Origin of the sequence: Simplicispira metamorpha (assembly GCF_004341365.1) — a bacterium.
Taxonomy (GTDB): Bacteria; Pseudomonadota; Gammaproteobacteria; order Burkholderiales; family Burkholderiaceae_C; genus Simplicispira; species Simplicispira metamorpha.
The window spans coordinates 1-55,063 of the sequence record NZ_SLXH01000021.1 but is presented as its reverse complement, the minus strand read 5'-3'; the positions used below and the strand labels follow the sequence as shown (position 1 = coordinate 55,063).

The 55,063-nt window shown below is 64.7% G+C and carries 55 protein-coding genes (1 of these 55 cut by a window edge); 18 read left to right on the top strand and 37 right to left on the bottom strand.

Features of this window, described 5'->3' with window-relative positions; translation table 11 throughout:
* The 18 genes from EV674_RS11945 to gyrA form a co-directional block, all read right to left on the bottom strand.
* Window positions 1–859, bottom strand: partial view of an LOG family protein gene (locus tag EV674_RS11945; RefSeq protein WP_119013524.1) — the 5' portion only. 11 nt of this gene lie to the left of the window's left edge; the window shows 859 of its 870 coding nt (coding positions 1–859); the start codon lies at window positions 857–859; its stop codon lies beyond the left edge, outside the window.
* A gap of 55 nt (window positions 860–914) precedes the next feature.
* Window positions 915–1,307, bottom strand: coding sequence for a fluoride efflux transporter CrcB (gene crcB, locus EV674_RS11940; protein WP_374761682.1), 393 nt, complete (start codon window positions 1,305–1,307; stop codon window positions 915–917).
* A 141-nt stretch (window positions 1,308–1,448) separates the two neighbouring features.
* Entirely contained in the window at window positions 1,449–1,823 is a 375-nt protein-coding gene (gene mnhG / locus EV674_RS11935) for a monovalent cation/H(+) antiporter subunit G (protein ID WP_119013523.1), read from the bottom strand.
* A complete protein-coding gene (locus tag EV674_RS11930; protein WP_119013522.1) occupies window positions 1,820–2,101 on the bottom strand; it encodes a K+/H+ antiporter subunit F in 282 nt (93 codons plus the stop codon). The genes mnhG and EV674_RS11930 overlap by 4 nt, the downstream gene beginning before the upstream one ends.
* The gene (locus EV674_RS11925; RefSeq protein WP_119013521.1) at window positions 2,098–2,589 is read right to left on the bottom strand and encodes a Na+/H+ antiporter subunit E; all 492 of its coding nucleotides are present in this window, start codon (window positions 2,587–2,589) and stop codon (window positions 2,098–2,100) included. Before EV674_RS11925 ends, EV674_RS11930 begins: the two co-directional genes overlap by 4 nt.
* A complete protein-coding gene (locus EV674_RS11920) occupies window positions 2,586–4,343 on the bottom strand; it encodes a monovalent cation/H+ antiporter subunit D (RefSeq protein WP_241524949.1) in 1,758 nt (585 codons plus the stop codon). Before EV674_RS11920 ends, EV674_RS11925 begins: the two co-directional genes overlap by 4 nt.
* A complete protein-coding gene (locus tag EV674_RS11915) occupies window positions 4,340–4,705 on the bottom strand; it encodes a Na+/H+ antiporter subunit C (RefSeq protein ID WP_119013520.1) in 366 nt (121 codons plus the stop codon). Before EV674_RS11915 ends, EV674_RS11920 begins: the two co-directional genes overlap by 4 nt.
* Window positions 4,705–7,629, bottom strand: a complete 2,925-nt coding sequence (locus EV674_RS11910; RefSeq protein ID WP_119013519.1) for a monovalent cation/H+ antiporter subunit A — start codon at window positions 7,627–7,629, stop codon at window positions 4,705–4,707. The genes EV674_RS11915 and EV674_RS11910 overlap by 1 nt, the downstream gene beginning before the upstream one ends.
* A 140-nt stretch (window positions 7,630–7,769) precedes the next feature.
* Window positions 7,770–8,168, bottom strand: coding sequence for a ComEA family DNA-binding protein (locus EV674_RS11905; protein ID WP_119013545.1), 399 nt, complete (start codon window positions 8,166–8,168; stop codon window positions 7,770–7,772).
* 115 nt (window positions 8,169–8,283) lie between these two features.
* The gene (lapB, locus tag EV674_RS11900) at window positions 8,284–9,441 is read right to left on the bottom strand and encodes a lipopolysaccharide assembly protein LapB (RefSeq protein ID WP_119013518.1); all 1,158 of its coding nucleotides are present in this window, start codon (window positions 9,439–9,441) and stop codon (window positions 8,284–8,286) included.
* The gene (locus EV674_RS11895; protein WP_119013517.1) at window positions 9,431–9,730 is read right to left on the bottom strand and encodes a LapA family protein; all 300 of its coding nucleotides are present in this window, start codon (window positions 9,728–9,730) and stop codon (window positions 9,431–9,433) included. Before EV674_RS11895 ends, lapB begins: the two co-directional genes overlap by 11 nt.
* A 69-nt stretch (window positions 9,731–9,799) precedes the next feature.
* Entirely contained in the window at window positions 9,800–10,123 is a 324-nt protein-coding gene (locus tag EV674_RS11890; protein WP_119013544.1) for an integration host factor subunit beta, read from the bottom strand.
* Between the two features lie 99 nt (window positions 10,124–10,222).
* A complete protein-coding gene (rpsA, locus tag EV674_RS11885) occupies window positions 10,223–11,908 on the bottom strand; it encodes a 30S ribosomal protein S1 (RefSeq protein ID WP_119013516.1) in 1,686 nt (561 codons plus the stop codon).
* Window positions 11,909–12,080: 172 nt separating this feature from the next.
* Entirely contained in the window at window positions 12,081–14,105 is a 2,025-nt protein-coding gene (locus EV674_RS11880) for a bifunctional 3-phosphoshikimate 1-carboxyvinyltransferase/cytidylate kinase (RefSeq protein WP_119013515.1), read from the bottom strand.
* Window positions 14,106–14,990, bottom strand: a complete 885-nt coding sequence (locus EV674_RS11875) for a prephenate dehydrogenase (RefSeq protein ID WP_119013514.1) — start codon at window positions 14,988–14,990, stop codon at window positions 14,106–14,108.
* 9 nt (window positions 14,991–14,999) lie between these two features.
* A complete protein-coding gene (pheA, locus tag EV674_RS11870) occupies window positions 15,000–16,097 on the bottom strand; it encodes a prephenate dehydratase (RefSeq protein ID WP_119013543.1) in 1,098 nt (365 codons plus the stop codon).
* A gap of 14 nt (window positions 16,098–16,111) precedes the next feature.
* A complete protein-coding gene (gene serC, locus EV674_RS11865; protein WP_119013513.1) occupies window positions 16,112–17,221 on the bottom strand; it encodes a 3-phosphoserine/phosphohydroxythreonine transaminase in 1,110 nt (369 codons plus the stop codon).
* 104 nt (window positions 17,222–17,325) lie between these two features.
* Window positions 17,326–20,001 (bottom strand): DNA gyrase subunit A, encoded by a 2,676-nt coding sequence (gene gyrA / locus EV674_RS11860; protein ID WP_119013512.1) that lies wholly within the window; start codon window positions 19,999–20,001, stop codon window positions 17,326–17,328.
* A gap of 224 nt (window positions 20,002–20,225) precedes the next feature.
* Between gyrA and ompA the strand changes: the two genes are divergently transcribed.
* The 3 genes from ompA (at window position 20,226) to gph (ending at window position 22,351) form a co-directional block, all read left to right on the top strand.
* The gene (gene ompA / locus EV674_RS11855; RefSeq protein WP_119013511.1) at window positions 20,226–20,873 is read left to right on the top strand and encodes an outer membrane protein OmpA; all 648 of its coding nucleotides are present in this window, start codon (window positions 20,226–20,228) and stop codon (window positions 20,871–20,873) included.
* Window positions 20,874–20,958: 85 nt separating this feature from the next.
* The gene (gene ubiG / locus EV674_RS11850) at window positions 20,959–21,669 is read left to right on the top strand and encodes a bifunctional 2-polyprenyl-6-hydroxyphenol methylase/3-demethylubiquinol 3-O-methyltransferase UbiG (protein ID WP_119013510.1); all 711 of its coding nucleotides are present in this window, start codon (window positions 20,959–20,961) and stop codon (window positions 21,667–21,669) included.
* Between the two features lie 13 nt (window positions 21,670–21,682).
* Window positions 21,683–22,351, top strand: coding sequence for a phosphoglycolate phosphatase (gene gph, locus EV674_RS11845; RefSeq protein ID WP_119013542.1), 669 nt, complete (start codon window positions 21,683–21,685; stop codon window positions 22,349–22,351).
* 47 nt (window positions 22,352–22,398) lie between these two features.
* Here gph and EV674_RS11840 read toward each other — a convergent pair whose 3' ends face one another.
* Genes EV674_RS11840 through EV674_RS11825 form a run of 4 tightly spaced genes read right to left on the bottom strand, consistent with a single transcriptional unit; the run spans window position 22,399 to window position 25,449 of the window.
* On the bottom strand, window positions 22,399–23,298 hold the full coding sequence (locus EV674_RS11840) for a thiamine phosphate synthase (protein ID WP_119013541.1): 900 nt from the start codon (window positions 23,296–23,298) through the stop codon (window positions 22,399–22,401).
* An 8-nt stretch (window positions 23,299–23,306) separates the two neighbouring features.
* Window positions 23,307–24,122 (bottom strand): thiazole synthase, encoded by an 816-nt coding sequence (locus EV674_RS11835; RefSeq protein ID WP_119013509.1) that lies wholly within the window; start codon window positions 24,120–24,122, stop codon window positions 23,307–23,309.
* Between the two features lie 16 nt (window positions 24,123–24,138).
* The gene (thiS, locus tag EV674_RS11830; protein ID WP_119013508.1) at window positions 24,139–24,336 is read right to left on the bottom strand and encodes a sulfur carrier protein ThiS; all 198 of its coding nucleotides are present in this window, start codon (window positions 24,334–24,336) and stop codon (window positions 24,139–24,141) included.
* 24 nt (window positions 24,337–24,360) lie between these two features.
* The gene (locus EV674_RS11825) at window positions 24,361–25,449 is read right to left on the bottom strand and encodes an FAD-dependent oxidoreductase (protein WP_119013507.1); all 1,089 of its coding nucleotides are present in this window, start codon (window positions 25,447–25,449) and stop codon (window positions 24,361–24,363) included.
* A gap of 288 nt (window positions 25,450–25,737) precedes the next feature.
* Between EV674_RS11825 and thiD the strand changes: the two genes are divergently transcribed.
* Window positions 25,738–26,592: a bifunctional hydroxymethylpyrimidine kinase/phosphomethylpyrimidine kinase gene (gene thiD, locus EV674_RS11820; protein ID WP_119013506.1), complete on the top strand. Its 855-nt coding sequence runs from the start codon at window positions 25,738–25,740 to the stop codon at window positions 26,590–26,592.
* 87 nt (window positions 26,593–26,679) lie between these two features.
* On the opposite strand, the gene EV674_RS11815 is transcribed toward thiD, so the two are convergent.
* A complete protein-coding gene (locus tag EV674_RS11815; RefSeq protein ID WP_119013540.1) occupies window positions 26,680–27,147 on the bottom strand; it encodes an SH3 domain-containing protein in 468 nt (155 codons plus the stop codon).
* A 29-nt stretch (window positions 27,148–27,176) separates the two neighbouring features.
* Between EV674_RS11815 and EV674_RS17415 the strand changes: the two genes are divergently transcribed.
* A complete protein-coding gene (locus EV674_RS17415) occupies window positions 27,177–27,335 on the top strand; it encodes a hypothetical protein (RefSeq protein WP_157983687.1) in 159 nt (52 codons plus the stop codon).
* Between the two features lie 34 nt (window positions 27,336–27,369).
* Here EV674_RS17415 and EV674_RS11810 read toward each other — a convergent pair whose 3' ends face one another.
* From EV674_RS11810 to EV674_RS11765, 10 genes are all read right to left on the bottom strand, one after another.
* Window positions 27,370–28,641, bottom strand: coding sequence for a purine-cytosine permease family protein (locus EV674_RS11810; protein ID WP_119013505.1), 1,272 nt, complete (start codon window positions 28,639–28,641; stop codon window positions 27,370–27,372).
* Window positions 28,638–31,523 (bottom strand): bifunctional diguanylate cyclase/phosphodiesterase, encoded by a 2,886-nt coding sequence (locus EV674_RS11805; RefSeq protein WP_119013504.1) that lies wholly within the window; start codon window positions 31,521–31,523, stop codon window positions 28,638–28,640. The genes EV674_RS11810 and EV674_RS11805 overlap by 4 nt, the downstream gene beginning before the upstream one ends.
* A 168-nt stretch (window positions 31,524–31,691) precedes the next feature.
* Window positions 31,692–32,768 carry an NAD(P)/FAD-dependent oxidoreductase gene (locus EV674_RS11800; protein WP_119013503.1) on the bottom strand — a complete coding sequence of 359 codons (1,077 nt, stop codon included), beginning with the start codon at window positions 32,766–32,768 and terminating at the stop codon, window positions 31,692–31,694.
* Window positions 32,769–32,897: 129 nt separating this feature from the next.
* Window positions 32,898–33,227 carry a ferredoxin FdxA gene (gene fdxA, locus EV674_RS11795; RefSeq protein WP_119013502.1) on the bottom strand — a complete coding sequence of 110 codons (330 nt, stop codon included), beginning with the start codon at window positions 33,225–33,227 and terminating at the stop codon, window positions 32,898–32,900.
* A 141-nt stretch (window positions 33,228–33,368) separates the two neighbouring features.
* Window positions 33,369–34,733: a sulfate adenylyltransferase subunit 1 gene (locus tag EV674_RS11790; protein ID WP_119013501.1), complete on the bottom strand. Its 1,365-nt coding sequence runs from the start codon at window positions 34,731–34,733 to the stop codon at window positions 33,369–33,371.
* Window positions 34,734–34,747: 14 nt separating this feature from the next.
* Window positions 34,748–35,680 carry a sulfate adenylyltransferase subunit CysD gene (gene cysD, locus EV674_RS11785; protein WP_119013500.1) on the bottom strand — a complete coding sequence of 311 codons (933 nt, stop codon included), beginning with the start codon at window positions 35,678–35,680 and terminating at the stop codon, window positions 34,748–34,750.
* A 54-nt stretch (window positions 35,681–35,734) separates the two neighbouring features.
* On the bottom strand, window positions 35,735–36,499 hold the full coding sequence (locus EV674_RS11780) for a phosphoadenylyl-sulfate reductase (protein WP_119013499.1): 765 nt from the start codon (window positions 36,497–36,499) through the stop codon (window positions 35,735–35,737).
* Complete coding sequence (locus tag EV674_RS11775) at window positions 36,496–36,885, bottom strand: DUF934 domain-containing protein (protein WP_119013498.1); 390 nt, start codon at window positions 36,883–36,885, stop codon at window positions 36,496–36,498. The genes EV674_RS11780 and EV674_RS11775 overlap by 4 nt, the downstream gene beginning before the upstream one ends.
* A gap of 20 nt (window positions 36,886–36,905) precedes the next feature.
* Window positions 36,906–38,690 carry a nitrite/sulfite reductase gene (locus EV674_RS11770; RefSeq protein WP_119013497.1) on the bottom strand — a complete coding sequence of 595 codons (1,785 nt, stop codon included), beginning with the start codon at window positions 38,688–38,690 and terminating at the stop codon, window positions 36,906–36,908.
* Window positions 38,691–38,700: 10 nt separating this feature from the next.
* Window positions 38,701–39,504: a sulfite exporter TauE/SafE family protein gene (locus tag EV674_RS11765; RefSeq protein ID WP_119013496.1), complete on the bottom strand. Its 804-nt coding sequence runs from the start codon at window positions 39,502–39,504 to the stop codon at window positions 38,701–38,703.
* Here EV674_RS11765 and EV674_RS11760 point away from each other — a divergent pair.
* A complete protein-coding gene (locus EV674_RS11760; protein WP_132750439.1) occupies window positions 39,485–39,670 on the top strand; it encodes a hypothetical protein in 186 nt (61 codons plus the stop codon). The two genes, EV674_RS11765 and EV674_RS11760, sit on opposite strands and share 20 nt — an antisense overlap.
* Window positions 39,671–39,748: 78 nt before the next feature.
* On the opposite strand, the gene mnmC2 is transcribed toward EV674_RS11760, so the two are convergent.
* Window positions 39,749–41,887 (bottom strand): tRNA (5-methylaminomethyl-2-thiouridine)(34)-methyltransferase MnmC2, encoded by a 2,139-nt coding sequence (mnmC2, locus tag EV674_RS11755; RefSeq protein ID WP_119013495.1) that lies wholly within the window; start codon window positions 41,885–41,887, stop codon window positions 39,749–39,751.
* A 116-nt stretch (window positions 41,888–42,003) separates the two neighbouring features.
* Window positions 42,004–42,276 (bottom strand): oxidative damage protection protein, encoded by a 273-nt coding sequence (locus EV674_RS11750; RefSeq protein WP_119013494.1) that lies wholly within the window; start codon window positions 42,274–42,276, stop codon window positions 42,004–42,006.
* A gap of 118 nt (window positions 42,277–42,394) precedes the next feature.
* Between EV674_RS11750 and EV674_RS11745 the strand changes: the two genes are divergently transcribed.
* The 5 genes from EV674_RS11745 to EV674_RS11730 all read left to right on the top strand — a co-directional run bounded on the left by EV674_RS11745 (window position 42,395) and on the right by EV674_RS11730 (window position 45,262).
* Window positions 42,395–43,420 (top strand): sulfate ABC transporter substrate-binding protein, encoded by a 1,026-nt coding sequence (locus tag EV674_RS11745; RefSeq protein ID WP_119013493.1) that lies wholly within the window; start codon window positions 42,395–42,397, stop codon window positions 43,418–43,420.
* A 38-nt stretch (window positions 43,421–43,458) separates the two neighbouring features.
* Window positions 43,459–44,049, top strand: coding sequence for an NADPH-dependent FMN reductase (gene ssuE / locus EV674_RS11740; protein ID WP_119013492.1), 591 nt, complete (start codon window positions 43,459–43,461; stop codon window positions 44,047–44,049).
* 55 nt (window positions 44,050–44,104) lie between these two features.
* Window positions 44,105–44,245, top strand: a complete 141-nt coding sequence (locus tag EV674_RS17410; RefSeq protein WP_165887095.1) for a hypothetical protein — start codon at window positions 44,105–44,107, stop codon at window positions 44,243–44,245.
* Window positions 44,246–44,306: 61 nt separating this feature from the next.
* Window positions 44,307–44,522, top strand: a complete 216-nt coding sequence (locus tag EV674_RS11735; RefSeq protein ID WP_119013539.1) for a TOBE domain-containing protein — start codon at window positions 44,307–44,309, stop codon at window positions 44,520–44,522.
* 425 nt (window positions 44,523–44,947) lie between these two features.
* On the top strand, window positions 44,948–45,262 hold the full coding sequence (locus EV674_RS11730; protein ID WP_243647382.1) for a DUF1016 N-terminal domain-containing protein: 315 nt from the start codon (window positions 44,948–44,950) through the stop codon (window positions 45,260–45,262).
* On the opposite strand, the gene EV674_RS11725 is transcribed toward EV674_RS11730, so the two are convergent.
* The gene (locus EV674_RS11725; protein ID WP_165887094.1) at window positions 45,232–46,590 is read right to left on the bottom strand and encodes an LLM class flavin-dependent oxidoreductase; all 1,359 of its coding nucleotides are present in this window, start codon (window positions 46,588–46,590) and stop codon (window positions 45,232–45,234) included. The genes EV674_RS11730 and EV674_RS11725 overlap by 31 nt on opposite strands.
* Window positions 46,591–46,633: 43 nt before the next feature.
* Entirely contained in the window at window positions 46,634–47,503 is an 870-nt protein-coding gene (locus EV674_RS11720; RefSeq protein ID WP_119013491.1) for a TauD/TfdA dioxygenase family protein, read from the bottom strand.
* A gap of 236 nt (window positions 47,504–47,739) precedes the next feature.
* Between EV674_RS11720 and EV674_RS11715 the strand changes: the two genes are divergently transcribed.
* The 7 genes from EV674_RS11715 (at window position 47,740) to EV674_RS11685 (ending at window position 54,948) form a co-directional block, all read left to right on the top strand.
* On the top strand, window positions 47,740–48,819 hold the full coding sequence (locus tag EV674_RS11715) for an ABC transporter substrate-binding protein (RefSeq protein WP_119013490.1): 1,080 nt from the start codon (window positions 47,740–47,742) through the stop codon (window positions 48,817–48,819).
* 26 nt (window positions 48,820–48,845) lie between these two features.
* A complete protein-coding gene (locus EV674_RS11710) occupies window positions 48,846–49,721 on the top strand; it encodes an ABC transporter permease (RefSeq protein WP_193552692.1) in 876 nt (291 codons plus the stop codon).
* 14 nt (window positions 49,722–49,735) lie between these two features.
* A complete protein-coding gene (locus EV674_RS11705) occupies window positions 49,736–50,530 on the top strand; it encodes an ABC transporter permease (protein ID WP_119013489.1) in 795 nt (264 codons plus the stop codon).
* Window positions 50,531–50,550: 20 nt separating this feature from the next.
* The gene (locus tag EV674_RS11700) at window positions 50,551–51,384 is read left to right on the top strand and encodes an ABC transporter ATP-binding protein (RefSeq protein ID WP_119013488.1); all 834 of its coding nucleotides are present in this window, start codon (window positions 50,551–50,553) and stop codon (window positions 51,382–51,384) included.
* 90 nt (window positions 51,385–51,474) lie between these two features.
* Window positions 51,475–52,572 carry an ABC transporter substrate-binding protein gene (locus EV674_RS11695; RefSeq protein WP_119013487.1) on the top strand — a complete coding sequence of 366 codons (1,098 nt, stop codon included), beginning with the start codon at window positions 51,475–51,477 and terminating at the stop codon, window positions 52,570–52,572.
* Entirely contained in the window at window positions 52,569–53,903 is a 1,335-nt protein-coding gene (locus tag EV674_RS11690) for a sulfatase family protein (protein ID WP_119013486.1), read from the top strand. The genes EV674_RS11695 and EV674_RS11690 overlap by 4 nt, the downstream gene beginning before the upstream one ends.
* 103 nt (window positions 53,904–54,006) lie before the next feature.
* Complete coding sequence (locus tag EV674_RS11685; protein WP_119013485.1) at window positions 54,007–54,948, top strand: CysB family HTH-type transcriptional regulator; 942 nt, start codon at window positions 54,007–54,009, stop codon at window positions 54,946–54,948.
* Window positions 54,949–55,063: the final 115 nt, after the last annotated feature.

The following is a 55,063-nucleotide window of genomic DNA, read 5'->3' as shown; positions in this document are numbered from 1 at the left end:
GTTGGTAAAAGCGCTGGATGTGCTGCCATGCCTGCACCGGGTCATCGGTGTAGTGGAACAAGTCCAGGTCTTGGGCGCTGATGGTGCCTTCTTGCACCAGCACGTCAAAGTTGATGAGGTGCTTCCAGTATTCGCTGCCAAACAGGATGATGGGCACGGGCTTGGCCTTGCCGGTTTGCACCAGGGTGAGCACCTCGAACAGCTCATCGAGCGTGCCAAAGCCGCCGGGGAAGGCCACCAGCGCCTTGGCCCGGATCATGAAGTGCATTTTGCGCAGCGCAAAGTAGTGGAACTTGAAGTTCAGCGTGGGCGTGATGAAGCGGTTGCCGCTTTGTTCGTGCGGCAGCAGGATGTTCAGCCCGATGCTGGGCGCACCCACATCGTGGGCGCCCCGGTTGGCCGCTTCCATGATGCCGGGGCCGCCGCCGGTGCAGATGTAGATGCGCTGGTCGGGCGTCTGCTGGTTGCTGTATTCGGCCACCAGGCGGGCAAACTGGCGTGCCTGGGCGTAGTAGCCAGCGTTGCGCACGGCGCGCTCGGCCAGGGCGATGTGCTCGGGGTGGCCGCCCGCCTGGGCGCTGGCCAGTTGCGCTGCGGCCTCGTCGGGCGCCACAAAGCGGGCGCTGCCATAGACCACCACGGTGTTTTCTATGCCTTGCTCGGCCTGGCCCAGATCGGGCTTGAGCATTTCGAGCTGGAAGCGGATGCCACGGGTTTCGCGCCGGAAGAGAAATTCGGGGTCGGCAAAGGCCAGCCGGTGGGCGTCTGCGTGCAGCGGGTTGCCGTTGGTGGCGTGCAGGTGCAGCTCGGCCCAGGCATCGGCCAGGCGGCGTTCGTTGAGTTGGGTAGTGGCATCCATGGGGTGCAGGAGAGTCTCAAGAAAGGTTTGACTGAAAATGGCTTTCAGGCCGCGTCTATCGGGCGCAGTAAGCTATGAAAAGTGTAGTGCTTTTGATGCCCAGCACCGTCATCAGCAATGAGCCCGGCAGGTGCAGCGTGCTCCAGCCCAGCGCCAGCAGGTAGCGCTCTTGCTGTAGCAGGGCGACTACTTCGGCGGAGAAGCTGGAAAAGGTGGTGAGCGCGCCCAGAAAGCCAGTGACCAGGGCCAGCCGCCACGCCGGGTCGAGTTGCGGCAGCGCCTGGAAGGCGGCCACGCACACGCCCACCAGGTAGCCGCCCACCAGATTGGCCGCCAGCGTGCCCCAGGGCAGGGCGGCCCCGGCACTGAGCCACAGGCCCAGGCGCCAGCGCGCCAGCGCGCCCAGGCTGGCGCCGATGCAAATGCTGGCGATGGCGGTCAGGGACATGGCGGCAATGCGCTGCGGCGTGCGCCGCTGGCGGGTGGTGTAGGGGTGCTTGGTACCAACGGCACACCCTGGTGGCCCGCAGAGAAAATCAGGTCAAAAGCGCCTGCAAGGCTTGTGTGGCGGGCGCGAGCAGCTATGGTTTCAGGAGTCACGAACATCCGACGGCGTGATCCGGCTCAGGCTGGGAGGGATGCCGGGGCGCCGTGCCTGGCGGGCCCGGAACAGCCCGGCGCGCATGAGAAAGATGGTGGTGATGGGTACGGTGATGGCGATGAAGGCGGCAATCAGCAGCAGGTGTGCGGCCAGGCTGCCGCCGCGCAGTGAAAAGTACAGCAGCGCCGCATACATGGTGCACCAGCAGCCCAGCGTGGCAATCATGGCGGGGGCATGCACGCGTTCAAAGAAGCTGGGCAGGCGCAGCAAACCCACCGAACCCAGCAGGGCGATGGCTGCGCCGCACAGCACCAGCGCGGCGATGGTGATTTCAGCCCACAGCGGCAGCACGGAGGCGCTCATTCGATCACCTCGCCGCGCAGCAAAAACTTGGCCATGGCCACCGAGCCGACAAAGCCCAGGATGGCCATGAGCAGGGCGGCTTCAAAGTAGTGTGTGCTGTCGTAGAGCAGGCCCAGCACCAGCATCACCAGCATGGCGTTGAGGTACATGCAGTCCAGGGCCAGCACGCGGTCTTGCGCGGTGGGGCCGCGCAGCAGGCGCACCAGGGTGCAGCCCATGGCCAGCACCAGCATGAGCAGGGCCAGCGGCAAGGCCCACGACAGGATGGGAGAGGTCATGACTCAAAAATCTCCATGAGCGGGCGCTCGTAGCGCTGTTTGATGTCGGCGGCAATGGCGGCGGCGTCTTCGACTTCGAGCACATGCAGCAGCAGCATGCTGCGGTCCAGCGACAGCTCGGCCCAGGCGGTGCCGGGGGTGATGCAGACGATGGTGGCCAGCACGGCCAGCGCGTTGGGGTCGCGCACATCCAGGGGCACATGGACAAAGTCGGGGGGGTAGCGACGCCGGTGCGGCAGCAGCAACAAGCGCATCACCCCGAAGTTGGAGCGCATGCTGTCCACGCACACCGTGAGCATCAGGCGCACGATGGTGCCGGGCTTGCGCACCCGCACGGGCAGGGGGCGCAGGCCTGCGGTCAGCAAGGGGATGGCAATGGCCAGGCAGGTGGCCAGCAGCACATGGCCCAGGCTGGCGCTGCGGTTGAGCAGCAGCCACAAACCAAACAGCGCCAGCGACAGCAGGGGCGAGGGCAGGATGCGCTTCATGGGGCCTTCTCCTCGGGGGCGGCTGGCGCTGCCGGGGTGGCCGGGTCGCCGGGCTGCACGGGAGCCTCTGGTGGTTTGGGCACGGGCAGGGCCGACATCACGGCGCGCACGTAGGTGCCGGGCGAGTGCAGGGCGTCTGCAGTGGCCTGGGTGTAGCGCATCACTGGCCCGGCGGCCACGGCCAGCGCGGCGCAGGACAGCAGCAATGCGGCAATGGGCAGGCCCTCGATCAGGCGCAGTTGCGGGGCAGGGCGGTCGTGGGCGGCCCAGAAGTGGCGTATGCCAGCGCGCGTCAGGGCCACCAGCGCCAGCAGCCCCGAGGCAATCAGCAGGGCCACAAAAGTCCAGCCGCTCACGCCCGGCTGGTGTCCGGCAGAGGCGCCTATGCCCAGCGGGTTGAGCACGGCGGTGAGCATGGCGAACTTGCCGACAAAGCTGGCCAGCGGTGGCAACCCGGCCACCATCAGCGTGCAGGCCAGAAAGGCCAGGCCCATGAAGGCGGCGGCGGCCGGAATCACGCGGCCTACCAGCACCTCTTCGTCCTCGTCCAGGTTCAGGCCCTTGGAGGGCATCAGCTCGGCGTTGAGGAAAGGGGCCTCGTCGGCGTGGGGCTCGTAGGGCATGGTGCCGCTGCCTTCGCTGCGCCAGCGGTCGATCAGGTCGCACAGCAGAAACAGCGCGCTGACGGCCAGCGTCGAGCCGGGCAGGTAGTACAGCAGGCCCCCGGTGACCAGGTTGTGGCCAAATCCCATGGCCGCCAGCAAGGTGCCCGACGACAGCACGGCGGCGTAACCGGCCAGGTGCCCCAGGCGCTGCGAGCCCAGCATGCCGATGGCGCCAAAGGCCATGGTCAGCAGGCCACCGCTGACCAGCCACAGGCTGCCAAACAGTGCCGAGGCACCTGATTCGGTGCCAAACAGCAGCGTCCACAGCCGCAAGATGGCGTAGATGCCCACCTTGGTCATGATGGCAAACAGCGCGCCCACCGGGGCGGTGGCGGCGCTGTAGGCAGGCACCAGCCAGAAGTTCAGCGGCCAGGCGGCGGCCTTGATCAGAAAGGCCGTGGCCAGCACACCGGCAGCAGCGTGCAGCAGGCCGCGATCGCTGTCGGCAATCTGGGCCATGCTGCGTGCCAGATCGGCCATGTTCAGGGTGCCAGTGATGCCGTAGAGCATGGACACACCAATCAGGAACAGCGATGAGGCCGCCAGGTTGATGGCGATGTAGTGCAGCCCGGATTTGACCCGCGCCCGTCCCGAGCCGTGCAGCAGCAACCCATACGAGGCGGCCAGCATGATCTCAAAGAACACGAACAGGTTGAACAGGTCGGCCGTGAGAAAAGCCCCGGCCAGGCCCATGAGCTGGAACTGGAACAGCGGGTGGTAATGCACGCCCGCACGGTGCCAGCGCGCCGAGGCAAACAGCGCTGATGCCAGGCCCACCATGCTGGTCAGCACCAGCATCAGCGCAGACAGCCTGTCCAGCGCCAGCACGATGCCGAAGGGGGCGGGCCAGTTGCCGGGCAGGTAGGCGCCCAGGGTGGTGGGCAGGCCCTGCTGATCGGTCCAGGCCAGCAAGGCAATGGCCACCACCAGGCCGAGCAAGGTGGAGCCGACATTGAGTGTGAGCTTGAGGCGCTGCTGCTCTTCGCGCAGCAGCAGCATCAGCGCGGCCGTCAGCAGTGGCAGCACGATGGGCGCCAGCATGAGGTGCGGCATGCTGGCCTGGGCCAGGGACAACAGGGGCGCCGTCATGCGTTCTCCTGGCCTTGGCTGGGCTCACTGCCGTCCACATGGTCGGTGCCCGACAGGCCCTGAGATGCCAGCAAAACGACCAGGAACAAGGCTGTCATGGCAAAGCCGATGACGATGGCAGTGAGTACCAGCGCCTGCGGCAGTGGGTCGGCGTAATGCGCCAGGTCTTGCACTACGCCGGGGCGTAGCACGGGCTCCATGCCGGTGGACAGGCCCAGTCGCCCCATACTGAAGATAAACAGGTTGACGGCGTAGGACAGCAAAGACAGGCCCATGATGATCTGGAAGGTGCGTGGGCGCAGCAGCAGCCACACCCCCGATCCGGTCAGCACACCGATGGCCAGCGCCAGGGTAGTCTCCATCACTGCTCTCCTGGTCGGTTGGCCGCGTCTTCGGCCACGCGGGCATGGAAACGGTGGCTGCGCACCGACTGGTGCGCAATGGAGGTCAATATCACCAGCGTGGCTCCTACAACGAGCGTGAAAACGCCCAGGTCAAAAAACAGCGCACTGGCAATGTGCATCTCGCCCAGCAGCGGCACGTTCAGGTGTGCGGTGTGCGTGGTCATGAACGGGTAGCCCCAGTACAGGGAGGCCAGCCCCGTGGCCAGTGCGCACAGCAGGCCAGTGGCAATCCAGCGCCGGGGGGTCAGGGGCATGTGGGCTTCGACCCACTGCGTGCCCGAGACGATGTATTGCAGCAGCAGCGCCACGGAAAACACCAGTCCTGCAACAAAGCCGCCACCGGGCTCGTTGTGCCCGCGCATGAACAGGTGGATAGCCACCAGAATGGCAAAGGGCAGCAGCAGCCGCACCAGCACGGCGGGCACCATCAGGTAGCCCACAGCGGTGTCGGCGGCTTGGCGTGGGTTGATCAGGTCGGTGACCAGGTCAGCGGGCAGAGCGCGCTGCTGGGCAGGCAGATCCATGGTTTCGCGGGCAGGGCGAAAGCGCCGCAGCAGGGCATAGACCGTGAGCGCGACGATACCCAGCACCACAATTTCGCCAAAGGTGTCAAAACCCCGGAAGTCCACCAGCATGACGTTGACCACGTTGGTGCCGCCACCTTCTGTGAGGGCGTTTTCCAGAAAAAAGGTGGAAGTGCTCTCCGGAAAAGGTCGGCTGAGCATGGCCAGTGCCAGGGCCGCCATGCCACCGCCAGCAGCCACCGACAGCAGCAGATCGCGCAGGCGCCGTGCGCGTGCGCGCAGTTCTTCGGCAGCCGGTGGGCGCAGATCGGGCTCGCGCTTGGGCAGCCAGCGCAGGCCCAGCAAGATCAGTACAGTGGTGACAATTTCGACCATCAGCTGTGTGAGGGCCAGATCGGGTGCTGAGAACAGCAAGAAGGTGATGCTGGTACACAGCCCTGCGCCGCCCATCAGCGTGAGGGCTGCCAGCCGGTGGTATTTGGCTTGCCAGGCTGCTGCCACGGCGCAAGTCATGCCCGTAGCCCACAAGCCGATGAAGGTGGCAGAAACAGGTAAGGCGGTGCGGTTGCCGATGTGCAGCCCTCGGGTCCACAGCGGAATGGTGGCCGCTGCCAGTGCGGCGCACACCAGCCAGAGCATTTGCCACTGCAAGCGCTGTGTGCCCAGCCAGCGTCGGCCTACACGGGCGGCCAGGCTGATGTTGGCCAGCAGGCTTTCAAAGATGCGCTGGCCGTCGAGGTGCTGCAAGCCCGGTGCATCACTGAGGTGTCCACGGGCGCGTTGCCAGCGCAGTGCCAGGTACACCGCTGCGCCGCCCAGCAGAGCAGCCAGGCTCATGAGAAAAGGGGTGTTGAGACCGTGCCAGACCGCCAGGCTGAAAGCGGGCAGTTCGCCACCCACCACGGGTAAGGCAGCTGCGTTGAGGTATTTGCCGACAGACCACGCCGGCAGCATGCCCACCACCAGACAAGCCAGCACCAGCAGCTCTACCGGAACGCGCATCCAGTGCGGGGGCTCGTGCGGTGTCAGCGGCAGGTCGGTGGCGGCAGGGCCCCAGAACACATCAATGGTGAAGCGCAGCGAGTAGGCCACGCTGAACATACCCGCTACCGTCGCTGCAATCGGCAAGATGTTGTTGATGAGCGGGCTGCCGTCCAGAAAAACGGTTTCGGCAAAAAACATTTCCTTGGACAAAAAACCGTTGAGCAGCGGCACGCCGGCCATGGCTGCCGCCGCCACCGTAGCCAGCGTGGCCGTGACCGGCATCATGGTGCGCAGGCCCGACAGGCGCCGGATGTCGCGCGTGCCGCTTTCGTGGTCGATGATGCCCACCGCCATGAACAGCGATGCCTTGAATGTCGCGTGGTTCAGGATGTGGAACACCGCCGCCACGGCGGCCAGCGGGCTGTTCAGGCCCAGCAGCAAGGTGATCAAGCCCAGGTGCGAGATGGTCGAATACGCCAGTAGCCCCTTGAGGTCGTTCTGGAACATGGCGATGTAGGCGCCCAGCAGCAGCGTGCAGGCACCCGCACCCCCCACCAACCAAAACCATTCATCCGTGCCACTGAGCACGGGCCACAGGCGCGCCAGCAAAAACACCCCGGCCTTGACCATGGTGGCCGAGTGCAGATAGGCAGACACCGGCGTGGGCGCTGCCATGGCATGCGGCAGCCAGAAATGGAAAGGAAACTGTGCGCTTTTGGTCAGCGCGCCCAGCAGCACCAACACCAACGCCACCAGGTACAGCGGGTGGTCGCGCACCAGCTGGCCTGCAGCCAACACATGGTCCAGGTCGTAGCTGCCCACGATATGGCCCAACACCAGCATGCCCGCCAGCATGCACAGTCCGCCGGTGCCTGTCACGGTCAGCGCCATGCGTGCGCCGCGCCGTGCATCCTTGCGGTGGTGCCAGTAGCCAATCAACAGGAAAGAGAACAGGCTGGTCAGCTCCCAGAACAGTGCCAGCTGAATGAGATTGCCCGAGAGCACCACGCCCACCATGGCGCCCATGAAGGCGAGAAAAAAAGCAAAAAAACGGGGCACCGGGTCAGCGGCAGACAGGTAGTACCGGGCGTACAAAACCACCAGCGCACCAATGCCCAGCACCAGCATGCAGAACATCCAGGCGAACCCATCCATGCGCAGCACCAGATTCAAACCCAGGGCGGGCAGCCACTGGATTTCTTCACGCAGCACGCCGCCCTCAGCGATTTGCGGAAAATACAGCGCGGTTTGCACACAGCACCACAGTGCGACCAAGCCCGCCAGGGTGGACTCGGTATTGCGGGCATTGGAGGGCAGCAGGGCTGCCATGACGCTGGCGATGAAGGGGAGTAGGACGAGGAGTGTCAGGGACATGCGGCGGTAATTTTACGGGCAGGTTTTTTGCACTCTGGTGCGGCGGGATTTACCCTGTAGGCAGGGCGATGCCTGTGCTACGGGCTGAAAAAAACCCGCCGCAGCGGGTTGGCGGGCCAGCCAGGCGTTAGCGCAGCAGGTTATTTTTTGGCACCACTGGCTGCTGCCATGGGGGCAACGGCAGGGGCCATGGGGACGTCTTTTTTGGCGGTTGCCGCTGCCTCTTTGGCATTGGCCGCAGGGCGTACTTCGGGGGCTTTTTTGGCTGGTGCGCCGCTGTAGGCGCTGCCATTGATGGTCAGACCGCTGGCAGAAAAGCGGGCTGCTGAAGTTTCACCAATGCCACTGACGCGGCCAATCAGATCGTTCCAGTCTTTGAAGGATCCTTTTTTGCGCTCTTCCAGGATTTTTCCTGAGATGGCAGGGCCGATGCCCTTGATGCCATCGAGTTCGGCTGCCGTAGCCTTGTTGACATCCACTGCGGCAAAGGCAGCCGCAGCGTACAGCATGGCAATCAGCATCAGCAATTTTTTCAGCATGTTCATAGCTCCAGGGGGGGAAGTGAGGCGCGGCGCCAGTGCCGCCGAAGCATCATAACGTTCACCCTGGGCCGCTCCGTTGCGGCTGTTTTGCTGCGCGGCGCTGACTGGAGCATCAGAGTTCTTCGATGCGGCGCGCAGGGTAGCTGTCCCAGGTCTGGCACCCTGGGCATTGCCAGAAATGCTGGCGCGCCTCAAAACCACAGGCAGCGCAGCGGTAGCGGGTCAGGGGCTGGGCGGCGTGGTCCAGGGCACGTTGTACCTGGGGCTGGAACTGTGGGTGCTCCAGCGCCTCGCCAGCAATCCATTTGGCAGCAGCCACCAGCGAGGGTTCCTTTTTCAGATGGTGGGCATACCACATCCGACCTTGGAGGGGGGCACTGCCTGCCAATGGCTCGAGGGCTACGATACTGTCCAGAACATCCAGTGAGGGGGCATTTTCATAGTGTTGGCACAGGAAATGCAGTACCTGCCGCTCCTGTCCGGCGGCCTGGGCGGCTTGCGCCAGCAGCGCTGCTGCCAGAGGCAGGGCATGGGGCGTTTCACTGCCCATGGCCGTGAGGGTGGCGACCGCTTCAGGGGCTTGGCCCAGGCGCAGTTGCAGCTTGGCCAGTTCAATGCGGGGGCGGGGTGCTTGCGCCGCAGTTTGCAGTGCCTGCTGCAAGCGCTGGGTGGCACCGTCCCAATCCTGTTCTGCTATTTGGGTTTGCGCTTGTTCACACAGGTAGTGCGCCTGCCGGGTACTGAAATCACCTTGCTGGGATTGCTGCATTTTTTGTGCGATGGCGGTTGCCAGGGGCCAGTCGCGTGAGCGCTCATGGATGGCCAGCAGCGCCAGGCGTGCCTGGCTCTCAAAAGCAGTTCCTTCCAGGCGTTGCAAGGCCGCTTCCGCGCGGTCCAGCAAACCTGCTTTCAGAAAGTCCAGTGCCAGGGCGTGTTGCGCACGATCGCGGTCTTTGTCGCTCAAGTCGCCGCGCGACAAAAGGTGCTCATGGACGCGCACGGCCCGGTCGTATTCACCCCTGCGGCGAAACAGGTTGCCCAGGGCAAAGTGCAGTTCCGAGGTGTCGGGGTCGCTTTGCACTGCTTCGATAAAGGCGTCAATGGCCTGGTCTTGCTGCTCGTTGAGCAGGAAGTTCAGGCCCTTGAAATAGGCCTGGGGCACACGGCGGTTTTCAGCGCGCAGCTGGCGCAGATCGAACCGCGATGCCAGCCAACCCAGCATGAAGGCCAGGGGCAAGCCCAGCAGTATCCAGCCAATATCAAATTCCATGGGATGGGGGGGCAGCTTCTGTGCCAGAAGGGGTTCCCGGAGCCGGTGTGGGTGGGGTTGCATGTGCCGTGCGGCGCGCTGCGCTGCGGTGCATCCACCAACGCGGCACCATGCCCAGTACACCCACGGCTACGCCCACGGCAAAAGCCGACAACACCACCAGCACCAGCGGAGCACGCCATTGCGTGCCAAAGAAGAAATGCACGGTGGCGTCTTGCTGGTTATTCAGGGCAAAAGCAAACAGGGTAAAAAAAATGGCTGCCTTGAGCAGCCACAGAAGGTATTTCATGCATCCCCTTTATGACGCGGAGATTTTAGTGTCGCCGCACTGGGGATGGCGTATGTTGGCCCGTGGTCGTCAGTCGGCAGATGCCGTCGTGGCACGGTAGGTGGCATCGGTCGTGCGGTGATCGACGGCCTCACGCAAAGCTTTGCCGGGCTTGAAGTGGGGGACCCGCTTGGAGGGAATGGCAACGGCCTCACCGCTGCGCGGATTGCGACCCATCCGGGGAGGGCGGGTGTTGGCAGAGAAACTGCCAAAACCACGAATTTCGATACGGTTCCCGCGAACCAGGGCTTCGCTCACGGCATCCAGAATGGTTTTGACAGCGTGTTCTGCATCACGGTGCGTGATGTGACCAAAGCGGGCCGCAAGCTCTTCAACGAGGTCTGATCGGGTCATGGATTCCTGCAAGGGCATGAACTGGGTTCTGATGGACATATGGGCCGGGTGGGCACTTGCGCACCCACCCGGCCCATATTCAACCGAACAAGGCGTTACTTACTTGTCGGAGTTGTCCAGCTTGGCGCGCAGCAGGGCGCCCAGGCTGGTGGTGCCGGCGCTTTCGCGGCTGGCTTGTTGGCTCAGGCTGGCCATGGCGCCTTGTTCGTCGGCCATGTCCTTTTGCTTGATCGACAACTGGATGTTGCGGGTCTTGCGATCCACATTGACCACCACGGCAGTGACTTCGTCGCCTTCCTTGAGCACGTTGCGGGCATCTTCCACGCGGTCGCGGGAGATTTCCGAAGCACGCAGGTAACCGATGATGTCTTCACCCAGATCGATTTCAGCGCCACGGGCGTCCACGGTCTTGACCTTGCCGGTCACGGTCTGGCCCTTGTCGTTCACGGTCACGAAGGTGGTGAACGGGTCGCCGTCGAGCTGCTTGATGCCCAGGGAGATGCGTTCGCGATCCACGTCCACGGCCAGCACGATGGCTTCGACTTCCTGGCCCTTCTTGTAATTGCGGACAGCGGCTTCGCCCGCTTCGTTCCACGACAGGTCAGACAAGTGCACCAGGCCGTCGATACCAGCAGCCAGACCCACGAACACGCCGAAGTCGGTGATCGACTTGATCGGGCCCTTGACGCGGTCGCCGCGCTTGGTGTTTTGTGCGAATTCTTGCCAAGGGTTGGCCTTGCACTGCTTCATGCCCAGGCTGATGCGGCGCTTGTCTTCGTCGATTTCGAGAACCATGACTTCGACTTCGTCGCCCAGCGTGACCAGTTTGGAAGGAGCGATGTTCTTGTTCGTCCAGTCCATTTCGGAAACGTGCACCAGGCCTTCGATACCGGGTTCGAGTTCAACAAACGCGCCGTAGTCGGCGATGTTGGTGATCTTGCCGAACAGGCGGGTGCTTTGTGGGTAGCGGCGCGACACGCCCATCCATGGATCGTCACCCATTTGCTTGAGACCCAGAGAGACACGGTTTTTCTCGGTGTCGAACTTGAGGATCTTGGCGGTGATTTCCTGGCCGGCAGTGACCACTTCGGAGGGGTGACGGACACGGCGCCATGCCATGTCGGTGATGTGCAGCAGGCCGTCGATGCCGCCCAGGTCCACGAACGCACCGTATTCGGTGATGTTCTTGACCACGCCTTGAACGATGGAGCCTTCCTTCAGGGTTTCCATCAGCTTGGCGCGCTCTTCGCCCATGGAGGCTTCCACCACAGCGCGGCGGCTCAGCACCACGTTGTTGCGCTTGCGATCCAGCTTGATGACCTTGAATTCCATGGTCTTGTTTTCGTACGGCGTCAGATCCTTGATCGGACGGGTATCGATCAGCGAACCGGGCAGGAATGCGCGGATGCCGTTGACCAGAACGGTCAGGCCGCCCTTGACCTTGCCGCTGGTGGTGCCGGTGACGAATTCGCCGGATTCCAGGGCCTTTTCCAGGGCCAGCCAGGAGGCCAGGCGCTTGGCGGTGTCACGCGACAGGATGGTGTCGCCGTAACCGTTTTCGATCGAGCCGATGGCCACGGAGACGAAATCGCCCACTTGAACTTCGACTTCGCCCTGATCGTTTTTGAATTCTTCCAGCGGTACGTAGGCTTCAGACTTGAGGCCAGCGTTCACGACGACGAAGCTGTGTTCCACGCGCACGACTTCGGCGGTGATGACCTCGCCAGGGCGCATTTCGGTACGCTGCAGGGATTCTTCAAAAAGGGCGGCAAAAGATTCTGACATGTGTTTCCTTGCCACTGACAGGTTTACTGCGGCACGATGGCGCAGTTTCAAAGGCTGTCGGTGGTGGTTTGCTGTGCGGCGGTGCCGCAGGTTAAGTGACAAGAACCACACTGTCTGTGCGCAGGCGCGCGGTGGGAGGCAGTGTGGGCCGGTGGGGTTTAGCGCCCCGTTTTCAGCTCTGCACCCCGGGGGTGAAAGGCTGTTGTTGCTGCCACCATTCAAACACTTGGCCCACGGTTTGATCTGCCGTGAGCTGTGTGCTGTCCAGTGCCAGCGCATCTTGTGCGGCCTGCAAGGGAGCTGTGCTGCGGGACATATCCCGTGCGTCGCGCGCCTCAAGGTCTGCAAGAAGGTCGGCAATGTTAGCCGAAATGCCTTTGGACAGCAACTGCGCATGCCGCCTGTGGGCGCGCTGCGCTGCGCTGGCCGTGAGAAACACCTTCAGTGGTGCGTCCGGAAAAATCACGGTGCCCATGTCCCGGCCATCGGCGACCAGGCCGGGCAGGCGGCGAAAGCTGTGTTGCAGCGCCACCAGTGCGGTGCGTACCGCTGGCAGCACCGATACGCTGGAGGCGTCCATGCCCGCTTGTTCGGTGCGAATGGCTTCGGTCACGTCTTCGCTGGCCAGCAGCACCCGGTCGCCTTCGAAACGAATGGCCAGCTGTTGCGCCAGGTCGGCAATGGCCGCTTCGGCACTGGCATCCAGCGGCAGGCCAGCACGCCGCGCAGCCAGTGCCACGATGCGGTAGAGCGCGCCCGAATCGAGCAGGTGGTAGCCCAGTTGCTGCGCCACCCGGGCGGCCACCGTGCCTTTGCCCGAGGCCGTGGGGCCATCAAGGCAGATGACGGGGATTTGCTCTGCGCGCACCACCGAAAACAGCGCTTCAAAGTAATCCGGGAAGGTTTTGGCCACGCACTGCGGGTCTTCGATGCGCACTGGCAGGCCCGCCGGGTTGAATGCTGCCAGCGAAAAACACATGGCCACGCGGTGGTCATCGTAGGTGTGGATACTGGCAGCCTTCCAGTTAGCTACAGAGGCTGGTGGTGCCACGCGGATGAAATCGGCGCCTTCTTCCACGGTAGCGCCGAGTTTGCGCAGCTCGGTGGCCATGGCGGCGATGCGGTCGGTTTCCTTGACGCGCCAGCTGGCAATGTTGCGCAGCACGGTGGTACCTTGGGCGTACAGCGCCATCACCGCCAGCGTCATGGCGGCGTCGGGGATGTGGTTGCAGTCGAGGTCAATGGCCTTCAGGGGCCACTGGCCGCGTTCAATCTGTAGCCAGTTGGGGCCGCCGGTGATGTGCGCGCCCATGGCACGGGCCGCATCCACAAAGCGGATATCGCCCTGGATCGAATCCAGCCCCACGCCCAGAATTTTGATGCCATTTTGGCCTTCAGCGCCCGCTGCAATTGCGCCAGCAGCTATGAAATAGCTAGCAGAAGAGGCGTCTGCTTCAACGTGGATGTCGCCGGGCGACTGATAGCGGCTGCCCGCCGGAATGGTGAAGCGTTGCCACTGGTCGTGCGCCACGCAGATGCCAAAGCGCTCCAGCAGTTGCAAGGTGATGTGGATATAGGGCTTGGAGATCAGTTCGCCCACCACTTCGATGACCACATCCTGCTCAGTGGCTGCCAGCGGCAGGGCCATGAGCAAGGCGGTGAGAAACTGGCTGGAGACATCGCCACGCACACGGATCGGTTGCCCCAGTTGCAGCGGCGGCACGCCCGTGGCGTGGGCGATGCGCAGCGGCGGGTAGCCATCTTGACCCAGGTAGTCGATCTGGCAGCCCAGCTGGCGCAGGGCGTCCACCAGGTCGCCAATCGGGCGCTCGTGCATGCGCGCGATGCCGCTGAGCGTGAACTCGCCGCCCAGCAGTGCCAGCGCGGCTGTCAGCGGGCGCATGGCCGTGCCGGCATTGCCCAGAAACAGTGCTGCGGGCGACTGCGGTGTGCGCCCGCCCAGGCCGGTAATGCGCGCTTGCGTGCCTTCTTCTTCGACGCCGCAGCCCAAGGCTTTGAGTGCGTCCAGCATGACGCGGGTGTCGTCCGAGGCCAGCAGGTCGTGGACGGTGGTGGTGCCGTGGCTCAGGGCGGCCAGTAGCAGCACGCGGTTGGAGATGCTCTTGGAGCCGGGCAGGCGCACGCTGCCAGCAGCGCCGCTCAAGGCGGGAATATCGAGAAACGGTGTGCTGAACATTCAGCGGCCTTTGCTGGTGCGTTGTGCGCCCATGCGCCAGTGGGTGCGGGTTTCGCTGGCCAGGGTGAGCATGTCTTCGAGGGCTTGTGGATCGTCGCTGCGCACCAGGTGCTCCAGGCGCTGCAAAGCCTGTTGGAACAGCTGCGATTGGGTCAGGAGTTCTTCACGGTTGGCCAGAAAGATATCGCGCCAGATTTTGGGCTCGCCACCGGCAATGCGGGTGAAATCCCGAAACCCCGGGCCAGCCAAAGACAAGAACGTATCGGCCTGCGATTGGCCCGCCAGGCCATTGATGAAGGCGAAAGCCAGCAGGTGGGGCAAGTGGCTGATGGCGGCAAATGCCTCATCGTGGGATTCTGGCGACATGCTGGAGACGCGGCAGCCCAGTGCAGTCCAGACTTCTTCGGCTTTTTTCAGCTGCGCCGTGAGTGTGCGCTCAATGGGCGTGAGAATGACCTGGCGGCCACTGTACAAGTCCGCCTCGGCGTGTTCGACGCCCGAAACCTCGCGGCCCGTGATGGGGTGGGCCGGAACGAACGATCCAACCTGATCGCGCAGCGCACGCCGCGCCGCCTGCACCACATCGGTTTTGGTGGAACCCACATCCATGACCAGCATATTGGGCGTGACCAAATGTTTGATGGCTTTGAGCGTGGCTTCGGTGGCCGATACAGGCACGGCCAGCAGCACGATGTCGGCGCCCGCTACTGCCAGCAGGGCCGAAGGGGCCTCGACGTCAATCACACCCATCTGGCGGGCGCGGTCGGTGGTGGAAGGAGATTTGCTGTAGCCCACCACGCGCTGTACCAGGCCAGCGCGCTTGAGCGCCAGCGCAAACGAGCCGCCCATCAGGCCGCAGCCAATCAGGCCGAGTTGTTCAAACATGCGGTTTCCTCAAGGCGCTACAGGGTAGGTGCCCAGAACTTTGTAAAAAGCGCACAGCGCCCGCAGCTCGGTCAGCGCGGCGCTGACGTGGGGTTGGCTGGGGTGGCCGTCGATGTCGATGTAGAAGTAATACTCCCACTGGCCGGTGCGTGCCGGGCGCGACTCAAAGCGCGTCATCGAGACGCCGTGGCGCTTGAGCGGCACCAGCAGATCGTGTACCGCACCGGGGTGGTTGGGTACGGAAACAATCAAGCTGGTGCAGTCTTTGCTGGAGGGCGGTGGCGTCTGCAAGGTGTGCGGCAGGCAGATGATGGCAAAACGGGTGCGGTTGTAGGCATCGTCCTGGATGGCGTGCGAGACGATGTGCAGGCCAAACTGCTGTGCGGCACGCTCGCTTGAGAGTGCTGCCCAAGCCGGGTTGGTGGCCGCCAGGCGCGCGCCCTCGGCGTTGCTGGAGACGGGGCGGCGCTCGGCGTGGGGCAGGTGCTTGGACAGCCAGGCCTGGCACTGTGCCAGTGCCTGCGGGTGGGCCAGCACGGCTTCAATGCCATCGAGCGTGTTGGTCTGGCGCAGCAGGTTGTGCCGGATCAGCAGGCTGACCTCGCCCACCACATGGCAGGGCGTGTGCAAGAACATGTCCAGCGACCGCGTGACCACGCCTTCGGTGGAGTTTTCCACGCCGACCACGCCAAACTGCGCGCTGCCCGCTGCCGTGGCGTGGAACACCTCGTCAAAGTTGGCGCAGTACATCAGGTCGGCAGCGCCGCCAAAGTATTCGACGGCGGCCTGTTCGCAGAACGTGCCTTCGGGGCCCAGTACAGCCACCCGCTGGGGTGACTCCAGCGCCAGGCAGGCCGACATGATCTCGCGCCAGATGGCGGTGACATGGGCATTCTTCAGCGGCCCGGGGTTGGCTGTCTGGATTTTTTCAATGACCTGCGCAACGCGGTCGGGCCGGAAAAAGGGCGTGCCTTCGCGCTTTTTGACCTCGCCGACGCGCTCTGCCACCAGCGCGCGCTGATTCAGCAGGGTCAGCAATTGCTGGTCAATGTTGTCGATCTGTACGCGCAGACTGGAGAGATCGGGAGAGGTGTGGGGCGTGTTCATCAGAGGGGCCTGGGTCATGCGTGCTGCTGTTCAAATTCTCGCATGTAGCTCACCAGCGCCTGTACGCCTTCGAGTGGCATGGCGTTGTAGAGGCTGGCGCGCATCCCGCCCACCGATTTATGGCCTTTGAGTTGCAGCAGGCCACGGGCCTTGGCGCCCGCCAGGAAGGCATCGTTGCGGCTTTCGTCGTGCAGGAAAAACGGGATGTTCATGCGCGAGCGGCAGTTGGCTGCCACTTTGTTGACGTAAAAGCCTGACTGGTCGATGGCGTTGTACAGCAGCTGTGCCTTGGCGATGTTGCGCAGTTCCATGGCGGCCACGCCGCTGGCTTCGCCTTCGCGCTGGCGTTTGAGCCACTGGAATGTCAGGCCCGCCATGTAGATGCCCCAGGTGGGTGGGGTGTTGTACATGGATTGGTGCTCGGCCACGATTTTGTAGTCAAACGCACTGGGGCAGATGGTCAGTGCGTGGCCCAACAGGTCTTCGCGCACGACCACGATGGTCAAGCCCGCTGGCCCGATGTTTTTTTGCGCACCGCCAAAGGCCAGGCCCACGCGCGACCAGTCCACCGGGCGCGAGGCGACGTGCGACGAAAAATCAATCACCAGCGGCGCATCAACCCCCAGGGCCTTGAGGTCAGGCAGCTCGTGAAATTCAACGCCATGGATGGTTTCGTTGGTGCAGATGTGCAGGTAGCTGGCGCCCCGGCTGGGTTGCCAGTAGGCCGGGTCGGGCAGGGTGGTGAAGTGGCTGTCCTTGCCCGATGCAATCACGTTGACTTCCGAGGCGTACTTGCGCGCCTCTTTTTGCGAGTTCTGGCTCCAGCTGCCAGTAACGACAAAGTCCACTGTGGCCGCGCGAGAGAGGTTCATCGGCACGATGGCGTTTTCTGCCAGACCGCCGCCTTGCATGAACAAAATCTTGAAGTGCTCTGGCACTGCCAGCAGCTCGCGCAGGTCGCTTTCGGCCTGCTCGTAGATCGAGATGAATTCCTTGCCGCGGTGGCTCATCTCCATCACGCCCATGCCGCAGCCGTGCCAGTCGAGCATGTCAGCCGCAGCTTGTTCCAAAACCTCGGCAGGAATGGCCGCAGGGCCCGCAGAAAAGTTATAAGGACGTTGCATTTTTTAAGGTCAAATCAGGCTATAGCCCTTGTGTATCGGGCGCTAGTAGCTATTAATTTAATAGTAAAAAGCAGCGCTGCTCAGGTGCAGCGCCACTGGCTGGCTCAGGCCTCGGGGGGGGCGGTGGGCGCTGCGGAAGCGCTGTCTGCGTTCTCGGGGGGCTCTGTGCAGTCGCTGGCGCTGGTGTCGGCTGCGTTGGCATCGTTTTCGACGATGCGTTGCAGGCCGCTGAGCTTGGCGCCTTCGTCCAGTGCAATCAGCGTCACGCCTTGTGTGGCACGGCCCAGTTCACGGATCTCGGCCACCCGGGTACGTACCAGCACGCCCCGATCGGTGATGAGCATGATCTCGTCGTCGGCATGCACCAGCGTGGCGGCCACCACTTTGCCGTTGCGCTCGGATTGCTGGATGGCGATCATCCCCTTGGTGCCACGGCCATGGCGGGTGTATTCAGCGATGCCGGTGCGTTTGCCGTAGCCGTTTTCAGTGGCCGTGAGCACGCTCTGCTGCTCGTCTTGCGCCACCAGCATGGCGATCACGCCCTGGCCTTCTTCGAGCATCATGCCGCGCACGCCGCGGGTGTCGCGACCCAACGCGCGCACATCGTTTTCGTCAAAGCGCACGGCCTTGCCGCCGTCAGAGAACAGCATCACGTCGTGCTGGCCGTCGGTGATGGCAGCGCCGATCAGCTGGTCGCCTTCATCGAGCTTGATGGCGATGATGCCGATTTTGCGCGGGTTGGAGAACTCGGCCAGCGCAGTTTTCTTGACCGTGCCCATGCGGGTGGCCATGAACACGTAATGGTCCGATGGGAAGGTGCGCATGTCGCCAGTGAGCGGCAGCACGACGTTGATTTTTTCCCCGTCTTGCAGCGGAAACATGTTGACGATGGGGCGACCGCGCGAGCCACGCGAACCGGCTGGCACTTCCCAGACCTTGAGCCAGTACAGGCGACCCCGGTTGGAAAAGCACAGGATGTAGTCGTGCGTGTTGGCAATGAAGAGCTGGTCGATCCAGTCGTCTTCCTTGGTCGCCGTGGCCTGCTTGCCGCGCCCGCCGCGCTTTTGCGCGCGATATTCAGACAGGGGCTGGCTCTTGATGTAGCCCGTGTGGCTGAGCGTGACCACCATGTCGGTGGGCGTGATCAGGTCTTCGGTAGAGAGGTCTTGGGCGCTGTATTCGACCAGGCTGCGGCGTGTGCCCAGCTTGTGCTGGCCAAACTCCTGTTTGATGGTCCCCAGCTCTTCACCAATGATGGTGGAGACGCGCTCGGGTGTGGCCAGGATGTCGAGCAGGTCTTCGATGACTGCCATCACATCCTTGTATTCGGCAACGATCTTGTCTTGTTCCAGCCCAGTGAGGCGTTGCAGGCGCATCTGCAAAATTTCCTGGGCCTGCGTTTCCGACAGGCGGTAGAGGCCGTCCTGGCCCATGCCGAATTCCGCTTCCAGTCCCTCGGGGCGGTAGTCATCGGCGTTTACCACGCCGCCATCCTGGCGGGTGCGGGTAAGCATCTCGCGCACCAGCTTGCTGTCCCACGTGCTGCCCATCAGTGCGGTCTTGGCCACGGGTGGCGTGGGGGCGTTGCGGATGATGGCGATGAAATCATCGATATTGGCCAGCGCCACGGCCAAGCCTTCCAGCACGTGGCCCCGGTCGCGCGCCTTGCGCAGTTCAAACACCGTGCGGCGTGTGACCACTTCGCGGCGGTGCTGCAAAAAGACTTCGATCAAATCCTTGAGGTTGCACAGGCGTGGCTGCCCCTCAATCAGCGCGACCATGTTCATGCCGAAGGTGTCTTGCAGCTGCGTCTGCTTATACAGATTGTTCAGCACTACCTCGGGGACTTCGCCGCGCTTGAGCTCAATCACCAGGCGCATGCCAGACTTGTCGGACTCGTCCTGAATGTGGCTGATGCCTTCGATCTTTTTCTCGTGCACCAGCTCGGCCATGCGCTCTTGCAGCGTCTTTTTATTGACCTGGTAGGGCAGCTCATCAACGATGATGGCTTGGCGCTGGCCGCGGTCAATATCCTCAAAATGGCACTTGGCCCGCATGATCACCCGGCCACGGCCTGTGCGGTAGCCGTCTTTGACGCCATTGATGCCGTAAATGATGCCGGCGGTGGGAAAGTCGGGCGCCGGAATGATTTCCATCAGTTCGTCAATGGATGCCTCGGGGTGCGCCAGCAGGTGCAGGCAGGCGTCCACCACTTCATTCAGGTTGTGCGGGGGAATATTGGTGGCCATGCCGACAGCAATGCCGGACGATCCGTTGACCAGCAAATTGGGCAGCTTGCTGGGCAGTACCAGCGGCTCTTTTTCGCTGCCATCGTAGTTGGGGCCGAAATCGACGGTTTCTTTATCGATGTCGCCAAGCATCTCGTGGGCGATTTTTGACAGGCGGATTTCGGTGTAGCGCATGGCGGCGGCACTGTCGCCATCGACCGAGCCAAAGTTGCCCTGGCCATCGACCAGCATGTGGCGCAGCGAGAAATCTTGCGCCATGCGCACGATGGTGTCGTACACCGCGCTATCGCCGTGGGGGTGGTACTTACCGATCACATCACCAACGATACGGGCAGACTTCTTATAAGGTCGGTTCCAGTCGTTGTTGAGCTCGTGCATGGCAAACAGCACCCGCCGATGCACTGGCTTGAGGCCATCGCGTGCATCCGGCAGTGCCCGACCCACAATCACGCTCATGGCGTAGTCGAGATAGCTGCGGCGCATCTCTTCTTCGAGGCTGATAGGTAGGGTTTCTTTGGCGAACTGGGTCATGGGGATGGCGGATACAGCAAGGGAGGTTCATTTTAGGCGCAAGCCGATGTAGCGACCGCGCAACATATCCGTGCAAATGCGCACCCGTCCTGCGACTAGCGGCCTTGCAGCGGCATTGCTGCCCTGTTACGTATGGCACAATCAAATCAACGTTTTTGGTGGTGGTCACCGACGACGTCATTGATTCGCAGCGCGGCTGCGGCTTTTTCCCCAAGAGGAGAACCATGAAAAAACTGAATAAAGTGGCGATGTTGTTTGCCTCTGCAGCGCTCGCAACCGCCGCTGGCGCACAGACTATCGACAACTGGAAAAACGGTTCCGGCGAGTTGGTCTGGAAGAACGGTACCAACGAACTGTGCTGGCGCGATGCCAACTGGACTCCTGCCACGGCCGCTCCTGGCTGTGACGGCGCTCTGGCCGCAGCTGCACCTGCAGCAGCACCTGCTCCCGCAGCAGCACCTGCTCCCGCAGCAGCACCTGCCCCCGCAGCAGCACCCGCTCCTGCCGTGGCCAGCAAGGTGACTTACGCCGCAGACGCATTCTTCGACTTCGACAAGGCTGTGCTCAAGCCCGAAGGCAAGGCCAAGTTGGATGACCTGATCTCCAAGGTCAAGGATGTGAACCTGGAAGTCATCATTGCCGTGGGTCACACTGACTCCGTGGGCTCTGATGCTTACAACCAGAAGCTGTCGGTGCGTCGTTCTGAAGCCGTGAAGGCTTACTTGGTGTCCAAGGGCATCGAAAAGAACCGCGTTTACACCGAAGGCAAGGGCGAAAAGCAGCCTGTCGCCGACAACAAGACCAAAGAAGGTCGCGCTAAGAACCGCCGCGTTGAAATCGAAGTGGTCGGTACCCGCGCCGCTGCCAAGTAATTCTTGGTTGCACCAAAAAAGCCCCGGCGACGGGGCTTTTTTTATGGCTCCGCACTATTGTTCCCATTGCTGGAAAATCATTCCCATGAATCAGACTGTCAATGCCGATCCGGCCGAACTGGCCAAGTTTTCCGACCTGGCCCATCGCTGGTGGGATCCGGAGAGCGAATTTCGTCCGTTGCACCAGATCAACCCTTTGCGTCTGGAGTGGATCAACGGTTTGTCGCCGTTGCAAGGCCAGCGGGTGCTGGACGTGGGTTGTGGCGGCGGCATTCTGGCCGATGCCATGGCGCGCAAAGGGGCGCAGGTCACGGGCATTGATTTGTCCACGAAGGCGCTGCGTGTGGCCCAGTTGCACGCGCTGGAGGCGCAAACGCCAGATATTGAATACCGCGAAGTCAGCGTAGAGACTCTGGCGCAGGAGCAGCCCGGCAGCTTTGATATGGTCACCTGCATGGAAATGCTGGAGCACGTGCCTGACCCGGACTCCGTGGTGCGTGCCTGCGCTGCGCTGGTCAAACCGGGGGGCTGGGTGTTTTTCTCCACCATCAACCGCAACCTGAAGTCGTTTTTGTTTGCCATCGTGGGTGCGGAATATGTATTGAATATGCTGCCCCGGGGTACACATGAATACGCCAAGTTCATCCGCCCTAGTGAACTGGCCGCCAGTTGCCGCGCTGCCGAGCTGGATTTGCTGCACACGCGGGGGTTGGAGTACAACCCGATCACCCAGCGCTACTGGTTGAGTGCCGATACCAGCGTGAACTATTTGTTCGCCACCCGCCGCCTGGGCTGAGAGGGTGCCTGCCATGTTCCAGGATATTCGCGCGGTGCTGTTCGATCTGGATGGCACGCTGATTGACAGTGCCCCCGACTTGGGTGCTGCCGCCGACAAAATGCGCACCGATCGCGGCCTGCCCCCTCTGCCTTTGGCTGCTTACCGGCCTATGGCCGGTGCCGGGGCGCGGGGCATGCTCGATATCGCTTTTGGCATGGCGCCAGACCACGCCGAGTTTGCGCTGTATCGGGAAGAGTTTTTCGCCAACTACGAGTCCCGTATGACGCAGCACACGCGCATTTTTGCGGGTGTGGCCGAACTGCTGGCGCAGCTACAGGCGCAGCAACTGCCCTGGGGTGTGGTGACCAACAAGTCTGCCCGTTTCACCGATCCGCTGGTGCGCGCCATTCCCACCTTTGCCTCGGCCATGACGGTCATCAGCGGCGACACTACGCCCCACGCCAAACCCCACCCAGCGCCGCTGCTGGAAGCCGCGCAGCGGCTGGGCATAGCCCCGGCGCACTGCATTTATGTGGGTGACGATGAGCGTGACATCGTGGCGGGCCGTGCCGCTGGCATGGCCACCGTGGCCGCTACTTATGGCTACCTGGGCGCGCAAAGCGATGTGGCCGCGTGGGGTGCCCACAGCGTGATTGATGCACCGCTGGCGCTGCTGCCGCTGTTGGGCGGCACTCTTTGACCAGCCACCACCGCGTCGTGCGGTGGCGCGGGGTGTTGGCCCTGCCGTCAGCCCATGGCCTGTAGCAGTTGGGCTGCTGCCGCTTCCGGGTCAGCGGCATTGACCAGTGCCCGCACCACGGCAATCGAGCCCACGCCCGTGGCACGTACTTGGGCAAAGTGCTCGGCCGCAATGCCACCAATGGCCACCAGCGGATACGCCTGCATCAGCCGGGCATAAGCAGCCAAGCGCGCCAACCCCTGCGGTGCTGTGGCCATGCGTTTGAGCGTGGTCGGAAACACGGCCCCTATGGCGATGTAGCTGGGGCCCACGGCGTCGGCGCGCAGCATTTCAGCGTAGCCGTGGGTGCTCACGCCCAGGCGCACCCCTGAGGCGCGCAGCATGACCAGTGCCTCGGGAGCCAGGGCATCCAGGTCTTCCTGGCCCAGATGCACGCCGTAGGCACCAGCAGCCAGCGCCTCTTGCCAGTGGTCGTTGATGAACAGCAGTGCGTTGGTGCCTTGCACCGCTTGCACGGCAGCGCGCACTTCGCGGGCGATGGCAGCGGCATCCTCGCTTTTGAAGCGCAGCTGTACCGTGGGTACGCCAGCGCGCGCCATACGGCCTACCCAGTTGGCATCGGGCAGCACGGCGTACAACCCCAGTGCCTGTGGGCAGGGGGCAAAAGCCTGCGGATGCGGCTGCGCTTGCAAGCCAAAGTCTTGCGGCGCATCGGGCCAGTGGCTGGTATCTGCGCTTCTGGTGCGCTCAAAGCGCGCTTGCCAGGCCCGGGCCAGGCACTGGGCGTCAGCGGCGATAAAGCCCAGTGCGCTGCACGCTTGTAGCGCCGCACGGTACACGGGGGCGGTTTCCATGCTCTCGGGCACGGGCTGTGCGGTGCAGGGCGCGAATGTGGCGGTGTGCTCGCGCACGATGTCCTGGGCCAGCAGGGTGGCTATGTCGGTCATGGGCGCTTTCATGCGGGCTGGTCGTGGTGCCAGAACGGCGTGCCCAGCACGGGTGTGCTGGGTTGGGCGGTATCCTGGGCTTGCATGGCGCCGGCGCGGCGGGCGCTGCGGCCTGCCTGCACGGCATCGGCAAAGGCACCGGCCATGGCCACCGGGTCTTGGGCCAGCGCCACGGCAGTGTTCAGCAGCACGCCGTCATAGCCCCACTCCATGACCTGGCAGGCGTGCGATGGCAGGCCCAAACCTGCATCCACCAGCATGGGCACATTCAGCCGCTGGCGCAGCAGTTGCAGTGCATACGGGTTGACCGGGCCGCGCCCGGTGCCGATGGGCGCCGCCCAGGGCATGACGGCCTGGCAGCCCACGTCCACCAGCCGCTGGCACAGCACCAGGTCTTCAGTGCAGTAGGGCAGCACGTAAAAGCCGTCGCGAATCAATTGCTCGGCAGCCTGCACCAGGTTGAGCGTGTCGGGTTGCAGCGTGTAATCGTCGCCGATCAGTTCGAGCTTGATCCATGGCGTGTTGAACACCTCGCGCGCCATGTGCGAGGTGGTGATGGCTTCTTGCACGCTGTGGCAACCAGCGGTGTTGGGCAGTACCGGCACGGCCAGTTCGCGCAGCAGTTCCCAGAAGCTGTGGCCGCTTTCCGCCGGGTTGCTGCCCTGGCGGCGCAGCGATGCCGTGACCATGGCGGGCCGGGCGCGCTGCACGGCAGCTTTGAGCGTGGCGGGCGAGGGGTAGCGCGCCGTGCCCAGCAGCAGGCGGCTCTGGAAAGTCTGGCCGTACAAGACCAGGGCGTCGTCAACAACAGAAGATGGGTTCATGGCAAGGCGCGGCGCTTTAGCCGCCAGTAACGGGAGAGATCACTTCCACCCGGTCGCCCGTGTGCAGCGCATGCTGCGCGTGCTGGGCGCTGGGCACAAAAACCGTGTTTACGGCCACGGCAAAGGGCGGTTTGGCGGCAATGGCCGCCACGGCATCGGCCACGGTAGCGCCGTCAGGCAGGTCGTGGGGTTGCTGGTTGATGGTGATGTGCATGGCAATTCAAAGGTGCAGATAGCGTCAGAGCAACTGCACTGACAAATCAAAGGTGGCGGCCAGCGGTGATTGTCCGGTGGACAGCAGCTGCAACACCACATCGAGCATGGCAGGCGCAATCATGAAGCCGTGCCGGTACAGACCGTTGATTTCGAGCACGCGCGGTGCGCTCTGGCGCACGGCGGGCAGGTTGTCGGGCAGGGTGGGGCGGCACTGGGTGGCGATTTCCACAATCCGTGCTTCGGCAAAGCCCGAATGCACGGCATAGGCCGCGCTCATCAGCTCCAGTGCCGAGCGCACGCTGGCAGGCGAGAGGTCGTCCGATTCGATCTCGGTGGCGCCGATGACGAACAGGTGGTCTTCCTTGGGCGCGATGTAGATGGGGTAACGCGGGTGTACCAGCCGCGTGGGGCGCTGCAAGGTCACTTCGGGGGCGTGTACGCGCACGACTTCACCGCGCACACCGCGCAGCGCGCTCCACTGGTGGCGCGCACCCAGGCCCCGGCAGTCCAGCAGCCAGTCGGGTTGGCCCGCTGTGCCTGGGGCAAAGTCGGTCACTTCGCGCGGGGTGTTCCAGTGTGTGGTCACGCCCGCTTGCACCAGTGCGTGCGTCAGCGCGGCCAGCAGTTGCCGGTTGTCAAGCTGGCCCTCGCCGGGCAGGTACATGCCCTGGGCAAAGCGCCCGGCCAGGGCGGGCTCCAGTGTGGTCAGGCGATCACTGCCCAGCGCCTCCATGGCGGGCAGCGTGGGCACGGTGGTGCGGGTGGTTTCAAACTGCAAGCGCAGCCGGGCAGCATCGACGGCGTCCTGGCGGTGCCAGACCACCAGGGTGCCGTTTTGCTGGAAGAACACGGGCTCTGGCAACTGCGCCAGCAACTGCGGCCAGCGCACCAGAGCATGTTCGCCCATGCGCACCACACCCGGCTCGGTGACGGCCGATTCGGCCAGCGGCGCCAGCATGGCCGCAGCCACCCGTGCGGCGCTGCCCTGCGCGTCAGCGCCTTGCTGGTCGTAGAGACTGACGCGGTGGCCAGCGCGCGCCAAGGCCAGCGCCAGCAGCCTGCCCATGAGGCCAGCGCCCAAAATGGCAAAGGAGGAAGGGTGAGAGATCATCAACGTTGTCCGTCTGTGGGGTGTACGCGGACAAAACGGGCAAGCGCCAGTGCTGTGAAACTCCCCACGCCAGCATGACCTGGATCGGGTAACGGGGCCTGGGCGCCATGGCGCTTTGCAAACGGCCCCAGGGTGTTTCTCAGTCCGCACCCCATTGGTGCAGACACCCCTGTTTCGTCCTGGCCGGAATTACAGCACAAGCGGCCCGCACCGGTTTTGACCTTGCGCATAGGCCACAATGTCGCCCCGACCATGTGCCATGGCTGCAATTTCGGAGACTTCCCCGGCATGAAACCTTCCCCTTTGAACGCCCCCGCGCTGGCGCGCTATGCCCGCGTACTGTCGATTGCTGGCTCGGACAGCGGCGGCGGCGCCGGTATCCAGGCCGACCTCAAAACCTTCAGCGCGCTGGGCTGCTACGGCATGACCGCCATCACCGCCATCACCGCACAAAACACGCTGGGTGTGCGCGCCATTCACGGCATTCCGGTGGATATGCTGCGCGCCCAGATCGACGCCGTGGCCGAGGACATTGGCGTCGATGCCGTCAAGATCGGCATGCTGCACACGCCCGACGTGGTGCGTGTGGTGGTCAAAGCCATTGCCCGCCACCAGATGTTGCAGGTGGTGCTGGACCCCGTGATGGTGGCCACCAGCGGCGACCGCCTGATGGCGCAAGACACCGTGGAGGTGCTGGTGCAGGAGCTGTTTCCGCTGTCCACCGTGGTCACGCCCAATCTGGACGAGGCGGCGCTGCTGCTGGGCCGTGCCATTGACGGCGCCGATGCGCTGGACGAGGCCGCCACCGCCTTGCTGGCGCTGGGCGCGCCCGCCGTGCTGCTCAAAGGCGGGCACCTGCCCGGCGATACCGTGACCGATGTGCTGGCGCTGGCCGGTGGCGGTCGCCTGCGCTTGCAGTCGCCGCGCATTGCCACGCACAACGGCCACGGCACGGGTTGCACGCTGTCGTCGGCCATTGCCTGCCACCTGGCGCTGGGCTTGCCGCTGCCCCAGGCTGTGGAGCAGGCGCGCTCTTACATCCTGGGCGCGATTGCCGCTGGTGCCGATGTGCGCACCGGCCAGGGCCACGGCCCGCTCAACCACGGCTACGCACCACTGGCGCAGCGCGTGGTGCGCAGCTGAAAAACGCGCTCTGGCGCGCAGGGATGGGCATCGCATCGGCGCAATGCCCAGAGCACTGCCTCGGCTGCCAGCGCAGCCGCCTGCGCTTTACCAGCCCCAGGCCAGGCGCCGCGAAATCCAGCCTTTTTGGCCACCCTCGCGCTGCACCTGGGCCCAGTCGCCGGATTTTTTCAGGGTGCGCACCACCTCGTGCTGGTCGAGCTTGGCCAGTGGCTTGTGTTGCGTGCCCGGCCCGGCGCGCAATTGGGCGCTGCGTGCGGTGATGACCATGTGGGGCTTTTTGTGCGTTTGCGGTGCGTGTACCCAGCCCAGCGTGGCCTCGTGGTCTTTCACGCGCAGCCAGCCGTTTTTGCGCTGCGTCACTTGCAGCGGGTAGCCTGCACCCAGCTCCCACAGCGAGGGCGCGCGCGCTGCGGGCTTCTCGCGCACATGCGCCGTGGTGGTTTTGATGCTGACAAATTCCTGGGCCTGGGCTGCGCTGATGCTGGAGAACACAGCGCCGGCAGCCAGCCCCAGGGCGAGAAAAGTTTGCGAGAGTCGGTGGGTCAAAGACAGCACGGGAACATCACTCCTATCAAAAAAATATGGAACTTGCGCCGCCTGTGCGACAGGCCTGTGGTAACGAAGTTCCGGGCATTGCTCTAGAAAAAAGAGCTAGTCGCGCTTACTGGGTGCTGGTTTCAGGCACTTTTAAGCCTGAAAGCTTTGTACGGCATGCGCAAGCAGCTATTCTTTTTGATTGATTTTTGTGGGTACGCAGCCTGTGGTGGGCCGGGGTCACCCCCGCGAGCGGCTGAAAAACGCCAAGGCAAAGCACAGCGCCAGCGTGGGCAGGGCCGAGCCCAGCGCGGGCGCAAAGCGCGGCACCAGGTGGTAGAACGCGATGCCCGCCAGCCACAGTGCAATTGGTACGGCATGGGCTTGGCGGGCTTGCGCCAGCAGCGCGCTGGCGTTGGCGCCAAAGGCCAGGCGCCCCAGGATCACGCCAAACAGCGGCACAAACACCGAACTGAGCAGCAACAAAAACGGCTCCAGGCTGTGCATGGGCAGCACCAGCGCCAGCAGCGTACACACCAGCGCCACGCCCACGCCCCATTGGCGCACGCTCCAGCGCGGTTGCAGGCTGTGGGCCGAGACAGCGCCCGAGTAGGTGTCGCCATAGGCGTTGTCCACCTCGTCGATGAGGATCAGCGACAGCGCAATCAGCCCGCCTTGCGCCAGCAGCAGCGCCGTGACCAGGTCTTTGCTGGGCAGCGTCAGGGCTACCAGCACGCCCAGCGCATAGCACCAGATGTTGGCCAGCGCATAGCCCGCCCAGGTGCCGCGCAGTGCCGCGCGGCCACTGGTGCCGTGGCGGGCGTAATCGGCCACCAGCGGCAGCCAGCTGATGGGCATGGCAATCACCAGGTCGAGCGCGGGCAGCACGCCCATGCCGCCCGTACCCCGGCGTTGCCAGAGCTGCTCCAGGCCCTGCGTTTGTGCCAGTGCCACAAATTGCCAGCTCAGCCACAGCAACGACAGCACCACCAGCGGCAAGGCCACGCGCGCAATGGTGCGGCGCACCAGCTGCACCATGGAGCCGCTGATGAGCGCCACCACCACACCGCCCCACAGCAGCGTGGCCAGCACCGGCCAGTACGCTGCCAGCAGCTGGCCCGACTGGCGGCCAATGGCCACGGTGGCATCGCGCATCACCACCAGCTCAAACGTGCCCCAGCCCAGCAATTGCACGATGTTGAGCAGGATGGGCAGGCGGGCAAAGCTGCGGCCATACACGGCGTGCATCAGCCCTGCGCTGGCCAGGCCGCTGTCGCAGCCTATTTTTGCCACCCAGCCCAGCAGGCCCGCGCCCAGCAGGGAGCCGACCACGATGGCCAGCAGCGCCTCCTGGGTGCCCAGGGCGGGCACCAGGTAGGCGCCCACCTGCATCACCAGCAGGCCCACGCCCAGGCTGAACCACAGCGCGGCATGGTCGTGCCAGCCAAAAACGCGCTGTTGCGCCGCGATGGGGGCCAGCGCCTCGTTGGTGGGGGAAGTGGAAAGGGTCATGCCGGGGTTGCCGCAGGGGCGGTGTCGTAAATGTTCAGGGCTTCTACTGGCCCGGGGCGGCCAAACAAATAGCCCTGGCAGGTGTGGCAGCCATTGCGTGCCAGGCAATCGCGCTGCTCGGGCGTCTCTACGCCTTCGGCAATCACTTGCAGACCCAGGCTGTCGGCCAGGGTCACGATGGTGCGGACAATGGCGGTGGCCCGGGGCTCATTGACCAGGTCGTGGACAAAGCTGCCATCGATCTTGAGCTGGCTCAGGGGCAGGCGGCGCAGGTAGGCCAGTGAGGAGTAGCCGGTGCCAAAGTCGTCCAGCGAGAAGCCCACGCCATACGCTTTCAGGGCGGTCATTTTGGTGATGGCGTCTTCCTGGTTGTCCAGCAGCAGGCTTTCGGTCAGCTCCAGCTTCAGGCGCCGTGGGTTGGCGCCGGTGCGCTCCAGCGTCTCCAGCACCTGGGCGACAAAGTCGGGTTGGTGCATTTGGCGGCCACTGACGTTGACGGCCAGCGTCAGCGCGGCGTGGGCGGGCACCTGTGCCCAGCGGGCCAGCTGCTCGCAGGCGGCGTTCAGCACCCATTGGCCCAGTGGGAGGATGAGGCCGCTGTCTTCGGCCAGCGGGATGAAGTCGCCGGGCGAGATCATGCCCAGTTGCGGGTGGTGCCAGCGCACCAGGGCTTCTGCGCCCAGTACCCGGTCCAGGGCATCCACCTGGGCCTGGTAATAAAGTACCAGTTGGCCCTCGCGCAGGCCCTTGCGCAGGTCTTTTTCCAGGGCCACGCGCTTGACCACGGCGGCGTGCATTTCGGGGTCAAAAAAGCGCAAGGTGTTGCGCCCGGCCTCTTTGGCCTGGTACATGGCCAGGTCGGCGTGCTTCATGAGGTCGTCGGCGTTGGCGTTGTCGTCGGTGAACAGCACCACGCCGATGCTGCAAGAGTTTTTCACCTCGATGCCCGCCAGCAGGCAGGGCTGGGCCAGGCTGAGCAGGGCTTTCTCGGCCACCACCTCGGCCTGCTTGGCCGCCTCGTGGGACTGGGGGCTGAGGTTCTCCAGCACCACCACAAACTCGTCGCCGCCCAGGCGCGCCACGGTATCGCCCTGGCGCACGGTGGCCACCAGGCGCTGGGCCACTTGCTGCAGCAGCATGTCGCCCTTGTCATGGCCCATGGTGTCGTTGATGAGCTTGAAGTTGTCCAGGTCGATGAACATCAGCGCGCCCTGGCGCCGGGTGCGCCGGCTCGTCAGCAGCGCCTGGTGCAGCCTGTCGAGCAGCAGGCGCCGGTTGGGCAACCGCGTCAGGGGGTCGTAGAAGGCCAGGTGGCGGATTTCGTCCTCGGCGGCCTTGCGTTGGGTGATGTCGGTCAGGGTGCTGACGTAGTGCGTGACCTTGCCGTCTTCGGTCTGCACGGCGGTGATGGTCAGCCACTCCAGAAAAATGGCGCCGCTTTTGTGCCGGTTCCAGACCTCGCCGCTCCAGGCGCCGCTGGTGCGGATGGATTCGTACATGGCGGCGTAAAACTCGGGGCCGTGTTTGCCCGAGCGCAACATCGCTGGTGTGGCGCCAATGGCTTCGGTGGCACTGAAGCCGGTGATCTCGGTGAAGGCGCTGTTGACGCGCAAGATGGTGTGGTGCTCGTCGGTGACAAAAATGCCTTCCTGCGACTCAAAGGCAATGGCGGCGATGCGCAGGTTGGCCTGGGCGTTTTGCAGCTCGCGGTGGTAGCGCAGAAACAAATGCCGCGACCAGTGCGAAAACGCGAACGAACCGGCCACGCCCAGCGCCAGCGCAGCCAGCAGCACCAGCGCCAGGCGCACCCGGCGTTCGGTGCTGCCTTGCTCGTGGGCCTGGCGCTCTGCGTCCATCATGGGGCGCAGTTCGTCATTGAACATGCTGGTCACCAGCACCCAGCCCCAGGGGGCGTAGGTGCTGACCAGGGCGGTTTTGCGGCCCATGACGGGTTCAGAGGCTGCGGCGGCGGTGGCGTCGGTGCGCGGCCAGTCGTACTCCACAAAGCCGCCGCCCGCCTGGGCCGTGGCTTGCAATGTTTCCAGGGCTTTGCGCGCATGGCTTGGCATCTGGCGCGGCAGCAGCCCCTCCAGCGCGGCGTTGCTGGGGCTGAGCAGTGAGCGGCCATCGCTGCTGAGCAGGCCAATGTGGCCGCTGGCACCAAAGCGCAGGGAGCGCAGGCGCCCCAGGGCCTCTTGCTGTTGTCGGTTTTCCCATTCGTAAAGGTAGTCGCCCGTGCCGATCAGCCAGTCGTAGGGCTCGAAGCGGCGCACGTAGGCCAGTTTTTCGGCCATTTGCTTGGGGGCGTCTGGCCGGTACCAGCGGTAGCTGGAAAAACCCTCGCCCTGGGGTTTGCGCGCCGCCTCGATGAGTCCGCGCATGATGTAGTGGCCGGTGTCGTCCTGGTTGTCGATGCCGTTGCGCCCCTCAAACTCGGGGCCTGTGGGCAGCAGCACAAAGCGGCCTTGCATGTCGTCAATGAAGAAGTAGCCCCGGCCATCAAAAAAACGCATCGGGCGCAGGGCCTCGACGATCAGGCGCTGCACCTCCTGGGCCGGGCGCTTGCCCGATTCGCGCGCGTGGATGGCCTGTGCCATTTGCATCGCCATGTCCACCTGCTCGACGGCGCTGCGGCGCAGCACGCTGGCGGTGCGCTGGCGCACGAATTCCAGGTAGTCGGTGGCGGACTGCATTTCTGCCGTCAGGCGCGCTTTTTGTTCCTGGCTGACGGCTGCTTCCACCCGCCCCAGCGAGGCGCGCTGCTCCTGGATGTTCTGCCACGAGAAAAATCCCGCCATGGCCAGCGTGACGATCAGTACCAGGCCCAGGGTGCCAATCAGGTGCAGCCGAGGCATAGTGGTTTCGTTGGCAGACAAGCGCATCAAGGGGGGCCCAAATTAGTGCTGCGGATTTTAGGTGGCATGGCACAGGGTTCTGGCCCAGTGCGGGCAAACAAACTGCTGTACCAGCACCATGAAAGCTTGTTTTGCATCAAAAAAAGGCTGTAAGGCCCGCGCAGCGTGCGCAGGATGCTCCTTTTTTTGAAGGGTTCAGGGCGCTGGTGCCACGCCCAGGCGCTGTTGCAGGCGGGTGCTGCTGGTGGTGTATTCGAGGGGCACTTTGTGCTGGGCCAGGCGCTCGGCGCAGGCAAAGGCGGCCAGCGTGGCTTCGTGAAAGCCACAGACGATGAGCTTGCGCTTGCCGGGGTAGCTGGCGATGTCACCCACAGCGTAAATGCCCGGCACGCTGGTGCTGAAGGTGGCGGGCTCCACCACCAGCTGCTTGCGCTCCAGTGCCAGGCCCCAGTCGGCCAGTGGCCCCAGCCGCGCGGCCAGGCCCAGGCGCACCAGCAGCACATCCAGGGCCAGGCGCTGGCTGCTGCCATCGGGGGCCAGCAGCGCCAGGGCGCGCAGGCGGCCAGCGTCTTCTTCGATGCCGGTGGCTTGGCCCACCGCTACGGCGATGCGCCCGGCCTCGCGCAGCGCCTGCAACTGCGCCAGCACGGACGGCGGGGCGTCGAACACGTCGCGCCGGTGTTGCAGCGTGGTGCGGGCAGGGCGCAGGGCCTCGGGGGCGCTGGCGCAAGCGATGGCTTGCTGCACAGCGGCCTCGTCGCCACCGTGTACCACCACGTGCTGGCCAGCCAGCGCGGCAGCGTCGTCCAGGTGGTAGTGCACTTGCGTGCCGACAAAGGCGTCCAGTCCGGGCAGGTTCAGCGCCCGGGGCACAAAAGCGCCCACGCCCGCAGCGATGAACACCGCGCGCGCCAGCAGCTGCGTGCCCTGGCCGGTGCCGACCAGCAAGCGCCCATCGGCCTGCACGGCCACGCTGCTGACCAGATCGCCCCAATGCCATTGCGGCGCAAACGGCGCCACCTGCTGCTCCAGGCGCTGCACCAGCTCGCGCGCGCTGCACACGGGCACGGCGGGGATGTCGTAAATGGGTTTGTCCGCGTACAGCTGCGCGCACTGGCCGCCCGCGTGGGGGAGGGCATCTATCACGTGGGCGCGCAGGCCCTGCAAGCCCAGCTGGAACACCTGGAACAAGCCCACCGGCCCGGCACCAATCACCACCGCATCGGTGGCGATGGGCTCAGGGGCGGTGGGTGGGGAGTAGGAAGTGTTCACAGGCGGGGCCAGGGTGCGCCCAGAGGGAAGTGGGCCAGGGGTGGTGGGCAGGCAGCCGCAGCGCTGGGGGCGCCGGGCCAGTGGCGCAGCAGCCACCCGGCGGGGGCGCTGCGCCCCACTGCCAGCGCCTTAACGCTGCAAGTCTTTGATTTTGCCGGGCTGGCCGTTCCAGGCGTCGGCGTCGGGCAGGGCGGCCTTGCGCTTGGTGATGGCTTTCCAGCCCGAAGCGTTGGTCAGGTCGGCGTTGATCTTGATGAAGGCCAATTCGGCTGGGGGCAGGTCTTCTTCGGCAAAGATGGCATTGGCCGGGCACTCGGGCACGCAGACGGCGCAGTCGATGCACTCGTCGGGGTTGATGACCAGCATGTTCGGGCCTTCAACAAAGCAGTCCACCGGGCACACGTCCACGCAATCGGTGTATTTGCACTTGATGCAGTTTTCAGAAACGACGTGGGTCATGGGATTTCTTTTGAGAGGGTCGGTGAAAACCCGCGATTTTAGAAGCTTTCACCAGAGGGTTGGAGGGCAAGGGCCTCCCCGGCGTGGGGAGGATGGCGGGCAGGGCATGCCGCGAGAGGAGGGCCGACTGGCTGCGCCGGTCTAGTTCACCAGCACGGCGGCAGCGGTTTTGTGGCTGGCCGTGTCCACCAAAATCAGCGAACCGAGCACGCGCGCCTGGGCAAACGGCGCAGCGGGCAGCGCTTCTTGCAGCAGCAGCTCGACATGGCCGATGGCGTTGGGCTCCAGCTGCGTGGCGTCTTCTTCGGCCAGCGTATTGATGTTGAGGCGGTGTACCACGCGGCGCACCTTGGCCTTGACCCAGCGGTGGCCGTGCAGCGCCCAGTAGGTGCGCCCGGCCACCAGCGGTTCGTCGTCCATCCAGGCGATGGTGGCAGGCAGCTCTTTGCGCCCCGGCCAGGCGCTGGCGGCGGCGGGGGTGTCGAAGTCGTCTTCGGCCACGGCAGCGGCCACCGGGGCGGCCACGATCCAGTCGCCGCGCGACACGTCCACCTCGCGGTCGAGGGTGATGCCAGCGCTCAGGCCCGCAGCCACGCTGCCTGCGCGGCGGGCGTGGTCAATCACCTGGGCCACCACGGCCTTCTGGCCACTGGGGAAGATTTGCACCTCGGCGCCCACGGTGGCGCTGCCTGCGGCCATACGGCCCCAGAACACGCGCCGCCCCTGCGTGGTGACGGCAGAGTCGTGGAACTTTTCCACCCACTGCACCGGAAAGGCCAGCGGCAAATGCGCATCGGTGGGCGTGTTGGGCAGCTGCTCCAGAATTTGCAGCAGCGTCGGGCCGGTGTAGCCGCACCAGCCGCTGTGGGCATCGACCACGTTCCAGCCCTTGAGCGCCGACACCGGCACCGTGGTGTGTACGGCAATGCCCGCCTCTTGGGCAAAGCGCTCCAGCGCGGCGCTGATGTGCTTCCAGGCCAGTTCGGGGTCGGCCACGGCGTCGAGTTTGTTGACGGCAAACACCAGCGAATGCACGCGCAGCAAATGCACCAGCAGGCTGTGGCGGCGCGTTTGTGGCAACAGGGGCAGCTGCGGGTTCTGCCAGTCGAGCTTGGTGGCGTCCACCAGCACCACGGCCGCATCGGCCTGCGAGGCCGCCGTCACCATGTTGCGCGTGTACTGCTCGTGGCCGGGCGCGTCGCCAATGATGAACTTGCGGTCTTCGGTGGCGAAGTAGCGGTAGGCCACGTCGATGGTGATGCCCTGCTCACGCTCGGCGCTGAGGCCATCGGTGAGCAGCGCCAGATCGGTTTCGCCCTGGCGCTGCACGCCCGCCAGGTGGTCTTGCAGCACAGCTTTGCTATCGACCAGCAGGCGGCCAATCAGCGTGCTTTTGCCGTCGTCCACGCTGCCGCAGGTGATGAAGCGCAGCGCAGAAATGTGGTCATTTGTGCCCGTAGCGCCCGCTGGATGCGCGCTGGTAGCTATCGAATTCGTAGTGCTCATGTTCTTCTTTCCGGTCAGAAATAGCCGTCTTTTTTGCGCTTTTCCATCGAGGCGTCGCTGGTTTTGTCGTCCATGCGCGTGGCGCCGCGCTCGCTCACGTCGGCGGCCAGGGTTTCGATGACGATGTCGGCTGCCGTGGCGGCGCTGCTCTCGACGGGGCAGGTGCAGGTGATGTCGCCCACGGTGCGAAAACGCACGTCGCGCGTGACCACCTCTTCACCCTCGCGCGGCGGGGTCAGCTCGGTCACGGGCACCAGCAGGCCCTTGCGCTCGACCACCTGGCGCGGGTGCGTGTAGTACAGGCTGGGCAGGGCAATGTTCTCGCGGTCGATGTACTGCCACACGTCCAGCTCCGTCCAGTTGCTGATCGGAAAGACGCGGAAATGCTCGCCCGGTTGCAGGCGGGTGTTGAACAGCGTCCACAGCTCGGGGCGCTGGGCCTTGGGCTGCCATTGGCCAAAGCTGTCGCGGTGGCTGAAGATGCGCTCTTTGGCGCGGGCTTTTTCTTCGTCGCGGCGGGCGCCGCCAATCAGCGCGTCAAAGCGAAATTCTTCAATCGCCTCCAGCAGCGTGACCGACTGGTGGACGTTGCGCGATTCGCCCGGGTGCGCCAGCCGCACCGTGCCGCGCGCCATCGAGTCCTCGACGCTGCGCACGATGAGTTCGGCGCCCAGCTCTTGGGCACGGAAGTCGCGGAAATCGGTCACTTCCGGGAAGTTGTGGCCGGTGTCGATCATCAAGAGCGGGTAGGGGATGCGGCCCGCGCCAAAGGCTTTTTCGGCGCAGCGCAGCATCACCAGCGAATCCTTGCCGCCCGAGAACAGCAGGGTGGGGCGCTCAAAGGCGGCGGCCACTTCGCGCAGGATGAAGATGGTTTCTTCTTCCAGCGCATCGAGGTGGCGGTTGCTGAGGTGGCTCAGCGCGGAGGTGTCGATACGGGCGTTCATATTATTTCCAGTCAAATCTGGTTCTAAGGCTTATGGGGTAAGCGCTAGCAGCTATCATTTTTTGACGTGCAAGCCGCATTCCTTCGCATCCTCGCTTTCCCACCACCAGCGGCCGGCGCGGAAGTCCTCGCCCAGGCTGATGGCGCGGGTGCAGGGCGCGCAGCCGATGCTGGGGAAGAACTGGTCGTGCAGCGGGTTGTAGTCCACTTGGTTCTCGGCGATGTAGTGCCAGACGTCGCCCAGCGTCCAGTCAGCCAGCGGGTTGAACTTGGTCAGCCCCTTGCTGGCGACCTCGGCGGTGTCCACCAGCGGCACCTCGGCGCGGGCGTTGGATTGCTCGCGGCGCAGGCCGGTGATCCAGCCTTGCTTGCCCGCCAGCGCGCGCGCCAGCGGCTCCATCTTGCGGATGTGGCAGCACTGTTTGCGCAGCTCGATGCTGCGGTACATGGCGTCCTGGCCGTTCTGGCGCACAAACTCGATCACGCCATCGAACGCAGGCTTGTAAACCACGATGGGCGCGCGCGAGTGCGCTTGCGTGCGCTCCAGCAGGGCCAGGGTTTCGGTGTGCAGCGCGCCGGTGTCCAGCACAAACACGGGGATGTCCAGGGCCAGCGCGTTGATGAGGTGGGTGATGACCACATCTTCAGCGCCCAGGCTGGAGGCCTGCGTGACCGCACCCGGCGCGCCCAGGGCGGCGGCCTGGCGCAGCACGGCGCGGGTTTGCTCCAGCTTGGCGGCAAAGTCGGCGCTGGCGCGGGCATGGACGGCGGTGGCTTTGGCAGCGGCGCCGCGCGCAGAAAGCAGGCTGCTGGTCATCATGGTTCCAGAGAAAAAATGGGCTTGGGCTGCACGGCGTCGGCCTGGTAAAAGCCCTGAAAGCGCTCGAACTGGCGCTGCGCGTCGGCGGCGTCCACGCCTTCTTTCAGCACCGCTGAGCTGAAACCGGTGCGCTGCATTTGCACCAGCTGGTCGATCAGCACATCGCCCGTGGCGCGGATGTCGCCCGCAAAGCCCCGGCGGCGGCGCAGCAAATAGGCCTGGCTGAAGGCGCGGCCATCGGTGAAGTTGGGAAAGTGCAAATCGACGCGCACCACGCCGTCCAGCGGCAGGGTCAGGGCGTCGGCATCGTTGGCCAGGGCCACGGTGGTGGCATCGCCCTCGGCGGGGGCGGTGTGGCTGGCAGCGGCAAGAATCTGGAAGTTCATAAAGCGATCCACAGGGGTTGTCAGGCGGCGGCAGGCACTGGCGCCGGGGTGCGCACAGCGTTGGCGGCCTGCTTGAAAGGCTCCAGGCCGACGCGGCGCACGGTGTCGATCAAGGGCTCGAAGGGCTGGCGCTGGTCGCGGTAGGTGGTGAGCACGGCCTCGATCACATCGGGCACTTCGGCGGCCGAGAACGAGGGGCCAATCACCTTGCCCGCACCCGGCGCGCCCGACAGCTTGGAGCCGTCCGAGCCGCCCAGCGTGATCTGGTACCACTCCTTGCCGTCTTTATCCACGCCCAGGATGCCGATGTGGCCGCTGTGGTGGTGGCCGCAGGAGTTGATGCAGCCGCTGATGTGCAGGTCGATTTCGCCCAGGTCGTCCAGCTCGTCCAGGTCTTGGTAGCGCTGGGTGATGGCTTCGGCCAGGGGCAGGCTGCGGGCGTTGGCCAGAGCGCAGAAGTCGCCGCCGGGGCAGGCAATCATGTCGGTCAGCAGCTGCACGTTGGCACTGGCCAGGCCCAGGGCTTTGGCCTCTTGCCACAGCGCAAACAGTTGGCTGCCATGCACCCAGGGCAGCAGCACGTTCTGGTCGTGCGTCACGCGGGCCTCGCCGGCGGAGTATTTGTCCACCAGCGCGGCCAGGGCGTCGAGCTGGTCGGCGCTGGCGTCGCCCGGCGACTGGCCCACGCGCTTGAACGACAGCGTGACGGCGCGCAGCTGCGGGTTTTGGTGGGCGTGGACGTTGCGCGCCAGCCAGCGGGCAAACTCGGGGCGCTCGGTGCCCAGGGCTTCGAGCTGCGCCTCCAGCCGGGCGGGTTCCACGTCGGGCAGATCGGCCAGCACGGGCGGCACAAAGCAGGCGGCCACGCGGTCGAGTTCGGCCTGCGGAATGGTGTGCGGGCCGCCGTCCACTTCGACGATCTGGCGGAACTCTTCTTCCACGGCGTCAAAGTAGCCCTGGCCTTCGGCCTTGACCAGAATTTTGATGCGCGCTTTGTATTTGTTGTCGCGGCGGCCATGCTCGTTGTACACGCGCACGATGGCCTCGATGTAATTCATGATCTGGTTCCAGGGCAGGAACTCGCGGATCACGGTGCTGATGACGGGCGTGCGGCCCATGCCGCCGCCCACCGATACCTGAAAACCCACCTCGCCCGCCGCGTTTTTCAGCAGCTTCAGGCCCACGTCATGCCAGGCGCTGGCGGCGCGGTCTTCCGTGGCGCCGGTGATGGCGATCTTGAACTTGCGCGGCAAAAAGGCGAACTCGGGGTGCAGCGTGGTCCACTGGCGGATGATTTCGGCGTAGGGGCGCGGATCGACCACTTCATCGATGGCCACCCCGGCCAGCGCGTCGGTGGTGGTGTTGCGGATGCAGTTGCCGCTGGTCTGGATGCCGTGCATATCGACACTGGCCAGCAAATCCATCACATCAGCGCTTTTAGACAGCGGAATCCAGTTGAACTGCACGTTGGTGCGGGTGGTGAAGTGGGCGCAGTTTTTGGGCAAAAAGGTGGTGCCCAGCTTGCCCTGGCCTTCCATCGCCGTTTTGAACACTTCGGCTTCGGGCTCGTCGTACTCGCGGGCGATGGTGGCCAGCACGCGCAGCTGGCGGCTGGCAATCTCGCCATAGGGCACGGCCACGCGCAGCATGGGTGCGTAGCGCTGCACATACCAGCCGTTTTGCAGGCGCAGCGGACGGAAGTCGTCTTCGCTGAGCTTGCCGGTTTGCCAGCGCTGCAATTGGTCACGGAATTGGTCGGCGCGCAGGCGCACGAACTGTTGGTCAAAGTCGGTGTATTGGTACATAAGGCAAAACTCAAATCAAAACCAGTTTGGCGCCTGCCCAGGCAAGCAGCACGGAAAGCGCCGAGCGGATCAGCCGCTCCGGGGCGCGCGAGACTAAACGAGAGCCCAGCCAGATGCCCGGCAGCGAGCCCGCCAGCAGCAGCGCCAGCAGGCTCCAGTCCACCGAGCCCAGCGAGGCGTGGCCCAGGCCCGCCACCAGCGTCAGCGGCACGGCGTAGGCGATATCGGCGCCAATCACCCGGGGCAGCGGCAGCAGTGGGTACACCAGTAGCAGCACCGTGACGCCCACCGCGCCCGCGCCCACCGAGGTGAACGTGACCAGCGTGCCAATCACCGCACCCAGCAGCACCGGCAGGCTCCAGTGGCGCGGCTGCGTGGCCAGGGCGGGGTTGGCCAGGCGGGCGGCGTGGTCGATGGCGTGTTTGGCCTTGGAGAAGGCAAACACCTTGTACAGCGTGGCCGCCGCCGTCAGCAGCAGCGCCACGCCCAGGGTGGTGGTCATGATGTGCTGCGCTTGCGCGCTGGCCGGGCCGAGGTACTTCAGTAGCCACAAGGCAGCGAAAGCCGCCGGGATGCTGCCCGCGCACAACATGCCCACCACGCGCCAGGGCACCAGCCGCTGGCGCGCCAGGCTGACGGTGCCGCCCATTTTGGTGAAGGCGGCAAACAGCAGGTCGGTGCCAATGGCCATGTGCGGCTTGACGCCAAAGAAAAAGATCAGGATGGGCGTCATCAGCGAGCCCCCGCCCACGCCGGTCAAACCGACGATCAGGCCCACACAAAAGCCAGCAAATATGAACGCGAAATCAGGCATGGCGCTGAATGTAGGGGGGCTGCATATAAAAACAAACGATTGTTTTGTTCTCCCAATATGTGAATTTGGTTATTTGAAAATCGAGGATAGCGCTGGGAAGGGCTTTGTCTTTGATGCCAAAAATGCCTCCAGCGCCCGACTGGTGGGCGCAAGCAGCTATGAATAAAGTAGCATTTTGTGCGCAGCGTTCTACCGTCGGTGGTGCATTCAAAATGCATAGCTGCTTGCGCTTACTGCGCAAGGGCTAGAGGCCAATTTGACCCCTGTTTTTGGCGGGCGCTGCTGTGTCGCCCCGCGCTGGCTTGTCCATCCGCGCAGTATCCAGCGCCTGGGCCAGCTTGCTGTCCAGCGGCAGGGGTTCGCCGTGCAGGCGGGCGGCCAGCAGCTCGCCGCACAGCAGGGCCAGCGTCAGGCCGCGCGCGCCCATGGCGGTGCTGACCCACAGGCCGGGCAGCGCCTGCGCATCGACCGGGCCGACCAGCGGCAGGCGGTCGGGGCTGGCGCAGCGGATACCGGCCCAGTGGCGCAGGCTGGGGGGCAGGGGCGCTGCGTCTGCGGGGGCGGCGTGTGGCGCTGGCTCCTGCGCTGGTGGTTGCGCTGGTGGTTGCGCTGGCGTGGGTGTCGGCAGGGTCGTCCACGGCAAGGCGCTGCCGGGCAGCAGGGCTTGCAGTTTGCCCAGGTTGTGGTGGTGTGCGGCGGCTTGCTCCGGGGCTGCGGGCGGCCAGACACTGGCCGGGCCGCGCTCAAAGGTGGAACCCGCAATCCATGACATATCTGCCGCAGCGGTTGCGGGCGCGGCACCGGTCTGGGCGGGCGCTGGATCGGGCCAGACAAAGGCGGGCACGGCGTTGCCATGGCCGTTGACCGGGAAGGCCGGGCCTGGCCAGGGCAGGTCGGCCTGGCGCGCGCCGGTGACCTGGCCGCGCACGATGCCCAGCGGCCAGCGGGCCAGGGCGGGGTCGGTCTGGGCCAGCAGCTGCGGGCTGCCAAAACCAGTGGCCACCACCACCAGCGGGGCGCTGGCCAGCACGCGGCCCTGGGCGTCCAGGGCTTGCCACAGGTCGGCGCTGGAGTTGGCAACGCGCACCAGCCGGGCCACGGCCTGCCCGCCGTGAAACTGCACGCCCGGCTGGGCCAGCAAGGCCTGCACCAGCCGCGCGGGCCGAATCCAGCCGCCGCGCCGGTGCCAGGTGGCGCCCACGCCCGGCGCGATGCCCAGGGCTGCACGCACCACGTCGGGGGCAGCGTGGCTCCAGTCGGCGCCGGGGCCAGCGTCCCAGTCGGTGGGCAGGCCGCGTTTGCCATCCACGTGGTGTTGCAGCACGCCGCTGGGTTGCCAGTCCGTGCCTTCTTGCAGGTACTGGGCGGCGGCTTGCAGCGTGGCGCGCACGCCGCTGCGCGACAGGCGCGATACCACGCTGTCATCGACCGAGACATGGGGCGCAAACACCCCCGCTGGCAGGCCCGAGGCACCGGCTGCCGGTGCGTCACCTTGGTCGAGCACCTGCACCTGCCAGCCGCGCCGTGCCAGGCTGGCAGCCACAGCAGCACCGGCCAGGCCCGCGCCAATGACGATGCAGCGCGCGGGTGTGCCGGTGCCAGGTGTTGCACTGGCGCCGGGCGCAGGGGTGGCCCCGGGCGCGGCACTGGCTGTATGGGCAGCGCTGGCCGCCTGCGCCTGGCGCGGCTCCCAGCGCGGGTCGAAGGTGGCGTGCAGGTTGTCGCGCTTGGGCGGCACACCGGGCACTTTGGCCACGGTGAAGCCGCACTGCGCCAGGTCGTCGCGCACGGCGCGCGCCACCGTCCAGGTGGCCAGGCGCGTGCCGCGCCGGCAGCAGCGCGCCACGGCCTTGAGCGTGTGCAGGCTCCACACCTCGGGGTTGCGCTGGGGGCTGAAGCCATCCAGGTACACCGAGTCCACCGTCCAGTCCTGCTGGCGCAAGAGCGTTTGCGCATCGCCAATGCACAGCGTCAGCAGCACCTGGCCGCCATCGAGGGCGATGCGGTGGATGCCCGGCAGCAGCCCCCAGTAGTGGCGGTGCAGCTCCTGGGTCAGTGGCGCCAGTGCGGGATGGACGCGGGTGGCCCGCAGCAGGTCGTCTGCGGCCACGGGCCAGGCTTCGAGCGAGACAAAGTGCAGCAGCTGGGGGCGCTGCGGGTCGGCGCGCCAGGCGGCCCAGGTGGTGAGGAAGTTCAGGCCAAAGCCAAAGCCGGTTTCCAGAATGCGCCACTGCGGCTGATGGGCCCAGGCCGCTGGCAGGCCGCAGCCGTGCAAAAACACCTCGCGCGCCTGCGCCAGACCGCCTTGTTCGCTGTGGTAGCGGTCGCCAAAGCGGGGGCTGTAGGGCGTGCCGTCGTCCAGCCAGTCCAGGGGTTCGGCCATAGGGGGTATTCCGAGAGTAAAGACCACGAAAAAGGCGCCGCAAAGGGCGCCCGTGAGGGGGAGAGGCGGGCAGCGCGCTCAGGCCCCGCCGTGCTGGCAGGGCGCGCGCACCGGGCTCAGGCGCTGGGCGGCACGTAGCCCTGCACGGTGTCGGCGCCGCCGCCAAAGAAGTGCTGCTCCATCTGGCGCGCCAGGTACTGGCGGGCGCGCGCATCGGCCAGGTTCAGGCGGTTCTCGTTGACCAGCATGGTCTGGTGCTTGAGCCAGGCCGCCCAGGCCTCTTTGCTGACGTTTTCCCACAGGCGTTTGCCCAGATCACCGGGATAGGGAGGGAAATCAAGGCCCTCGGCTTCTTTTCCGAGCTTGATGCATTGAACCATTCGTGCCATGGGGTGGTGTTTCTTTAGATGTTTGGGTAATTAAAAACTGAAAACTCAGTCGTTCCAGTTTTGATGGGCGGCTTTCAGAATCCATCCATCGCATTTTCAGACCCCCGGAGTTACCCCCATGAGCCTTCGCCGCCACTTTATCAAGATTCCCCTGGCCACCGCGCTGGTGGGTGGTTTGGCCCTGACCGCATTGCCGTCGTTGGCGCAACAGCCGCTGACGCTGCTCAACGTCTCGTATGACCCCACCCGCGAGCTGTACGTGGAGTTCAACCAGGCGTTTGCCAGGCACTGGAAGGCCACCAGCGGCCAGGATGTGGTCATCCAGCAGTCGCACGGCGGCTCGGGCAAGCAGGCGCGCTCGGTGATCGACGGGCTGGCCGCCGACGTGGCCACGCTGGCCCTGGCGGGCGACACCGACGCACTGCGCAACAGCGGCCAGCTCATTCCCAAAGACTGGCAAAAGCGCCTGCCGCACAACAGCTCGCCCTACACCTCCACCATCGTGCTGGTGGTGCGCAAGGGCAATCCCAAGGCCATCAAGGACTGGGACGATCTGGTCAAGCCCGGCGTCAGCGTGATCACGCCCAACCCCAAAACCTCGGGCGGCGCGCGCTGGAATTATTTGGCCGCGTGGGAGTTTGCCAAGCGCAAATACGGTGGGGATGCCAAAGCCAAAGACTTTGTGCAAAAGCTCTACGCCAACGTGCCGGTGCTCGACACCGGGGCGCGCGGCTCGTCCATCACCTTCTCGCAGCGCGGCCAGGGCGATGTGTTCATCTCCTGGGAGAACGAGGCTTACCTGCTCAAGAAAGAGTTTGGCGACAAGATCGACATCGTCGCGCCCAGCATCAGCATCCTGGCCGAGCCTGCCGTCACCGTGGTCGATAAGAACGTGGACAAAAAAGGCACCCGCACCGTGGCCGAGGCTTATCTGAAGTACCTCTACAGCGAAGAGGGCCAGGACATTGCGGGCAAGCATTTCTACCGCCCCGCCGTGTCGGAAAAAGCCCGGGCCAAGTACGCCGCCCAGTTCCCCAAGCTCAATCTGTTCACCATCGACGACGCCTTTGGCGGCTGGGAGCAGGCGGCCAAAGTCCACTTTGCCGATGGCGGCAGCTTTGACCAGATTTACGCGCGCAAGTAAAGCGCGCCGTACCCGCCTATTCACGCAAAGGTGTATCCATGTCTGCCTTGTTGATTGCCGGAAGCCCCTCGGAGCGCTCGCGCTCGGCGGCTTTGCTCGATGCCGTTGCGCTGCGCCTGAGTGCGCAGGGCGCATTGGTTGATCGCATCCATATCCGCAACCTCTCGCCCCAAGCGCTGGTGCTGGCCGATTTTGGCCACCGCAGCATCACTCAGGCCATTGAGCAAGTGGCCGCCGCGCGCGTGCTGGTGGTGGCCACGCCGGTCTATAAGGCCGCTTACAGCGGCGTGCTCAAGGTGTTTCTGGACTTGCTGCCGCAAACGGCGCTCAAGGGCAAAACCGTGCTGCCCCTGGCCACAGGCGGCAGCCCGCACCACATGCTGGCGCTGGACTACGCACTGCGCCCGGTGCTGCAGTCGCTGGGTGCGCGACACATCCTGCCCGGTATTTACGCCACCGACGCCCAGGTGGCGCTCACGCCCGAAGGCGCCTACACCCTGGACGCCGACATCGCCGCCCGCCTGGACGAAGCCACCCACACCCTGCTCACCGAAACCCTGCGCCCGCCGCCTGCGCAATCGGGCCGGTTTGCGCCCGTGGCGTTTTCGCAGGTGCAGTGCAGCGTCTGAGCACCACCGCAGATTTTTTACTCCCCCCACCGCACCCACCACCCAGGAGGCTCCCATGGCTGTACCCATGCCCTTTGTCTTGCACCAACGTTTGCAGCGCGTGCTGTGCGTCACGGCCATGGCCTGGGGCCTGAGCGCGCAGGCCCGCACCCCCGTGGCGCGCGCTCCCCGGGGCGGCTTTGCGATTTCTTGCTGATTTTTTGGGTTTTTTGCGGCTTTTCGCAGACTTTTTCAACGGACTTTTCAAGGAGAAAACCATGTCCATTCAAGCCATCAACGTGCGCAACCAGTTCAAGGGCAAAGTGCGCGAAATCATTCGCGGCGATGTTGTCTCGGAGGTCGATGTGGAGACGCCCTGGGGCATCGTCACCTCGGTCATCACCACCCGCTCGGTGGACAGCCTGGGCCTGACCATCGGCTCGGACGTGGTGGCGCTGGTCAAGTCCACCGAGGTGTCTATCGCCAAGCTGTGAGGCTGGGTTTTTGAGGCCAAATCGGCCTCCAGCCCTTACAGGTTGGGCGCAAGCAGCTATTTTTTCAGTAGCGTTTTTCAGAACCAGGCTTGGGCCTGGTTTTTTTCTGGGCGGGTGGTCAGTGGCCGCAAGCGGTAGTTGACGCTGCGTGGCGGTACAGCAGGGTGCGAGGGCGCAAGCAGCTATGCTTTTCTTCTCTTCACCAGCCAACGAAACCGCCATGAACGCCATGGAACCACCATGCTGGATTGACCTTGACACCCCTCGCCTGGGGTATGCGTTATGAGCCTCAGCGTGGTGCCGCCCGCTGACTACGGCGACTTTTTGCACGAAGTCAAAGTGCAAATCCGCCAGCGCCAATACCAAGCCCTGCGCGCGGCCAACAAGGAGTTGCTGACTTTGTATTGGTGGCTGGGGGAGGTTATTTGTCGCAAGCAAGCCGAGCAAGGCTGGGCAAAGCTGTGGTCGAAACCTTGGCCCGTGATTTGCAAGTGGAGTTTCCGGGGCGCAACGGGTTTTCTTCCCAAAACTTGTGGTTGATGCGGCAGTTTTTCAACGAATACAGCGACAAGCCAAAACTGCAACCGCTGGTTGCAGAAATCAATTGGGCTAAAAACCTGCTCATCATGGCCCGATGTTGGGCGGTTTGGCGGCGGATGAGGGGGCGTAACCGCGCCATCGGGATGGCGCGGCGGGGTGGGGCGCTGCCTTACGCTGCCTTGGCCAGCGGCACGGCGTAGCGGCTGGCCGGGCGCTCCAGTCCCAGGTTTTCGCGCAGGGTGGTGCCCTCGTAGGCGGTGCGGAACAGGCCGCGCTTTTGCAGCTCGGGCACCACCAAATCGACAAACTCGTTGAGCGACTGCGGCAGCACCGGCGGCATGACGTTGAAGCCGTCGCAGGCACCGTTTTCAAGCCATTCCTGCATCTTGTCGGCAATGGTTTGTGGCGTGCCGATCACCACCCAGTGGCCGCGCGCACCGGCCAGGTATTCGTACAGCTGGCGCACGGTGAGTTTGTCGCGCCGGGCCAGCTCCAGCACCACGTGGGCGCGGCTGTTGATGCCCTTGGGCGGCTCGGGGATGTAGGGCGGCGGGGCGTCCAGGTTCCACTTCGTCAGGTCTTCGCCCGGCCAGAAGGGCACCAGCGTGGCCAGGCCCACGCTGGGGTGGATCAGCGCTTGCAGCTCGGCCCACTTGGCCTGGGCTTCTTCCTCGGTGCGGCCAATCACGGTGGAGATGCCGGGCAGCACCAGCAGTTGCTCGGGGCGGCGGCCATATTTGGCCAGGCGGCCCTTCACGTCCTGGTAGAACGCTTTGGCCTCGGCCAGGCTCGTCCACGCGGTGAAGATGGCTTCGGCGCTGGCGGCGGCCAGCTCTTTGCCGTCCTCGGACGAGCCCGCCTGCACGATCACCGGGTGGCCCTGCGGTGGGCGCTCGATGTTCAGCGGGCCTTTCACCTTCAGGTGCTTGCCGATGTGGTTGAGCGTGTGCAGCTTGTCGGGGTCAAAGGCCACGCCGCTGGCTTTGTCGCGCGTGAAGGCGTCGTCGTCAAAGCTGTCCCACAGGCCCTTGACCACATCGACGAATTCATGCGCTTTTTCATAGCGGGTGGCGGGGTCGGGGTGGGCCTCGTAGCCAAAATTGCCATAGACATCTTCGGCGCTGGTGGTGACCACGTTCCAGGCGGCACGGCCCTTGCTGATGTGGTCGAGCGAGGCAAATTTGCGCGCCAGCAAAAACGGGTCTTCGTAGGTGGTGGAGGCGGTGGCGACAAAGCCGATGTGCTTGGTGACGGCCGACAGCGCCGCCCACAGCGTCACGGGCTCGAAGTGCGAGACGCGGCCCTGGCGGCTGAAGGATTCTTTGTCGCCCTTGTGCCAGACGCCGGGGCTGTCGGCCACAAACACCTGGTCGAACAGGCCGCGCTCTGCTGTTTGCGCCAAGGCGATGTAGTGGTCGATATTGACCCCGGCGTCGGCCTGCGCGCCGGGGTGGCGCCAGGCGGCAATGTGGTGGCCCGTGGGCATGATGAAGGCGCCCAGGCGCAGTTGGCGTTGGGGGGTGGTCATAGGGTTTTTCTCCGGTGTGGGGTGGCTGGCGCTGCGCTGGTGCTCAGAAGGTTTGCGGCGCGGTGATGGTGATGCGGTGCAGCTTGCGGTGTGCCGGGAAGTAGTCGCCCACGGCGTAGTGCTGGGTGGAGCGGTTGTCCCACACGGCCAGCGTGCCCTCTTGCCAGCGCAGGCGGGCCTGGAATTCAGGCACCTGCGCCAGCGCAAACAGTTGGCTCAGCAGCGCATCGCTTTGTGCGCGTGGCAGGCCCTTGATGTGGCTGGTGAAGGTGCTGTTGACGTACAAAATCTTTTTCCCCGTGATGGGGTGGGTACGCACCACCGGGTGCTCCACGGGCGGGTATTTGGCGCGCGCTTCGCGCAGCTGCTCGCCGCTGGCGTCCTTGTTCAGCAGGTACTCCGTCCAGTTGCTGATTTCCCAGGTGTGTACGGCGGTGAGCGTCTCCAGGTAGGCCTGGAACGCGGGCGGCAGGCTGGCGTAAGCGGCGGTCAGGCTGCTCCAGATGGTGTCGCCGCCGTGGGGCGGAATCACCTGCACATACAGGCTGGTGCCCAGCGGCGGCTGCTCGCGCCAGGTGATGTCGGCGTGCCAGTTGTTGGCCGCCTTGGGGCGCTGCGCCGTGCTCTCGACGATCTCGATTTCCGGGTGGCTCTCCAGCCGGGGGAAGAAGGCTTTGACCTCGGCCACGCCGCCAAACGTGCGGGTGAAGGCCACATGCTGCGCCGGCGTCAGGTGCTGGCCGCGAAAGAAGATGACTTCGTGTGCGGCCAGGGCGTGGCGCAGCTCGGCCTGCGTGGTTTCGTCCAGCGGCTGGCCCAGGTCCAGGCCGTGGATGACGGCGCCAATGGTGGGTGTGTAGGGCTCGGCCACAAAGCGGGTGTAGGGCTGGGCCAGATCGTTGAGTTGGGACATGCAAGGTGCTCCTGAAGTTGCGGGGTGTATCGACAGGAATGGACTCTAGGCAGGCCCCTGCGCCGCGCGAACGAAGCAGTTCGCATATCGATAGTTGGGCTGCGCCTTACTACTGCGGGGTGGCAGCTCATGCGCAAAACATCTTTGTCGTTGCTCATGCTTTTTTATTCTTTATTGATTTTAAAAAACTGTTCTACATTCATTTCAGTTATTAAAAATCGCAATGGAGGTCGAGCATGAAACCCTGGAAAACCCTTTGGCTGGCGGCACTGTCGCTGTCACTGAGCGCCGTGGCGCCCGCACAAGCACAGGCGCCAGAGCCGTTGAAAGTCATCCGCATCGGCGTGGCCACGGGCGGCGTGGGCAGCAACCCGGTGCGCCACGGCGGCACCTCGACGGCGCTGGCCTACACCGATGGCGTGCTGGAAGAAGAATTCAAGAAAGACGGCGTGAAGGTCGAGTGGACGTTCTTCAAAGGCGCAGGCCCGGCGGTGAACGAGGCGCTGGTCAACCAGCAGTTGGACTTTGCCTGGCAGGGCGATTTGCCCTCCATCGTCCACCGGGCGGGCGATGTCAAAACCAAAATCATTCTGGGCAGCGGCGTGCGCACGGGCCTGTACTTGGCGGTGCAGCCCGACTCGGGCATCCAGCGCATTGAAGACTTGAAGGGCAAGCGGGTGGCGGTGTTTAAGGGCACCAACCTGCACCTGGCCGCCGCACGCGCGCTGGCCAGCAAGGGCCTGAAAGAGCGCGATCTCAAACTCATCAACCTGGATTTGCCCACCTCGCAGGCGGCCCTGGCCAGCAAAGATGTGGATGCCGTGTTTGGCTACGTCGGCCTGTTTGACCTGCGCGACAAGGGCCTGGCCAAAGTGATCTGGTCGGCCGCAGAAGACTCTTACCAATACACCCGCCAGACGGTGTTGCTGGTCACCGACGCCTTTGCCCAGCGCCACCCGCAGGCGGTGCAGCGCGTGGTCAATGCGGTGGTCAAAACCACGCACCAGTATTCCGACGAGAACCGCCGCGCCGAGCTGTTTGCCCAGTGGGGTAAAACCGAATACCCCGAGAAAGTCTGGCGCGAGGATTTTGTCGGCCAGCCGCTGCGCGTGCGCCTGTCGCCGCTGCTCGACCCGTTCCTGGTGGGCATCTACAAAGACTCGGCTGAGCAAGCCTTGCAGCTCAAGCTGATCCGCAAAAAGCCCGAGATCGACTCCTGGTTTGACCGCCGCTACCTGAACACTGCGCTCAAAGAGTTGCAGCTGGAAGGCTACTGGCCCAGCTACGCCGCCGACGGCAAGTTGCAAACCCGTTGACCCGCCACCGCGCAAGGAGTGATGCCATGTGGATCAACCATTGGATTGCTGTGGCCACGGGGGGCAGTGTTCCTCCAGGCGCCGCTGCGGGTGTTGGAGCGCAGGCCGCCGCGCCGACCCGGCAGCCCCGCCGGGGCGCAGGCCACTGGAACTGGCGCTGGCTGTGGGCCTGGCCTTTTCCGCTGGCGGTGCTGGCGTTGTGGCAACTGTCGGCGGTCAACGGCTGGGTGCCCGACCAGGTGCTGCCACCGCCGGGCGTGGTGTTTTCCACCTTTGCCGACATGGCCGCCAGCGGCGAGCTGTGGAGCCACCTGTCCATCAGCCTGGTGCGGGTGTTCAGCGGCTTTGGCATCGGCCTGGCCGCCGGGCTGCTGCTGGGCGCGGCCATGGGCTTGTCGCCCACGGTGCGGGACTACGTGTTTCCGCTGTTCAAGGCGTTCAGCCAGGTGCCGGTGATTGGCTGGCTGCCGCTGCTCATGCTGCTGGTGGGCATTGACGAGGCGCTGAAGTTCTTGCTCATTGCCAAGGCCGCGCTGGTGCCGGTGGCCATCAACACCTGCCAGGGCATTCAAAGCGTGCCCAACCGTTTTGTCGAGGTGGCCAAGGTCTATGGCTTTACCCGCTGGCAGATGCTGACCAAAGTGGTCTTCCCCGCCGCCACGGCGCCCATCTGGAACGGCGTGCGCTACGGCCTCACCCACGCCTGGCTGGCGCTGGTGGTGGTGGAGCTGCTGGCCTCGTCCGAGGGCGTGGGCTTTTTGATTGTGTATGGCCGCCAGTTGTTTCAGCTCGATGTGGTGCTGGCAGCGGTGCTGGCCGTGGGCATCGTCGGGCTGGCGCTGGACAAGGTGCTGGCGCGCACGGAATCGTGGTTGCTGCGCTGGCGCAGGCCCGGGCTGTGAGGAGGGGGCTGAATATGTCGAGTTTGGTACAGAACAAAGTGTTGATCCCCAAGCGCCTGCGCGGCTGGGTGCTGCCGCTGGCGCTGCTGGCCCTGTGGTGGGCGGCGGTGGCCTCGGGCTGGAGCACCTCGGCGCTGCTGGTGTCGCCGGTGGCGGTGTGGGAGCGCGGCGCCCAGCAGGTGGCCAGCGGCGAGCTGTGGGTGGCGCTGTCGGCCAGCCTGTGGCGCAACGCCTGGGGCTTTGCCATTGGCGCCAGCGCCGGGCTGGTGTTTGGCGCGCTGCTGGGCGGATCGCGCTGGTTTGACCGGCTCATTGGCCCGTCATTCCACACCCTCAAGCAGATTTCGCTGTTTGCCTGGATTCCGATGCTGTCGATGTGGTTTGGCCTGGGCGACGCGGCCAAGATCGCCTTCATCGCCATGGCGGCGTTCTTTCCGGTGGTGCTGAATACCTTTGAGGGCATCCGCAGCGTGCCGCGCGAATTCATCGAGGTGGCGCGGGTGTACGAGTTCAGCACCTGGCAGCTGCTGCGCCGGGTGGTGGCGCCTGCGGCGGCGCCGTCCATCTTCACCGGCATCCACCTCTCGCTCATCTACACCTGGCTGGCCACGCTGGGCGCCGAGTACCTGCTGGCCTCGGGCAAGGGCATTGGCAACACCCTGATCGACGGGCGCGAGCATTTCTGGATGGACTTGGTGCTGTTTGGCGTGGTCGTGATCGGGCTGGTCGGGTTCATCTTGAACTGGCTGCTCGGCACGCTGGAAAAGCGCCTGCTGGCCTGGCGCGACCGCACCCTCGCAAGTTACTGATAAATACAAGGAAACCCACCATGGCACACGCCGGAACCCTGCGCATCCAAGCGCTGAACAAGCAGTACGAAGTCAAGGGCGAAGTGCTGCCCGTGCTGCAAAACATCGATTTGACGATTGCGCCGGGCGAGTTCGTCAGCATCGTCGGCTCCAGCGGCTGCGGCAAATCGACGCTGTTGCGCCTCATCATCGGCCTGGAGGGCGACTACCAGGGCGACATCCTGCTCGACGGCCAGCGCATCACCGGCACCAGCCTGAACCGGGGCATCGTGTTCCAGGAGCATCGGCTGTTTCCGTGGCTCACGGTCGAGAAAAACGTGGCCCTGGGCCTGCTCAACTCGAATCTGACCGAGGGCCAGCGGCGCGAGACGGTGCGCGAACACATCGCGCTGGTGGGCCTGAACGGTTTTGAAACCGCCTACCCGCACCAGCTCTCGGGCGGCATGTCGCAGCGCGTGGCCATTGCGCGGGCGCTGGTCAACCGGCCCGACATTTTGTTGCTGGACGAGCCCTTCGGCGCCCTGGACGCCATGACCCGCGCCCACTTGCAGCAAGAGCTGCTGCGCATCTGGCGGCAGGAAAACATCACCATGATTTTGGTCACGCACGACGTGGAAGAGGCCGTGTACCTGGGCGACAAGGTGGTGGTGATGGAGCCGCGCCCGGGCCGCATCCGCCGCACCGTGCCCGTGGGGCTGGCGCACCCGCGTGAGCGCACCTCATACGCCTTCACCGCCGTCAAAGACGATGTGCTGAAAGAGTTTGCCGGCCACCCCGCCGCCGAGCTGGCCGAGCCACCGCTCAAGCGCGATGCCGAGCTGGCCCCGGCCACGCAATGGCAGTTTGCGATTTAAAGCATCAAAACGGCCTCCAGCGCCCGCACAGTGGGCACTAGTAGCTATCAAAAAAATAGTAATTGTTGATTTCAATTGGTGTACTGAACCATGAACAATCCCATTTTTTCGTTTGTGCCCGGGGTGCAACGCCGCTCTGTGCTGCTGGCCGGTGCCGCGTTGGCGGCCGCCCCGGTGCTGCGCGCGCAAACGCCCGCCAAGGTCATCCGCATTGGCTCGCCCGACCTGGGCACGGCGGGCAAGCCCTTTCCGGGCGGCAGCGTGACGGCGGTGCTGCACGCCAACCGCTGGCTGGAAGAAGAATTTGCCCCAGATGGCATCAAGGTGGAATGGAGTTTCTTCCGGGGCGCTGGCCCGGCGGTGCACGAGGCGCTGTCGGCCAAGCAGTTGGACGTGGTGGCGTTGGCCGATCTGGCCTCGGTGATTGGCCGTGCGCGCGGCCTGCCCACACGCCTGATTGCGGCCTCCGGGCGCGGCAGCAACAGCTACCTGGCCACGGCGCCAGGCGTGTCCGTGAAAACGGTGGCCGACCTCAAGGGCAAGCGCGTCACGGTGCTCAAGGGCACGGCCTACCAGCGCCCGTTTGACAACCTGCTGGCCAGCGCGGGCCTGACCGAAAAAGACGTCAAGCTCATCAACATGGACTGGCCCAGCTCCAAGGCCGCCCTGGTGGCCGGGCAGATTGACGCCACTTTTGGCGGCCCCGATCTGTTCTTGCTCCAGCCCAAGGGCGTGGGCATTGCGCTGAGCACCAAAGGGCTGGGGCCTGCCTACACCATCCAGTCGGGCCTGTTGGCCACGCAGGACTTCTTGTCCGGCCAACCCCAGCTGGCACAGCGCCTGGTGGTGCAGATGGTGCGGGCTGCGCACTGGGCATCGCAGGAAGGCAACCGCGAGGCGCTGATCCAGCTGTTTGCCGACCGCAGTGGCAGCCCCGAGGTGGCTTTCCGCGAAGAGCTGGCGGGCGAACGTCTGGCCAGCCGGTTCTCGCCGCTGCTGGACGAGGGCTTGATTGCCAGTTACCAGGGCGTGCTCAACGATGGCCTCAAGCACGGTTTGCTGCGCCAGGGTTTTGATGTGCCCACCTGGTTTGAGCCCGGTTTGGTGCAGCAGGCCGTCAAAACACTGAAGCTGGACAACCAGTGGCCAGAAACCGATGCCAGCGGCAAGCTGAAAGGCAAGGCATGAGCAGCACCACCACCGCCCCCAACATCATTTTTATCCTGGCCGATGACCTGGGCTGGGCCGACCTGAGTGTGTACGGCCAGACCGACTTCCAGACGCCGCACCTCGATGCCTTGGCCGCCCAGGGCGTGCGCTTTACGCAGGCCTATGCCAACTCGGCGGTGTGCTCGGCCACGCGCTTTGCCTTGATCACCGGGCGCTACCAGTACCGCCTGCGCGGCGGGCTGGAAGAGCCCCTGGTGCGCACCGCGCACAAATACGGCCTGCCGCCCGAGCACCCCACGCTGCCCTCGCTGTTGCAGGGTGCCGGCTACGAGACGGCACTGATCGGCAAATGGCACCTGGGCAATCTGCCCACGTTCGGCCCGCTGAAAAGCGGCTACCAGCACTTTTTTGGTAACTACGGCGGCGCGATCGATTACTTCACGCACAAGCCCCGCGTGGGCGAGGCCGTGGCGCGCGACCTGTATGAAGGCGAGGTGCCGGTGGAGCGCGTGGGCTACTACACCCAGCTGCTGGCCGATGAGGCCTCGAACTGGATACGCCAGCAAAGCGCGGCCAAACCCTTCTTGCTGTCGCTGCACTTCACGGCGCCGCACTGGCCCTGGGTGGGGCCGGAAGACGAAGCAGTCTCGCGCAACCTCACCGACATTTTTCACTACGACGGCGGCAATCTGCACACCTACGCCAAGATGGTGCGTTCACTCGACGCGGCCGTGGGCCAGGTCTTACAGACGCTGCAAGCGCAGGGCCTGAGCGACAACACCATCGTGGTGTTCAGCAGCGACAACGGCGGCGAGCGCTTTGCCAAAACCTGGCCCTTTACCGGGCAAAAAACCGAGTTGCTCGAAGGTGGCATCCGCGTGCCCACGTTGCTGCGCTGGCCTGCGCGCCTGAAGCCCCAGGTCAGCGAGCAAGTCACCATCACCATGGACTGGTTGCCCACGCTGCTGGCCGCAGCCGGTGTGGCGCCCGACGCACGCTACCCGTCTGACGGCGAGAACATCCTGCCCGTGCTCGAAGGCCAGGCGCCGGTACACGAGCGCACGCTGTTCTGGCGCTACAAAGCCCAGCGCCAGCGCGCCGCCCGCGACGGGCGCTGGAAGTACCTGAAGATCAACGACAACGAATTTTTGTTCGACGTGGAAACCGACACCCTGGAGCGTGCCAACCTGCGCCACCAGCAGCCAGCGGTGTTTGCGCGCCTGCGCCAGGCCTGGGCGGATTGGAATGCGCAGTTCTTGCCCATCACCGACGAGGTCATCACGCATGGCCTCTCGCCCGACATCCAGGCCGACCGCTATGCGCCGGATTTGGCCACGCGTGGCATGTAAGCCCATTGTTGGAAAAAAGTGCCTCCAGCGCCCGCACATTGGGCGCTAGCAGCTATCAAAAGAAGAGTAATTGAGCCCCGGTGTGCCGGGGGTTTGCACCGCCATGAACTTTCAGCAACTGCGCTCCGTGCGCGAAGCCGCCCGCCGGGGCTTCAACCTGACCGAGGTGGCGGCCATGCTGCACACCTCGCAGCCCGGCGTGAGCCGCCAAATCCGTGAACTCGAAGAAGAACTGGGCGTGGACATTTTTGTGCGCGCGGGCAAGCGCCTGACGGGCATGACGCCGCCGGGCCAGGCGCTGCTGCCCATCGTGGAGCGCCTGCTGCTGGAGGCCGACAACCTCAAGCGCGCGGGCAGCGATTTTTGTGCCAGCGAGGAAGGGCGCCTGTCGATTGCCGCCACGCACTCGCAGGCGCGCTACGCGCTGCCGCAGGTGGTGCGGGATTTTCGGGTGCTGTTTCCCAAAGTGGGCCTGCACCTGCACCAGGGCTCGCCCCGCCAGGTGGCCGAGATGCTGCTCTCGGGCGAGGCCGACATCGGTGTGGCCACCGAGGCGCTGGCGGGCTACGACGCGCTGGTCACGTTGCCGTGCTACCGCTGGACGCACAGCATCGTCGTGCCGCCGGGCCACCCGCTGCTGGAGGGCGCCGAGCCGCCCACGCTGGAGCAGCTGGCGCGCTACCCCATCATCACCTACGAGCTGGGCTACACGGGCCGCGCGCACATCGACGCGGCCTTTGCCCGCGCGGGCCTGGCACCCGACATCGTGCTCAGCGCCATGGATGCCGACGTCATCAAAACCTATGTGGAGCTGGGCATGGGCGTGGGCATCGTGGCCTCGATTGCCGTGGATGCCGAGCGCGACCGCCACCTGCGCCTGTTGGACGCGGGCCATTTGTTCGAGGTCAACCTCACGCGGCTGGGCCTGCGCCGGGGTGCCTGGCTGCGCGGCTACGCCTATCGGTTTATCGAGAGCTTTGTGCCCACCCTCACGCGCGAGGTGGTAGACCGGGCGCTGGCCAGCGCTGCTGTTGTGGCCCGTTAGGGAATATCTTCAGGCTTCTAAGAACCACCCCTTTCAAGGTGTTTCCCGCCCAGCCTTGATAACCCGCGCGGTTGCCACATGCGAGCGAGCGAGGCTGCCGTCCACGAACCCTTTG

Excerpts from the sequence above, each read along its gene's own strand:
- EV674_RS11700 (WP_119013488.1), top strand. The coding sequence starts at position 50,551 with ATGGCACACGCCGGAACCCTGCGCATCCAAGCGCTGAACAAGCAGTAC.
- ssuE (WP_119013492.1), top strand. The coding sequence starts at position 43,459 with ATGTCTGCCTTGTTGATTGCCGGAAGCCCCTCGGAGCGCTCGCGCTCG.
- fdxA (WP_119013502.1), bottom strand. The coding sequence starts at position 33,227 with ATGACCCACGTCGTTTCTGAAAACTGCATCAAGTGCAAATACACCGAT.
- EV674_RS11930 (WP_119013522.1), bottom strand. The coding sequence starts at position 2,101 with ATGACCTCTCCCATCCTGTCGTGGGCCTTGCCGCTGGCCCTGCTCATG.
- EV674_RS11840 (WP_119013541.1), bottom strand. The coding sequence starts at position 23,298 with ATGACCGACATAGCCACCCTGCTGGCCCAGGACATCGTGCGCGAGCAC.
- lapB (WP_119013518.1), bottom strand. The coding sequence starts at position 9,441 with ATGGAATTTGATATTGGCTGGATACTGCTGGGCTTGCCCCTGGCCTTC.
- EV674_RS11760 (WP_132750439.1), top strand. The coding sequence starts at position 39,485 with ATGAACGCGAAATCAGGCATGGCGCTGAATGTAGGGGGGCTGCATATA.
- EV674_RS11910 (WP_119013519.1), bottom strand. The coding sequence starts at position 7,629 with ATGTCCCTGACACTCCTCGTCCTACTCCCCTTCATCGCCAGCGTCATG.
- EV674_RS11765 (WP_119013496.1), bottom strand. The coding sequence starts at position 39,504 with ATGCCTGATTTCGCGTTCATATTTGCTGGCTTTTGTGTGGGCCTGATC.
- EV674_RS11720 (WP_119013491.1), bottom strand. The coding sequence starts at position 47,503 with ATGTCCCAACTCAACGATCTGGCCCAGCCCTACACCCGCTTTGTGGCC.
- EV674_RS11805 (WP_119013504.1), bottom strand. The coding sequence starts at position 31,523 with ATGCGCTTGTCTGCCAACGAAACCACTATGCCTCGGCTGCACCTGATT.
- EV674_RS11825 (WP_119013507.1), bottom strand. The coding sequence starts at position 25,449 with ATGATCTCTCACCCTTCCTCCTTTGCCATTTTGGGCGCTGGCCTCATG.
- EV674_RS11770 (WP_119013497.1), bottom strand. The coding sequence starts at position 38,690 with ATGTACCAATACACCGACTTTGACCAACAGTTCGTGCGCCTGCGCGCC.
- EV674_RS11895 (WP_119013517.1), bottom strand. The coding sequence starts at position 9,730 with ATGAAATACCTTCTGTGGCTGCTCAAGGCAGCCATTTTTTTTACCCTG.
- EV674_RS11775 (WP_119013498.1), bottom strand. The coding sequence starts at position 36,885 with ATGAACTTCCAGATTCTTGCCGCTGCCAGCCACACCGCCCCCGCCGAG.
- EV674_RS11715 (WP_119013490.1), top strand. The coding sequence starts at position 47,740 with ATGAAACCCTGGAAAACCCTTTGGCTGGCGGCACTGTCGCTGTCACTG.
- ompA (WP_119013511.1), top strand. The coding sequence starts at position 20,226 with ATGAAAAAACTGAATAAAGTGGCGATGTTGTTTGCCTCTGCAGCGCTC.
- EV674_RS11890 (WP_119013544.1), bottom strand. The coding sequence starts at position 10,123 with ATGACCCGATCAGACCTCGTTGAAGAGCTTGCGGCCCGCTTTGGTCAC.
- EV674_RS11750 (WP_119013494.1), bottom strand. The coding sequence starts at position 42,276 with ATGGCACGAATGGTTCAATGCATCAAGCTCGGAAAAGAAGCCGAGGGC.
- thiS (WP_119013508.1), bottom strand. The coding sequence starts at position 24,336 with ATGCACATCACCATCAACCAGCAACCCCACGACCTGCCTGACGGCGCT.
- serC (WP_119013513.1), bottom strand. The coding sequence starts at position 17,221 with ATGCAACGTCCTTATAACTTTTCTGCGGGCCCTGCGGCCATTCCTGCC.
- EV674_RS11835 (WP_119013509.1), bottom strand. The coding sequence starts at position 24,122 with ATGAACCCATCTTCTGTTGTTGACGACGCCCTGGTCTTGTACGGCCAG.
- mnmC2 (WP_119013495.1), bottom strand. The coding sequence starts at position 41,887 with ATGGCCGAACCCCTGGACTGGCTGGACGACGGCACGCCCTACAGCCCC.
- EV674_RS11790 (WP_119013501.1), bottom strand. The coding sequence starts at position 34,733 with ATGAGCACTACGAATTCGATAGCTACCAGCGCGCATCCAGCGGGCGCT.
- pheA (WP_119013543.1), bottom strand. The coding sequence starts at position 16,097 with ATGAACACGCCCCACACCTCTCCCGATCTCTCCAGTCTGCGCGTACAG.
- EV674_RS11735 (WP_119013539.1), top strand. The coding sequence starts at position 44,307 with ATGTCCATTCAAGCCATCAACGTGCGCAACCAGTTCAAGGGCAAAGTG.
- EV674_RS11710 (WP_193552692.1), top strand. The coding sequence starts at position 48,846 with ATGTGGATCAACCATTGGATTGCTGTGGCCACGGGGGGCAGTGTTCCT.
- EV674_RS11685 (WP_119013485.1), top strand. The coding sequence starts at position 54,007 with ATGAACTTTCAGCAACTGCGCTCCGTGCGCGAAGCCGCCCGCCGGGGC.
- ubiG (WP_119013510.1), top strand. The coding sequence starts at position 20,959 with ATGAATCAGACTGTCAATGCCGATCCGGCCGAACTGGCCAAGTTTTCC.
- EV674_RS11780 (WP_119013499.1), bottom strand. The coding sequence starts at position 36,499 with ATGATGACCAGCAGCCTGCTTTCTGCGCGCGGCGCCGCTGCCAAAGCC.
- EV674_RS17415 (WP_157983687.1), top strand. The coding sequence starts at position 27,177 with ATGGAACTTGCGCCGCCTGTGCGACAGGCCTGTGGTAACGAAGTTCCG.
- EV674_RS11880 (WP_119013515.1), bottom strand. The coding sequence starts at position 14,105 with ATGTTCAGCACACCGTTTCTCGATATTCCCGCCTTGAGCGGCGCTGCT.
- EV674_RS11745 (WP_119013493.1), top strand. The coding sequence starts at position 42,395 with ATGAGCCTTCGCCGCCACTTTATCAAGATTCCCCTGGCCACCGCGCTG.
- EV674_RS11690 (WP_119013486.1), top strand. The coding sequence starts at position 52,569 with ATGAGCAGCACCACCACCGCCCCCAACATCATTTTTATCCTGGCCGAT.
- EV674_RS11725 (WP_165887094.1), bottom strand. The coding sequence starts at position 46,590 with ATGACCACCCCCCAACGCCAACTGCGCCTGGGCGCCTTCATCATGCCC.
- EV674_RS11925 (WP_119013521.1), bottom strand. The coding sequence starts at position 2,589 with ATGAAGCGCATCCTGCCCTCGCCCCTGCTGTCGCTGGCGCTGTTTGGT.
- EV674_RS11875 (WP_119013514.1), bottom strand. The coding sequence starts at position 14,990 with ATGTTTGAACAACTCGGCCTGATTGGCTGCGGCCTGATGGGCGGCTCG.
- EV674_RS11695 (WP_119013487.1), top strand. The coding sequence starts at position 51,475 with ATGAACAATCCCATTTTTTCGTTTGTGCCCGGGGTGCAACGCCGCTCT.
- EV674_RS17410 (WP_165887095.1), top strand. The coding sequence starts at position 44,105 with ATGGCTGTACCCATGCCCTTTGTCTTGCACCAACGTTTGCAGCGCGTG.
- gyrA (WP_119013512.1), bottom strand. The coding sequence starts at position 20,001 with ATGACCCAGTTCGCCAAAGAAACCCTACCTATCAGCCTCGAAGAAGAG.
- EV674_RS11915 (WP_119013520.1), bottom strand. The coding sequence starts at position 4,705 with ATGGAGACTACCCTGGCGCTGGCCATCGGTGTGCTGACCGGATCGGGG.
- EV674_RS11905 (WP_119013545.1), bottom strand. The coding sequence starts at position 8,168 with ATGCTGAAAAAATTGCTGATGCTGATTGCCATGCTGTACGCTGCGGCT.
- EV674_RS11920 (WP_241524949.1), bottom strand. The coding sequence starts at position 4,343 with ATGACGGCGCCCCTGTTGTCCCTGGCCCAGGCCAGCATGCCGCACCTC.
- crcB (WP_374761682.1), bottom strand. The coding sequence starts at position 1,307 with ATGTCCCTGACCGCCATCGCCAGCATTTGCATCGGCGCCAGCCTGGGC.
- cysD (WP_119013500.1), bottom strand. The coding sequence starts at position 35,680 with ATGAACGCCCGTATCGACACCTCCGCGCTGAGCCACCTCAGCAACCGC.
- thiD (WP_119013506.1), top strand. The coding sequence starts at position 25,738 with ATGAAACCTTCCCCTTTGAACGCCCCCGCGCTGGCGCGCTATGCCCGC.
- rpsA (WP_119013516.1), bottom strand. The coding sequence starts at position 11,908 with ATGTCAGAATCTTTTGCCGCCCTTTTTGAAGAATCCCTGCAGCGTACC.
- gph (WP_119013542.1), top strand. The coding sequence starts at position 21,683 with ATGTTCCAGGATATTCGCGCGGTGCTGTTCGATCTGGATGGCACGCTG.
- EV674_RS11705 (WP_119013489.1), top strand. The coding sequence starts at position 49,736 with ATGTCGAGTTTGGTACAGAACAAAGTGTTGATCCCCAAGCGCCTGCGC.
- mnhG (WP_119013523.1), bottom strand. The coding sequence starts at position 1,823 with ATGAGCGCCTCCGTGCTGCCGCTGTGGGCTGAAATCACCATCGCCGCG.
- EV674_RS11810 (WP_119013505.1), bottom strand. The coding sequence starts at position 28,641 with ATGACCCTTTCCACTTCCCCCACCAACGAGGCGCTGGCCCCCATCGCG.